Origin of the sequence: Brevundimonas sp., from assembly GCF_031412435.1 — a bacterium.
Classification (GTDB): domain Bacteria; phylum Pseudomonadota; class Alphaproteobacteria; order Caulobacterales; family Caulobacteraceae; genus Brevundimonas.
The window spans coordinates 54,278-109,027 of the sequence record NZ_JANODA010000044.1; the positions used below are offsets into that span (position 1 = coordinate 54,278).

The 54,750-nt window shown below is 67.6% G+C and carries 59 protein-coding genes, 1 tRNA gene and 1 riboswitch (2 of these 61 only partly in view); of the genes, 32 read left to right on the top strand and 28 right to left on the bottom strand.

Going from position 1 to position 54,750, the window contains the following annotated elements:
• The 5 genes from RMO01_RS08500 to RMO01_RS08520 form a co-directional block, all read right to left on the bottom strand.
• Positions 1-1,467, bottom strand: partial view of an ATP-binding protein gene (locus tag RMO01_RS08500; RefSeq protein WP_309628611.1) — the 5' portion only. It extends 477 nt beyond the left edge of the window; only the first 1,467 of its 1,944 coding nucleotides appear in the window; it begins with the start codon at positions 1,465-1,467; its stop codon lies off the left edge, out of view.
• A 98-nt stretch (positions 1,468-1,565) separates the two neighbouring features.
• A complete protein-coding gene (locus RMO01_RS08505) occupies positions 1,566-1,880 on the bottom strand; it encodes a UrcA family protein (protein WP_309628612.1) in 315 nt (104 codons plus the stop codon).
• A gap of 169 nt (positions 1,881-2,049) precedes the next feature.
• The gene (locus RMO01_RS08510; RefSeq protein ID WP_309628613.1) at positions 2,050-2,358 is read right to left on the bottom strand and encodes a UrcA family protein; all 309 of its coding nucleotides are present in this window, start codon (positions 2,356-2,358) and stop codon (positions 2,050-2,052) included.
• A gap of 169 nt (positions 2,359-2,527) precedes the next feature.
• On the bottom strand, positions 2,528-5,236 hold the full coding sequence (ppc, locus tag RMO01_RS08515; protein ID WP_309628614.1) for a phosphoenolpyruvate carboxylase: 2,709 nt from the start codon (positions 5,234-5,236) through the stop codon (positions 2,528-2,530).
• A gap of 83 nt (positions 5,237-5,319) precedes the next feature.
• Positions 5,320-7,278, bottom strand: a complete 1,959-nt coding sequence (locus tag RMO01_RS08520; RefSeq protein WP_309628615.1) for a prolyl oligopeptidase family serine peptidase — start codon at positions 7,276-7,278, stop codon at positions 5,320-5,322.
• A gap of 275 nt (positions 7,279-7,553) precedes the next feature.
• On the opposite strand from RMO01_RS08520, the gene ffh reads away from it, so the two are divergent.
• From ffh to rimM, 3 genes are all read left to right on the top strand, one after another.
• On the top strand, positions 7,554-9,089 hold the full coding sequence (gene ffh, locus RMO01_RS08525) for a signal recognition particle protein (RefSeq protein WP_309628616.1): 1,536 nt from the start codon (positions 7,554-7,556) through the stop codon (positions 9,087-9,089).
• Between the two features lie 21 nt (positions 9,090-9,110).
• Complete coding sequence (gene rpsP / locus RMO01_RS08530) at positions 9,111-9,707, top strand: 30S ribosomal protein S16 (RefSeq protein WP_309628617.1); 597 nt, start codon at positions 9,111-9,113, stop codon at positions 9,705-9,707.
• Between the two features lie 107 nt (positions 9,708-9,814).
• A complete protein-coding gene (rimM, locus tag RMO01_RS08535; protein ID WP_309628618.1) occupies positions 9,815-10,342 on the top strand; it encodes a ribosome maturation factor RimM in 528 nt (175 codons plus the stop codon).
• Here rimM and RMO01_RS08540 read toward each other — a convergent pair whose 3' ends face one another.
• Entirely contained in the window at positions 10,343-10,519 is a 177-nt protein-coding gene (locus RMO01_RS08540) for a DUF1508 domain-containing protein (protein ID WP_309628619.1), read from the bottom strand.
• Between the two features lie 166 nt (positions 10,520-10,685).
• On the opposite strand from RMO01_RS08540, the gene RMO01_RS08545 reads away from it, so the two are divergent.
• From RMO01_RS08545 to RMO01_RS08555, 3 genes are read left to right on the top strand one after another with little or no spacing between them, the layout of a single operon-like run.
• Positions 10,686-11,390, top strand: coding sequence for a glutathione binding-like protein (locus tag RMO01_RS08545; RefSeq protein WP_309628620.1), 705 nt, complete (start codon positions 10,686-10,688; stop codon positions 11,388-11,390).
• A gap of 55 nt (positions 11,391-11,445) precedes the next feature.
• Positions 11,446-11,877 carry a pyridoxamine 5'-phosphate oxidase family protein gene (locus tag RMO01_RS08550; protein ID WP_309628621.1) on the top strand — a complete coding sequence of 144 codons (432 nt, stop codon included), beginning with the start codon at positions 11,446-11,448 and terminating at the stop codon, positions 11,875-11,877.
• Positions 11,878-11,886: 9 nt separating this feature from the next.
• On the top strand, positions 11,887-12,147 hold the full coding sequence (locus tag RMO01_RS08555; protein WP_309628622.1) for a KTSC domain-containing protein: 261 nt from the start codon (positions 11,887-11,889) through the stop codon (positions 12,145-12,147).
• A gap of 220 nt (positions 12,148-12,367) precedes the next feature.
• Here the strand turns inward: RMO01_RS08555 and dnaA are convergent, their stop codons facing one another.
• The 8 genes from dnaA to mutM form a co-directional block, all read right to left on the bottom strand.
• Complete coding sequence (gene dnaA / locus RMO01_RS08560; protein ID WP_309628623.1) at positions 12,368-13,786, bottom strand: chromosomal replication initiator protein DnaA; 1,419 nt, start codon at positions 13,784-13,786, stop codon at positions 12,368-12,370.
• A gap of 512 nt (positions 13,787-14,298) precedes the next feature.
• Complete coding sequence (gene rpsT / locus RMO01_RS08565; protein ID WP_298159288.1) at positions 14,299-14,568, bottom strand: 30S ribosomal protein S20; 270 nt, start codon at positions 14,566-14,568, stop codon at positions 14,299-14,301.
• A 104-nt stretch (positions 14,569-14,672) separates the two neighbouring features.
• Complete coding sequence (locus tag RMO01_RS08570; RefSeq protein WP_309628624.1) at positions 14,673-15,461, bottom strand: enoyl-CoA hydratase-related protein; 789 nt, start codon at positions 15,459-15,461, stop codon at positions 14,673-14,675.
• Positions 15,462-15,497: 36 nt separating this feature from the next.
• On the bottom strand, positions 15,498-15,713 hold the full coding sequence (locus RMO01_RS08575) for a helix-turn-helix transcriptional regulator (protein WP_309628625.1): 216 nt from the start codon (positions 15,711-15,713) through the stop codon (positions 15,498-15,500).
• Complete coding sequence (locus RMO01_RS08580; protein WP_309628626.1) at positions 15,710-16,171, bottom strand: hypothetical protein; 462 nt, start codon at positions 16,169-16,171, stop codon at positions 15,710-15,712. The genes RMO01_RS08575 and RMO01_RS08580 overlap by 4 nt, the downstream gene beginning before the upstream one ends.
• Positions 16,171-16,659 (bottom strand): hypothetical protein, encoded by a 489-nt coding sequence (locus RMO01_RS08585; protein ID WP_309628627.1) that lies wholly within the window; start codon positions 16,657-16,659, stop codon positions 16,171-16,173. The genes RMO01_RS08580 and RMO01_RS08585 overlap by 1 nt, the downstream gene beginning before the upstream one ends.
• An 87-nt stretch (positions 16,660-16,746) precedes the next feature.
• A complete protein-coding gene (locus tag RMO01_RS08590) occupies positions 16,747-17,292 on the bottom strand; it encodes a DUF1697 domain-containing protein (RefSeq protein WP_309628628.1) in 546 nt (181 codons plus the stop codon).
• A complete protein-coding gene (mutM, locus tag RMO01_RS08595; RefSeq protein ID WP_309628629.1) occupies positions 17,292-18,155 on the bottom strand; it encodes a bifunctional DNA-formamidopyrimidine glycosylase/DNA-(apurinic or apyrimidinic site) lyase in 864 nt (287 codons plus the stop codon). Before mutM ends, RMO01_RS08590 begins: the two co-directional genes overlap by 1 nt.
• A gap of 180 nt (positions 18,156-18,335) precedes the next feature.
• Here mutM and RMO01_RS08600 point away from each other — a divergent pair, with 180 nt between their 5' ends.
• From RMO01_RS08600 to RMO01_RS08615, 4 genes are all read left to right on the top strand, one after another.
• Positions 18,336-19,163 carry a phosphatase PAP2 family protein gene (locus tag RMO01_RS08600; RefSeq protein WP_309628630.1) on the top strand — a complete coding sequence of 276 codons (828 nt, stop codon included), beginning with the start codon at positions 18,336-18,338 and terminating at the stop codon, positions 19,161-19,163.
• A gap of 19 nt (positions 19,164-19,182) precedes the next feature.
• Positions 19,183-19,455 (top strand): hypothetical protein, encoded by a 273-nt coding sequence (locus RMO01_RS08605; RefSeq protein ID WP_309628631.1) that lies wholly within the window; start codon positions 19,183-19,185, stop codon positions 19,453-19,455.
• An 87-nt stretch (positions 19,456-19,542) separates the two neighbouring features.
• Positions 19,543-20,001, top strand: a complete 459-nt coding sequence (locus RMO01_RS08610; RefSeq protein ID WP_309628632.1) for a hypothetical protein — start codon at positions 19,543-19,545, stop codon at positions 19,999-20,001.
• 21 nt (positions 20,002-20,022) lie between these two features.
• On the top strand, positions 20,023-20,478 hold the full coding sequence (locus tag RMO01_RS08615) for a hypothetical protein (protein ID WP_309628633.1): 456 nt from the start codon (positions 20,023-20,025) through the stop codon (positions 20,476-20,478).
• 4 nt (positions 20,479-20,482) lie between these two features.
• On the opposite strand, the gene RMO01_RS08620 is transcribed toward RMO01_RS08615, so the two are convergent.
• A complete protein-coding gene (locus tag RMO01_RS08620) occupies positions 20,483-20,917 on the bottom strand; it encodes a hypothetical protein (protein WP_309628634.1) in 435 nt (144 codons plus the stop codon).
• Between the two features lie 61 nt (positions 20,918-20,978).
• On the opposite strand from RMO01_RS08620, the gene RMO01_RS08625 reads away from it, so the two are divergent.
• From RMO01_RS08625 to RMO01_RS08635, 3 genes are all read left to right on the top strand, one after another.
• A complete protein-coding gene (locus RMO01_RS08625; protein WP_309628635.1) occupies positions 20,979-22,085 on the top strand; it encodes an acyltransferase in 1,107 nt (368 codons plus the stop codon).
• A 73-nt stretch (positions 22,086-22,158) separates the two neighbouring features.
• Complete coding sequence (locus RMO01_RS08630) at positions 22,159-22,689, top strand: CHAP domain-containing protein (protein ID WP_309628636.1); 531 nt, start codon at positions 22,159-22,161, stop codon at positions 22,687-22,689.
• 30 nt (positions 22,690-22,719) lie between these two features.
• The gene (locus RMO01_RS08635) at positions 22,720-23,685 is read left to right on the top strand and encodes a magnesium transporter CorA family protein (protein WP_309628637.1); all 966 of its coding nucleotides are present in this window, start codon (positions 22,720-22,722) and stop codon (positions 23,683-23,685) included.
• Positions 23,686-23,692: 7 nt separating this feature from the next.
• Here the strand turns inward: RMO01_RS08635 and RMO01_RS08640 are convergent, their stop codons facing one another.
• Positions 23,693-24,556, bottom strand: coding sequence for a lipid A-modifier LpxR family protein (locus RMO01_RS08640; RefSeq protein ID WP_309628638.1), 864 nt, complete (start codon positions 24,554-24,556; stop codon positions 23,693-23,695).
• Between the two features lie 247 nt (positions 24,557-24,803).
• Positions 24,804-26,696 (bottom strand): ribonucleoside-diphosphate reductase subunit alpha, encoded by a 1,893-nt coding sequence (locus RMO01_RS08645; RefSeq protein WP_309628639.1) that lies wholly within the window; start codon positions 26,694-26,696, stop codon positions 24,804-24,806.
• A gap of 260 nt (positions 26,697-26,956) precedes the next feature.
• On the opposite strand from RMO01_RS08645, the gene RMO01_RS08650 reads away from it, so the two are divergent.
• The 3 genes from RMO01_RS08650 (at position 26,957) to RMO01_RS08660 (ending at position 28,975) form a co-directional block, all read left to right on the top strand.
• Entirely contained in the window at positions 26,957-27,721 is a 765-nt protein-coding gene (locus RMO01_RS08650; RefSeq protein ID WP_309628640.1) for a phosphatase PAP2 family protein, read from the top strand.
• A gap of 95 nt (positions 27,722-27,816) precedes the next feature.
• Complete coding sequence (locus RMO01_RS08655; protein WP_309628641.1) at positions 27,817-28,470, top strand: hypothetical protein; 654 nt, start codon at positions 27,817-27,819, stop codon at positions 28,468-28,470.
• 82 nt (positions 28,471-28,552) lie between these two features.
• A complete protein-coding gene (locus tag RMO01_RS08660) occupies positions 28,553-28,975 on the top strand; it encodes a hypothetical protein (RefSeq protein ID WP_309628642.1) in 423 nt (140 codons plus the stop codon).
• A 418-nt stretch (positions 28,976-29,393) separates the two neighbouring features.
• Here RMO01_RS08660 and RMO01_RS08665 read toward each other — a convergent pair whose 3' ends face one another.
• Positions 29,394-29,855, bottom strand: coding sequence for a hypothetical protein (locus RMO01_RS08665; protein WP_309628643.1), 462 nt, complete (start codon positions 29,853-29,855; stop codon positions 29,394-29,396).
• Positions 29,856-30,037: 182 nt separating this feature from the next.
• On the opposite strand from RMO01_RS08665, the gene RMO01_RS08670 reads away from it, so the two are divergent.
• Both RMO01_RS08670 and RMO01_RS08675 read left to right on the top strand, forming a co-directional pair.
• Positions 30,038-30,604 carry a TMEM165/GDT1 family protein gene (locus tag RMO01_RS08670; protein ID WP_309628644.1) on the top strand — a complete coding sequence of 189 codons (567 nt, stop codon included), beginning with the start codon at positions 30,038-30,040 and terminating at the stop codon, positions 30,602-30,604.
• A 99-nt stretch (positions 30,605-30,703) separates the two neighbouring features.
• Entirely contained in the window at positions 30,704-32,833 is a 2,130-nt protein-coding gene (locus tag RMO01_RS08675) for a response regulator (protein ID WP_309628645.1), read from the top strand.
• Here RMO01_RS08675 and RMO01_RS08680 read toward each other — a convergent pair.
• On the bottom strand, positions 32,830-33,213 hold the full coding sequence (locus tag RMO01_RS08680) for an ion channel (protein ID WP_309628646.1): 384 nt from the start codon (positions 33,211-33,213) through the stop codon (positions 32,830-32,832). The two genes, RMO01_RS08675 and RMO01_RS08680, sit on opposite strands and share 4 nt — an antisense overlap.
• A gap of 183 nt (positions 33,214-33,396) precedes the next feature.
• Here RMO01_RS08680 and RMO01_RS08685 point away from each other — a divergent pair, with 183 nt between their 5' ends.
• From RMO01_RS08685 to RMO01_RS08710, 6 genes are all read left to right on the top strand, one after another.
• Entirely contained in the window at positions 33,397-33,549 is a 153-nt protein-coding gene (locus RMO01_RS08685) for a hypothetical protein (protein ID WP_309628647.1), read from the top strand.
• A 103-nt stretch (positions 33,550-33,652) separates the two neighbouring features.
• Positions 33,653-35,587, top strand: a complete 1,935-nt coding sequence (locus tag RMO01_RS08690) for a methyl-accepting chemotaxis protein (RefSeq protein ID WP_309628648.1) — start codon at positions 33,653-33,655, stop codon at positions 35,585-35,587.
• Between the two features lie 103 nt (positions 35,588-35,690).
• Positions 35,691-35,792 carry a hypothetical protein gene (locus RMO01_RS08695; RefSeq protein WP_309628649.1) on the top strand — a complete coding sequence of 34 codons (102 nt, stop codon included), beginning with the start codon at positions 35,691-35,693 and terminating at the stop codon, positions 35,790-35,792.
• Between the two features lie 116 nt (positions 35,793-35,908).
• Complete coding sequence (locus RMO01_RS08700; protein ID WP_309628650.1) at positions 35,909-36,499, top strand: hypothetical protein; 591 nt, start codon at positions 35,909-35,911, stop codon at positions 36,497-36,499.
• A gap of 103 nt (positions 36,500-36,602) precedes the next feature.
• Positions 36,603-37,649 carry a ribonucleotide-diphosphate reductase subunit beta gene (locus RMO01_RS08705; RefSeq protein WP_309628651.1) on the top strand — a complete coding sequence of 349 codons (1,047 nt, stop codon included), beginning with the start codon at positions 36,603-36,605 and terminating at the stop codon, positions 37,647-37,649.
• A 7-nt stretch (positions 37,650-37,656) separates the two neighbouring features.
• Positions 37,657-38,688, top strand: coding sequence for an oxidoreductase (locus tag RMO01_RS08710; RefSeq protein WP_309628652.1), 1,032 nt, complete (start codon positions 37,657-37,659; stop codon positions 38,686-38,688).
• Here RMO01_RS08710 and RMO01_RS08715 read toward each other — a convergent pair.
• Complete coding sequence (locus RMO01_RS08715) at positions 38,682-39,170, bottom strand: cell wall hydrolase (RefSeq protein ID WP_309628653.1); 489 nt, start codon at positions 39,168-39,170, stop codon at positions 38,682-38,684. The two genes, RMO01_RS08710 and RMO01_RS08715, sit on opposite strands and share 7 nt — an antisense overlap.
• A 230-nt stretch (positions 39,171-39,400) precedes the next feature.
• On the opposite strand from RMO01_RS08715, the gene RMO01_RS08720 reads away from it, so the two are divergent.
• Both RMO01_RS08720 and RMO01_RS08725 read left to right on the top strand, forming a co-directional pair.
• Positions 39,401-39,589 carry a hypothetical protein gene (locus RMO01_RS08720; protein ID WP_309628654.1) on the top strand — a complete coding sequence of 63 codons (189 nt, stop codon included), beginning with the start codon at positions 39,401-39,403 and terminating at the stop codon, positions 39,587-39,589.
• A 219-nt stretch (positions 39,590-39,808) separates the two neighbouring features.
• Positions 39,809-42,046, top strand: a complete 2,238-nt coding sequence (locus RMO01_RS08725; RefSeq protein WP_309628655.1) for a glycoside hydrolase family 3 N-terminal domain-containing protein — start codon at positions 39,809-39,811, stop codon at positions 42,044-42,046.
• A gap of 24 nt (positions 42,047-42,070) precedes the next feature.
• Here RMO01_RS08725 and RMO01_RS08730 read toward each other — a convergent pair whose 3' ends face one another.
• The 5 genes from RMO01_RS08730 to RMO01_RS08750 all read right to left on the bottom strand — a co-directional run bounded on the left by RMO01_RS08730 (position 42,071) and on the right by RMO01_RS08750 (position 47,228).
• Positions 42,071-42,841 carry an ABC transporter ATP-binding protein gene (locus RMO01_RS08730; protein WP_309628656.1) on the bottom strand — a complete coding sequence of 257 codons (771 nt, stop codon included), beginning with the start codon at positions 42,839-42,841 and terminating at the stop codon, positions 42,071-42,073.
• Positions 42,838-43,824: an iron ABC transporter permease gene (locus RMO01_RS08735; protein WP_309628657.1), complete on the bottom strand. Its 987-nt coding sequence runs from the start codon at positions 43,822-43,824 to the stop codon at positions 42,838-42,840. Before RMO01_RS08735 ends, RMO01_RS08730 begins: the two co-directional genes overlap by 4 nt.
• Positions 43,821-44,696: an ABC transporter substrate-binding protein gene (locus tag RMO01_RS08740; protein ID WP_309628658.1), complete on the bottom strand. Its 876-nt coding sequence runs from the start codon at positions 44,694-44,696 to the stop codon at positions 43,821-43,823. Before RMO01_RS08740 ends, RMO01_RS08735 begins: the two co-directional genes overlap by 4 nt.
• Positions 44,697-44,795: 99 nt before the next feature.
• Positions 44,796-46,715, bottom strand: a complete 1,920-nt coding sequence (locus tag RMO01_RS08745) for a TonB-dependent receptor domain-containing protein (RefSeq protein WP_309628659.1) — start codon at positions 46,713-46,715, stop codon at positions 44,796-44,798.
• A 154-nt stretch (positions 46,716-46,869) separates the two neighbouring features.
• Positions 46,870-47,076, bottom strand: a riboswitch (cobalamin riboswitch).
• A gap of 75 nt (positions 47,077-47,151) precedes the next feature.
• Positions 47,152-47,228 (bottom strand) — tRNA-Arg (locus RMO01_RS08750).
• Between the two features lie 153 nt (positions 47,229-47,381).
• On the opposite strand from RMO01_RS08750, the gene RMO01_RS08755 reads away from it, so the two are divergent.
• A complete protein-coding gene (locus RMO01_RS08755) occupies positions 47,382-48,674 on the top strand; it encodes a hypothetical protein (RefSeq protein WP_309628660.1) in 1,293 nt (430 codons plus the stop codon).
• A gap of 343 nt (positions 48,675-49,017) precedes the next feature.
• On the opposite strand, the gene RMO01_RS08760 is transcribed toward RMO01_RS08755, so the two are convergent.
• Positions 49,018-49,806: an SDR family oxidoreductase gene (locus tag RMO01_RS08760; RefSeq protein WP_309628661.1), complete on the bottom strand. Its 789-nt coding sequence runs from the start codon at positions 49,804-49,806 to the stop codon at positions 49,018-49,020.
• 1 nt (position 49,807) lies between these two features.
• Positions 49,808-50,110: a 4a-hydroxytetrahydrobiopterin dehydratase gene (locus RMO01_RS08765; RefSeq protein WP_309628662.1), complete on the bottom strand. Its 303-nt coding sequence runs from the start codon at positions 50,108-50,110 to the stop codon at positions 49,808-49,810.
• Between the two features lie 149 nt (positions 50,111-50,259).
• On the opposite strand from RMO01_RS08765, the gene RMO01_RS08770 reads away from it, so the two are divergent.
• From RMO01_RS08770 to RMO01_RS08790, 5 genes are all read left to right on the top strand, one after another.
• Positions 50,260-50,967 (top strand): Crp/Fnr family transcriptional regulator, encoded by a 708-nt coding sequence (locus RMO01_RS08770; RefSeq protein ID WP_309628663.1) that lies wholly within the window; start codon positions 50,260-50,262, stop codon positions 50,965-50,967.
• 61 nt (positions 50,968-51,028) lie between these two features.
• A complete protein-coding gene (locus tag RMO01_RS08775; protein ID WP_309628664.1) occupies positions 51,029-51,814 on the top strand; it encodes a class I SAM-dependent methyltransferase in 786 nt (261 codons plus the stop codon).
• Between the two features lie 44 nt (positions 51,815-51,858).
• On the top strand, positions 51,859-53,400 hold the full coding sequence (gene ubiB / locus RMO01_RS08780) for a 2-polyprenylphenol 6-hydroxylase (protein ID WP_309628665.1): 1,542 nt from the start codon (positions 51,859-51,861) through the stop codon (positions 53,398-53,400).
• Positions 53,401-53,416: 16 nt separating this feature from the next.
• Positions 53,417-53,953: a hypothetical protein gene (locus tag RMO01_RS08785; protein ID WP_309628666.1), complete on the top strand. Its 537-nt coding sequence runs from the start codon at positions 53,417-53,419 to the stop codon at positions 53,951-53,953.
• A gap of 38 nt (positions 53,954-53,991) precedes the next feature.
• The gene (locus tag RMO01_RS08790; RefSeq protein WP_309628667.1) at positions 53,992-54,702 is read left to right on the top strand and encodes a hypothetical protein; all 711 of its coding nucleotides are present in this window, start codon (positions 53,992-53,994) and stop codon (positions 54,700-54,702) included.
• Here RMO01_RS08790 and arfB read toward each other — a convergent pair.
• A protein-coding gene (arfB, locus tag RMO01_RS08795) for an alternative ribosome rescue aminoacyl-tRNA hydrolase ArfB (protein WP_309628668.1) crosses the window boundary here: on the bottom strand, positions 54,699-54,750 show its end. 350 nt of this gene lie beyond the right edge of the window; the window shows 52 of its 402 coding nt (coding positions 351-402); its start codon lies off the right edge, out of view — the gene reads right to left on this strand; the stop codon is at positions 54,699-54,701. The two genes, RMO01_RS08790 and arfB, sit on opposite strands and share 4 nt — an antisense overlap.

Below are 54,750 nucleotides of genomic sequence, written 5' to 3' on the forward strand. Positions count from 1 at the left end.
CGCGCCGTCGCTCGCCGCCCCGATCTCGCCGCCCATGATGTCCATAAGCCGGCGCGAGATGGCCAGGCCCAGGCCCGTACCGCCGAACTTGCGCGACACCGAGCCGTCCGCCTGGGTGAAGCGGTCGAACATCTGGTCGATCTGGGCCGGGTCCAGCCCGCAGCCGGTGTCGGTTACGCTTGCGACCAGCACGGTCGATCCATCGCCGCCGTCCTCCGCCGACAGAACCAGACGAACCGCGCCCGCGTCCGTGAACTTCACCGCATTGCTGAGCAGGTTGAGCAGCACCTGACGCAGGCGCGTCACGTCGCCGGTCAGGCGCACGTCGTCGGCGACCTCGCAGGTCAGCTCCAGCCCCTTGCCTTCAGCCTGTTCGCGCAACAGGGCGGTCGCCCCCTCGCCGAGGGCCGCGATCGAGAAGGGCTCCGGATCCAGCGTCAGGGCGCCGGCCTCCAGCTTGGAGAAGTCGAGAATGTCGTTGACCACAGTCAGCAGGGTCTCGCCCGCGCTGCGGATCAGATCGAGATAGCCTCGGTCGCCCTCCGACAGTCCGCCGCCCGCCCCGATCAGTCGCGAGAAGCCGAGGATGCTGGTCAGGGGCGTGCGCAGCTCGTGGCTCATATTGGCCAGGAATTCACTCTTGGCGCGCGACGCCGCCTCTGCCTCGATACGGGCGGCGTGCAGCTCGGCCTCGGCCTGTTTGCGGGCCGAGATGTCGCGCACGACATCGACGATCTCGGTCATCTCGCCGGCGCCGTTGATCACCAGACGCGGGTTGGCTTCCAGCCAGACCTGATGCCCGTTCTTGTGAAGTCCCCGGTACTCATAGCCCTCCGACGAGACCGCCTCGCGTCTGGCGATCCGCTCGGCCAGCAAGCCGCGTATGCGGACCACGTCCTCGGGCGCGACCAGGTCGGCCGGGGCCTTGCCCATCATTTCGGACGGTGAATAGCCCAGCACGGCTCGCGACGCGGGCGAGACGTAGGTCAGTCCCACGCCCATGCGGTGACGCACGACCATGTCCGAGGTGTGATCGGCCACGAAGCGGAAGGCGCGTTCGCCCTCGATCAGCCGGGCGTCGTCAACGTGTTCGGTGACGTCCATGACCATGCCGACCACCCAGCGATTCCCGTCGGCGTCAGCAGACTGGCGGCGGCCCCAGGTCAAATGCTGACGGACCTCGCCCGACGGGTGCACAGCACGGTAGCGCAGGGTCACCGGCTCCTCGGCTTTGAACAGCTTCAGGAACGAGCTTGCCGCCATCCGGGCGTCGTCCGGGTGATAGAGGCGGTACAGGTCCTCTACGGTCGGGACGCCGTTGTCGCGGGGCAGGCCGAACAGATCGAACATCGTCGGCGACCACCAGGCCGTGTCGGTGTCCAGCACCCGCCACCAGCCCGCGCCTGAGCTTTCCAGCGCCGCAAGGGCGATGGGTCCGGACGCGGTCTCGGGGGTGTGGTCGGTCATGCGGACTGCCGTGTTGGGCGGTCAGCATCACGCCAATTCGCTTCAAAGCCGTGAACGACCGACGTTTTGCGCGGGCCCCTCTCCTGCGGGCGGCTGGCTCAGCTCTGGTCGGTCGGCGTCCTGACGACGATCCGGCCGCCGCGGGCGCGAGCATACTCCGCACGCGGGCCGTCGGGCAGGAGCCGCGTCGCCTCGGCGCGGAACTGGCCCTGGCACCGGGCGTCGGCCAGCGGTGAGCCGGTGGCGCAAGCGGCGCGGGCGGCGCGTCCGACCCGAAGGTCGAACCGGGCCGCGCCCTCGCTCGACGCGAGGTCGAGATCGCCGTAGGCGACACGGAATTCGGAGGCCGAGGCGGCCCCGGCGGAAAGGACGGCGACGGCGATAGCGGCCGTGGCGGCTACGAAACGGATCATCACATGCACTCCTGAGGTTCGTCGCTCTTTGCGGCGACCCGTCCTCTGTGCGACCCGATTGTTTCTCCGCCGTGAGAAACCCGGGGCCGAAAAGCGACGCTTGATGAAATCGCGGCCATGAAGCGCGGCCGCTCCCGGGACGGCCCAGCCGTCCCGGGAGACAAATCGGTCAGCCGTAGACGATCGGAACCATCGCCAGGACTCGACCGCCGCGCGCACGGGCGTAGTCGTCGCGACGGGCGGCAGGCAGCAGACGCATGGCTTCGGCGCGGAACCGGGCGCGGCACTGGAGGTCCGGCATCGGCGCGCCGAGGCGGCAGGCGCTGCGGGCGGCGTCGTTGACGCGGGCGTCGAAGGCGGCTGCGCCTTGCAGCGAACCGAGGTCCAGGTCGCCGAACGGAATGCGATAATCCTGCGCGGAGGCGGCGCCGGCAGAGAGAAGGAAGGCTGCCGAAACGGCGAGAGCGAACTTGTGCATGACGGGATCCTGCTGAACGTCGCGGGGAGACGACGCCGCCCCTATGACGTCCTTCGGTGACAGGGCGGTCCACGCACGGTGACGCCGCGATGAATCCTTTCGGACAATCCCGCCTTGAGCGTTAAATCGTGTTCATTCCGCCCACGGACAGCACGATCGTTTCGCGCGCCTAGCCGCTGTTCCGCAGGCCCGCCGCCACGCCGTTGATCGCCAGCAGAATGCCCTCGCGCACCATGGGATCGTCGTCCCCCGCGCGTCGCCGGCGGATCAGTTCGATCTGCACATGGTTCAGCGGCTCGACATAGGGCATGCGCAGCCGGATCAACCGGTCCAGCTCCGGCTGACCGCCCAGCAGTTCCGCCTGCCCGGTGATGGCCAGAACGGCGTCGCGCGTGCGGTCCCACTCCGCCTGCAAGGCCCCGAAAGTGGCCGCAGCCAGCGCCTGATCCGGCACGAGCGAGGCGTACCGACGGGCGATGGTCATGTCCGACTTGGCCATTATCATTTCCATGTTCTGGACCAGGGTCCGGAAGAATGGCCACTCCCTGGCCATGGCCTGAAGTTCGGCCATGTCTTGGCCCTCAATGGCCGAACCGAAGCCGAACCAGCCCGGCAGCATGACCCGACTTTGCGACCAGCTCAGCACCCAGGGGATGGCGCGCAGATCCTCGATGGCGGTGGAGGCGGTCCGCGAGGTGGGGCGGGAGCCGATCTTCAGCTCGGCGATCTCGTTGATCGGGGTGGCGGCCCGGAAATAGTCGACGAAGCCCGGCGTCTCGTAGACCAGGGCCCGATACGCGGCCATTGAGGCGACCGACAGGGCCGAGGCTGTCTTGCCGTGTTTAGCCGTCATGGCCTCGTCCGGCGGCGGCGCCAGCGACGCGATCAGGGTCCCGGCGGTCAGGGCGTCCAGGTTCCGCCGCGCCACATCCGGCTCGCCGTATTTGTTGGCGATGACCTCGCCCTGTTCGGTGATGCGGATACGGCCGGCCACCGTCCCGGTCGGCTGCGACAGGACGCCGGCGAAACTCGATCCGCCGCCGCGCCCCACGGCGCCGCCCCGGCCGTGGAACAGCTGCAGCCGCAGACCCGCCGCCTGGGTGACGCTGAGCAGGGCCCGCGACGCCTCGTGCAGTTCCCAGGTCGAGGTCAGGTAGGAGCCGTCCTTGTTCGAGTCGGAATAGCCGATCATCACCTCCTGCACCCCGCGCGCCCGGGCGACGGCGAGGGCGGACGGCTCCCTGAAGAGGCGCTCGAGCGTGGGCCTGGCGGCACGCAGATCGTCGATGGTCTCGAACAGGGGGGCGGCCTGGATCGGGCATTCGCCGGGCGCATCGGGCCGGTAGAGACCGACCTCCTTGAGCAGAAGATAGACCTCCAGCATGTCGGAGGCGGCGTCCGTCTTGGACACGATATGGGTGCGGATGGCCTCCGGCCCGAACCGCTCCAGAGCCTCGGCCGCGGCCTGCAGGATGGCCCGCTCCTTGAGCACCTCGGGGTCGTACTCGGCGTAGGGGCTGAAGAGCAGACGCGGCGTCGCCAGCTCGGCTGACAGCAGGGTGAGGCGCGCCTCTTCGTCCAGCGCCGCATAGTCGGGGCAGACCCCGGCGACGCGCAGAAGATGGGAAACGACGCGCGCATGGACGTCTGAATTCTGGCGCAGATCGAGCGTCGCCATGTGGAATCCGAACACATCGACCGTGGCGATCAGGCGCGACAGACCGTCGTCGGCGAAGACCGCACCGTGGCTGGCGACGAGGCTGTCCTGCAGAACCGCGAGATCGGCCCGGAACTCGCCCGGACCGGCATAGGGCGGCGCGGCGAACGGCGCGGGGCGCGGCGCAGTCTGGCCGGTCAGGATCGGATGGGTCGCCGACAGCCGGGCGTAAATCTGGCTCAAGGCCCGGCGATACGGTTCGTCGGCGCGGTGCGGGGAATCATCGCCGGATCCTTCGGCCAGGGCCTTCAGCGCCGGGCTGACTTCGGCCAGAGATCCCGACAGGCTGAGTTCCGCGCCCAGGGCGTTGGTCGCCTCCAGATAGTGCCGCATCACCGCCTTGGCCGGGGTGGCGAAGGCGGCTCTCAACGCGTTCGCATCGACATTGGGATTGCCGTCACGATCGCCGCCGACCCAGGCGCCGATACGAATGAAGGGCTTGAGTTCGGGCGCATCCAGCCGACGACGCCAGTCGATCAGTTGTTCCGGCGCGACCTTCAGGAACACCCGCTCGAGGAAGGACACCACGGTGTCGATCTCGTCCTGCACGACCAGCCCCGTGGTCCGGACCAGCCGCGTCGCCCAAAGGATCACGGTCTGGCGGCGCAGGCCGTTGATCATCACCTCGGGCGCGCAGGCCAGGTCGTCTCGGTCACAGGCGTCCAGCAGATCCGACACGGTCGCGATCCGGTCGATGACGCTTTTCCTGCGAACCTCCGACGGGTGGGCCGTCAGCACCGGCGAGATCAGTGCCTCGGACAACAGGGCCCGCGCCTCTTCTACTGTCCGCCCCGCCGTCGTCAGCCGCGCCAGCGCCCCTTCGGGCGTATCGGGTCGCGCGCCCTCCGCCGTCTGGCTGCGCGCCCGTCGCTTGCCGGCGCGGTCCTCGGCGACATTGGCCAGAAGCGAGAAGACCGCGAACCCGTGGGCCAGCCCGACAGCGTCATCGAGCGACAGCTCGTTGAGCAGCCGCTCCAGCTCGGCCGATCCCTTGGCGCCCGGGTGGCGATGATAGCCGACCGAGGCCACCCGCACCGCCTCAATCCGGTCGTAGAGATCCTTTCCGCCCTCGTCGCGGATCACCTCGCCGAGCAGGCCGCCGAGCAGCCGCACCTCCTCGCGCAGGCGGTCGTCAGCGGCGGGTTCGGCGGAAACGGGCATGGTCATCTCGTTCAGCGGGGAGGCTGGAGGCGTGACCGTAACAGGGGTCTGCGGCGTGACCAGCCCTCGAGGATGCCTGAAACCTATTGTGCGCTCGCAGCCGTAGGGTCGATGTCCATGACCTGACGGAAGAACAGGTTCACGACCTCGGCCGCGCCATCGGAGTTGAACTTCTTGCGGAAGCCGTGGCCTTCGTTCGCGGCCAGCAGGTACCAGACCGGCCGACCCTCGGCGCGCACGGCGTCGACGATCTGTTCGGACTCGCTCTGCGGCACGCGGGGATCGTTCGCGCCCTGCAGGACCAGCAGCGGCGCGGTCATCCGGTCGGTCAGGTGGATCGGGGAGATCCGGTCGAACACTGCCCGCATCGCCGGGTCACGCTCGTCGCCGTATTCAGCCCGGCGCAGGTCGCGGCGATAGGCCTCGGTGTTCTCCAGGAAGCTGACGAAGTTGGCGATGCCGAAATGGTTCACCGCCCCCGCCAAACGGTCGGAATAGGCGGCGAGCGAGGCCAGCACCATGAACCCGCCATAGGACCCGCCATGCACGACCACCCGTTCGCCATCCAGGTCGGGCTGGGTCGCGATCCAGTCGAGCAGGGCCCCGATGTCCTGCACCGAGGCCTGGCGCAGCGGGCCGTTGTCGGCCGCCAGCCAGGTCTTGCCATAGCCGGTCGATCCGCGGACGTTCGGAGAGATGACGACGGCCCCGAGGTCGGCGATCCACTGCTGATAGTTGGGGTTGAAGCCGGGCCGCGACTGGCCTTCGGGTCCGCCGTGGATGTCGATGATGACCGGTCGAGGTCCCCGGATACCCGTCGGGCGATAGACGAAGGCCGGAATCTGCAGGCCGTCGAAGCTCGGATAGCGCACCAGCTCCGGCGTCACAAAGGTCGCGGGATCCAGGGGACCGACCTCCGACCGCGTCCAGCGCGTCAGACCGCCGCCCGCCACATCCCAGCTCCAGACATCGCCCGAGCTGGACGGGGTCGTCAGGCCGATGGCCAGCTTCGATCCGTCGGACGAGAACGCCAGCGCGGTCAGGACCCCGGCCGGCAGTTCCGGCTGCGGCAGGGCGCGGCGCGTGATGAAGTCGCGCACATGGACTTTCGAATAGCCGTCCTCGTTGGTCGACCATGCCAGGACGCGCCCGTCGTCCGAGAGGTCGAAGTTGTCGACATCCCAGTTCGAGGCCTCGGTCAGGGGTGTCACCGCATTGTCGGCCAGAGCGATCTCGATCAACCGCAGGCCTTCGCCCCCCTCGTCCGAGGTCGTGATGATCGATCGCCCGTCGCGGGTGAACTCACCGCCGCTGTAGGCCACGGGCGTGTCGCTTTTCCGGACCCGGGTCGCAGTCCCCGTCGCCAGGTCCAGCACCCACAGCCGCACGTCGAGGATGGAGATGTACTGGCTGAGCAGGACCCTGGTCCCGTCGGGCGAGATGTCGACGGGCGAATACTGGCCGGTTCCCTCGAAGGCCACGCGTCGTGTGGACGGATCGCCGACCGTCATGGTCAGGATGTCGTAGTCCGACTGGCCCCGTTCGACCCGGGTCCAGACGGCCAGTCGCCCGTCGCTGGAGAAGACCGGCGCGCCGTTGCGCGTGCTCGGCTCGGTCAGGGCGATGTCCCCGCCGCCGACGCCGGCCACGAAGGTCTGGAAATTCTCGGCCCCGCCGACGTCGCGCTGGTAGGCGAAGCGGTCGCTGCCGGGGATGGTCGTGGCGTTCGAGATCGGCTCGGCGAAGAAGGTGATCTGGGTCCGGTCGGCGCCCGGCGCCGCGACCCGGTGCAGCTGGGCGGTCTCGCCGAAGCGGGTGGAGATCAGCATCGAGCCGTCCTCCATCCAGTCCTGGAACCCGGCCGAGCGCGCGTTGCGATACCGCTGCAGGTCTGTCCTGAGCGCGTCGGGGATTTCGGGGATGCCGCTGTAGGCCAGAGTCCCGGCCTCGCGCCGTTCCGGTGGGACGGCCTGGGCGAGAACGGTCGAGGCGACTGACACGGACAACAGGGTGGCCAGGGCCAGGGGTCGAACGATGCGCATGATGTCCCTCCAGAACGGATGGCGTGATAGGAGGGGCTCAACGCCGGCTTGGCAAGGCGGAGGGGTGAGCCCGCCTTGTCTCCGCCGCTGTTTTCCTTCATAAGCCGCCGCTTCCGGCGCAATTGAACCTGCGTCTCCACCATCACGACCCCCGTTTCGACGGGACGAGGATGGCGAGAACCCTCTGCCGACGTGATCGTCGCCAGAGGTCGTTTCGCTATGGAGCACGGTTCTCGCGTCGGTCTGAACGGCCCACGGGCTAACGAGGTAGTGAATTGTTCGAGGCTCTGAACGAGCGGCTGACAGGCGTTTTCGACCGGATCACCGGCCGCGGCGCCCTGTCCGAGAAGGACGTCGCGGAGGCGATGCGCGAAGTGCGCGTGGCTCTGCTGGAGGCCGACGTCGCCCTGCCCGTCGTCAAGGACTTCATCGCCTTCGCCACCGAGAAGGCCACCGGTGAAGAGGTCATCCGTTCGGTCAAGCCGGCCGATCAGGTGGTCAAGATCGTCTATGACGGCCTGGTCGAGATGCTGGGCGGCGAGGATCCGACCCCGCTCAACCTGAACGCCACGCCGCCCGCGGTCATCCTGATGGCCGGCCTGCAGGGCTCGGGCAAGACGACCTCGTCGGCCAAGCTGGCGCTGCGTCTGACGAAGTTCGATCGCAAGAAGGTCATGATGGCCTCGCTCGACACGCGTCGTCCGGCCGCCATGGAACAGCTGGCCCAGTTGGGCAAACAGATCGAGGTCGTGACCCTGCCGATCGTGGCGGGCGAGAGCGCGGTCCAGATCACCCGCCGGGCCCTGACGTCCGCCAAGCTCCAGGGCTTCGACGTCCTGATCCTCGACACCGCCGGCCGCATCACCCTCGACGAGGGTCTGATGGCCGAGGTCGCCGAGGTCGCCGATATTTCCAAGCCGGTCGAGACCCTGCTGGTCGCCGACAGCCTGACCGGCCAGGACGCGGTCCGCACCGCCAAGGCCTTCCACGAACGCCTGCCCCTGACAGGCCTGATCCTGACCCGCGCCGATGGCGACGGTCGCGGCGGCGCCATGCTGTCGATGCGCGCCGTCACCGGCCTGCCGATCAAATACATGGGCGCGGGCGAAAAGGTCGACGCGCTCGAGGTCTTCGACGCCCGCCGCGTCGCCGGCCGTATCCTGGGTCAGGGGGACATCGTCGCCCTGGTGGAGAAGGCGTCGCAGGACCTGGACGCCTCCAAGGCCGAAGCCATGGCCCGCAAACTGGCCAAGGGCCAGTTCGACCTCAACGACCTCGCCGCCCAGCTGCAACAGATGAAGCGGATGGGCGGTCTTCAGGGCATCATGGGCATGCTGCCCGGCGTGGCCAAGATGAAGAACCAGATGGCCGAGAGTGGCGTCGACGACCGGATGATCCTGCGCCAGGAAGCCATCATCTCCTCGATGACCAGGGCCGAGCGCAAGAAGCCCGACCTGCTCAACGCCTCGCGCCGCAAGCGGATCGCCGCGGGCGCGGGCGTCGAGGTCCAGGACATCAACCGCCTGCTCAAACAGCACCGCCAGATGGCCGACATGGTCAAATCCATGTCGAAAGGCGGCCCGCGCAAGATGCAGCAGATGGCCGCCATGCTCGGCGGTCTCGGCGGCGGCGCGCCCGGCATGGGCGGCGGCCCCGACCTCAACCGTTTGAAGGCCATGGGGGGCGGCAGGATGCCCGAACCCTCGGCTGACGAAATGAAAGCCATTCAGGACCGGCTCGCCGGACTGGGTGGCGGACAACTCCCGGGAGGCCTTCCAGGTCTTCCCGGCCTACCCACCAAGAAAAACTGATCCCGTAGAAAGAGACTTGAAATGCTGAAGATTCGTCTGGCCCGCGGCGGCGCCAAGAAGCGCCCCTACTACTACATCGTCGTTGCCGACTCGCATGCTCCCCGCGACGGCAAGTTCATCGAGCGCGTCGGCACCTACAACCCGATGCTGGCCAAGGACGGCGACAAGCCGCGCGTCACCCTGAAGGCCGACCGGATCTCGGAATGGCTCGGCAAGGGCGCCCAGCCGACCGACCGCGTCGCGCGCTTCATCTCGCAGAGCACCGACGAAGCCCTGACCGGCAAGGTCAAGTGGACCCAGTCCAACAACCCGAACAAGGGCGCCCCGGGCAAGAAGGCCCAGGAACGCACCGCCGAGCGCGCCCAGCGCGAAGCCGACCGCGCCGAGGCCGAGGCCGCTGCGAAGATCGAAGCCGCTGAAGCCGCTGTGCGGGCCAAGGAAGAGGCAGCCGCTGCGGCTGAGGCCGCGAAGAACGCGCCGCCGGTTGAAGAGGCTCCGGTTGAAGAGGCTGCTGCCGAAGAAGCCGCTCCGGAAGCTGCTGCTGAAGCTCCGGCCGCTGAAGCCGCTGCTGAAGACGCTCCGGCTGCTGAAGCTGAAGAAGAAAAGACCGAGGCCTAAGGGCTTCGGACGCACCCCGGCGCAGGCCGGGGTCCGGATGACGGAGGGCAGTGTTCGATTCGAACGCTGCCCTTCTGCTATCTGGAGAAGGAACCAGGGAGCGCATGATGGCGAATGACCAGAAACTCATCCTCGTCGGCCACGTCGCCGGCGGGTTCGGGGTCAAGGGCGAGGTGCGGGTGACGGCCTACACCGCCGACCCGCTGGCGCTGACCGCCTATGGTCCCCTGCTGCGCAGCGACGGCTCGCACGGCCTGACACTGACGCAGACGCGCGCGACCAAGGACGGCGTCGTCGGGCGGGCGAAGGAGATCGCCACCAAGGAAGAGGCCGACGCCCTTCGCAATCTGAAACTCTATGTCTCGCGCGACGCCTTCCCGGCGCCCGAGGAGGACGAATTCTATCTGGCCGACCTGATCGGTGTGGAGGCCCGCGACGCCGGGGGCGTGGTCCTCGGCACGGTCAAGGCGGTACAGAATTTCGGCGCCGACGACATGCTGGAAATCATCCCGGTCGCGGGCGGCCAGACCTGGTACCTGCCCTTCACCAAGGCGGCCGTGCCGGAGCTGCATCTGTCCGACGGCTGGCTGCTCGCCGTCCGCCCGGAGGAGGTCGGCGAGCGCGAGCCCGACTGACTATTCGATCTCGACGGTTTCGGCGTCGCCGACGTATTTCTTGATCGACTCGATCGCGCGCTTGGCGCCCGACTTGTCCGAGTAGCCCTCGGTCGAGAAGATGATTTCCGAATTGAACTTGAAGCGGACGCGGAACTCGCCGGCCTTGTCCTTGTAGACTTCAAACTTGTGGGCCATCGGGCGCCTCCTCATTGGTGAGGCCCGGATAAAGCCCCGCTTCCCGCGGGCGGCCACCTGACAATGTCTGACGGCGTACACAGGCGCGTGAAGCGCGCGGCGGCGCCCTTGCGGCGCACCGACCGTCACCCGACATGCAGCCCATCTGCAACCGTCACGGTGCCTCATGACTGACCTCTCCGCCTTCCCGATCACGCGCCAGTACCCGGCCTCCCATCCTGACCGGCTGCAGCTCTATTCCCTGCCCACGCCCAACGGGGTGAAAGCCTCGATCATGCTGGAGGAGATCGGCATCCCCTATGAGGTCCACCTGGTGGACATCATGAAGAACGAGACCTGGACGCCTGACTATCTTTCGCTGAACCCCAACGGCAAGATCCCGGCCATCCTCGATCCCGACGGCCCGGGCGGAGCGCCGATGGGCCTGTGGGAATCGGGCGCCATCCTCGTCTATCTGGCCGACAAGACCGGCCAGCTGATCCCGACCGATCCCGCCGCCCGCTACGAGACCCTGCAGTGGGTTTTCTGGCAGATGGGGGCCGTCGGCCCGATGTTCGGCCAGCTCGGCTTCTTCCAAAAGTTCGCGGGCGCGGCATATGCGGAAAAGCGTCCGCGCGACCGCTACGTCGCCGAGTCCAAACGGCTGCTGGGCGTGCTGGAGGACCGGCTGAAGGATCGCGCCTTCATCATGGGCGACGACTTCACCATCGCCGACATCGCCCTGATCGGCTGGGTGCGGAACCTGGTCGGCTTCTACGAGGCCGGCGAACTGGTCGACTATGCGTCGCTGAAGGCCGTGCCCGCCTGGGTCGAGCGCTGCCTCGCCCGACCGGCGGTCGAACGCGGTCTGAATATCCCCGCGCGCTCCTGACGCGGGATCGTCCGGGCGGGTGGGGTGTTGGGTCGGGGCAACAAAGGACGCCCCGATGAAACTGATCCTCAAAGAGCTGTCGAAGAAGATGCGCCACATCGACTTCACAATGCTGACGACCCGCACCGCCTCCGGCGCCCTGACGTCGCGGCCGATGAGCAACAACGGCGAGGTCGACTACGACGGCGACAGCTGGTTCTTCACCACCGAGGACACCGGCATGGTGACGGACATCATGGGCGATCCGATCGTCGGCCTGACCCTGACTGGCGAGAAGGGACTGCTCGGCAAGCCCGGTATCTTCATCTCGGTCGAGGCGAGCGCCGAGCTGATCCGCGACAAGGCCCAGTTCGTCGCCCACTGGACCAGGGGCCTGGACCGCTGGTTCCCGCAGGGGGCCGACACGCCGGGCCTGGTCCTGATCAAGGCCCACGCCTCGCGCATCGCCTACTGGGACGGCGACGACGAGGGCGAACTGACGCTGTAGGGGCTCGGCGTGCCCTCCAGCGTCATCCGCTGGTTCCGATATAACGAGGCGGCCCGCACGCTGCGGGTCGGCTTCGTCTCGGGCGAGACCTATGAGTATGACGAGGTGCCGCCGGAGGCCGCCGCCGGCCTCAAGGCCGCCCCTTCCAGGGGGCGGTTCTTCGGGCCGAACGTCCGGGATCGCTATCCCTACCGTCGGGTGACGGACGGGTCGGCGCACCCGTCTTTACCCGTTCACCCCGGCCTTCGCCGCGGACCAGATCACAGTTGAAGGCGGCCGGGATATTGCATGGGGAGTGCTGATCCCCTCACCGTGTTCGCCATCTGGACCCCGGCCTTCGCCGGGGTGCACGGTGAGAAATGAGACCGCAAATCCAGCCGTGTCCGACGGCCGATTCGAGACGCCCGTGAACTGAAAACTCTTCGGGTCGTGAACCGCCGAGACCGCCAATCGTACGCGCGAACGGCGCCGATAGCGCCAAACGTCCGGCCTACCCCCGCAGCTTCCGCGTCAACGCCTCGACGTCGCGGGCGATCTGGTCGTCCTGGGGCATCAGCTCCTCGATCTTGCGCACGCCGTGCAGGACCGTGGTGTGGTCGCGCCCGCCGAAGCGACGGCCGATGTCGGGATAGGACCGGGTCGTGTGCTGTTTGCACAGCCACATGGCGATCTGCCGCGGACGGGCCACGGCGCGTGTGCGGCGTTCCGACAGCAGATCCGCCTGCTTCATGTTGAAATGTTCGGCCACCGTCTTCTGGATCTCGTCCACGGTGATGCGGCGCTCGGGCCCGCCACGCAGGGCCGAGCCAAGCAGCGTCAGGGTCTCCTCGACGCCGAGGGACGACAGTCGCGACCCGGCGGCGGCGGCCAGGGTGTTCACGGCGCCCTCCAGCTCGCGCACCGAACCCGGGGTCCGGTCGACGACCTGTTCCAGCACCTCGCGCGAGGCCTCGCCGGACACTACGCCCATGCGGGCGAAGGCGGCCAGCCGGTTCTCGGCCACGGCGATCTTGAGGGCGCGATCAGCGGGCTCGACAGGGCAGGTCAGGCCGGCGGCCAGATGGCTGCGCAGACGCGGTTCGACCTCGGTCAGGGCCATGGGCGGACGGTCGGCCGACAGGACGATGCGTTTGCCGTCCTCGATCAGGGCCGTGAGGGTCGACAGCAGTTCCTCCTGGGTGGAGGCCTTGCCGCCCACGAACTGGACGTCGTCCAGCAGCAGCATGTCGGCCGAGCGCAGGCTCTCCTTGAAGGCGGCGGTGGAGCGGTCCTGCATGGCCTTGACGAAGGTCGACAGGAAGCGCTCGGCGGTCAGATAGACGACCTTGGCGTCGGGGCGCAGGCGCTGGGCCTCCCAGGCGATGGCGTTCAGCAGGTGGGTCTTGCCGTAGCCGTAGGGGCCGCAGAAGAAGATCGGGTTGAAATGGCCGTCGGCCCAGCTGGCCGTCTGGCGGGCGATGGCCAGGGCGAAGGCGTTGCCCTGGCCCTCGACGAAACTGTCGAAGGTCAGACGCTCCTGCAGGCCCGCGGCGCGCACGGCGCGGGCGCCGTCGGTGACCGGCCCGACAGTGGGCGCCACCGGTGTCTGCTCATGGGCAGCCGATAGAGCCTGCAGGGCCACGGAGGAGGCCATGGACGAGGCTGGGGGTGCGGAGGTCACCTCGGCGCGACACCGAACCTCCAGACGGCGCGACAGGCCGTCCAGGCCCAGCCACAGCTCGTTCAGACGGCGCAGGGCGTTCTTGCGCACCCAGTCGCGGGCGTAGCCGGTCGGGGTGACCAGGATCAGCTGACCGCCCCCGTCGATCCGCACCGCCGAGGGCGCGATATAGGAGCTGAACGGTCCGTCGCCGATTTCGGCCCGGAGCCTGAGCGAGGCCTCGTTCCAGATCCGGTCCGGGTCCGTCATGTTCGCCAACGCCAAGCCCCCCATCGTCGTTACACCCGCCTTAAATTGGTCATCCCGCACCGGAACCTTCTGTCCCGAAGTCCACGCCGGGTCGGCCGATCCAGGGACGCGTTCTCCTGACCTCCGAAGCGTGAGCTTCGAAAGCGGGGGCGACCTCGCGGACAGACGTCTCCCGCCGGCGCAGGGGTTTGCCCCCGCTCCGTCTTCATCCGTGTGGGGATGGAAGTGCGTTAGAGCCCAAAACTTACGCCCGACGACGCATGGGTCAACGCTGATTCGCGAGCCGATTCGCAGTTAAATTGTTTGACTCCGCTAAAGCCAAATCACGCCTAGGAAAATGCCGATTTCGCCTGTTCGGCGAACCCCGATTCCCGTGTTTAGACTTATCCGCACACGGCGAAACGGCGAGTAAGCTGGTGCTTACTCGCCGTTGAAATCGCTAGATTTTCGTATGACAGGGGCGTGACCCTCCCCTGAAAACGCCTTGAGTACGCAGTCGTACCTAAGGAGTTTTACGCCGCCGACATCTTCTTCAGCTGGGCGTGCAGACGGCTCACCTTGCGCGAGCCGGTGTTCTTGTGAACGACGCCCTTGGTGACGGCGCGCATCAGCTCGGACTGGGCCTCGACAAAGGCGCCCTGGGCGGCGGCGGCGTCGCCGCCGGTCACGGCTTCCTGGAACTTGCGAAGGAAGGTGCGGACGCGGGTACGGCGCGACTTGTTCACTTCGGTGCGCGCGGCGATCTTGCGGATCGCTTTCTTGGCGCCGGGATTGTTGGCCATCGTCAAACCTATCAACGGAAACGCCGCAGACACCCGTCCACGGCGCGGAAAATCTTCAAGAGCGGGCGGCTATAGCGGAAGGGGCCCGGAGGGTCAACGAGAGTCTAGCGCCCCGTGAACACCGGCTTCCGCTTCTCGACGAAGGCCGCCATCCCTTCCTTCTGATCCTCGAAGGCGAACAGGGAGTGGAACAGGCGGCGCTCGAACTGGACGCCCTGGGTCAGGGTCGTCTCGAGGGCGGCGTTGACCATCTCCTTGTTGGCCATGACGGCCAGAGGGCTCTGGGAGGCGATCTTCGCGGCGATCTTGCGGGTCTCGTCCAGCAGGGTCTCATGCGGGAAGACGCGCGACGCCAGGCCGGCGCGTTCGGCCTCGGCGGCGTCCATCATCCGGGCGGTCAGGACCATGTCCATGGCCTTGGACTTGCCGACCAGACGCGTCAGCCGCTGGGAGCCGCCGATGCCGGGCGCAACGCCGAGGTTGATCTCCGGCTGGCCGAACTTCGCCTTGTCCGAGGCGACGATGAAGTCGCACAGCATGGCCAGCTCGCACCCGCCGCCGAGGGCGAAGCCGTTGACGGCCGCGATGATCGGCTTTCTGAACCGGGTGATCCGGTCGTGGCCCAGGGCGAAGAAATTGCCCTTGTACATGTCGGCATAGGACTGGTCCGACATCTCCTTGATGTCGGCGCCCGCCGCGAACGCCTTGTCGCCCGACCCGGTCAGGATCAGGCAGCGCACCGTGTCGTCATGCTCGACCGCGTCGAGGAAGGCGGCCAGATCCCTGAACAGGGCCGAGTTCAGGGCGTTGAGCGCCTCTGGCCGGTTCAGGGTGACCACGGCGTAGCCGTCGGCATACCGGTCGATCAGAAGGGTGGAATAGGTGTCGGCCATGATGCGCTCCTTGGGTCATCACCGAGGTCTAGCGCCTCACCCCTCCCACTGGAACACCTCGGTGATCGCCACGCCGAAGACGCCGGCGATGCGGAAGGCGGCTTCGAGGCTGGGCGAGTATTTGCCCTGTTCCATGGCGACGATGGTCTGGCGGGTCATGCCGATCCGCGTGGCCAGATCGGCCTGGGTCATCTCCGCGGCGTGAAAGCGCAGTTCGCGGATGCGGTTCCGGATCGGCGGCGGGCCCTTCACGCGGCGATCCGGCGGTGCAGGATCACCACGACGGCCGACTTCACGGCTTCGGCCAGGACGATGGCCAGCAGCAGCCCCTGGCCCATGATGGTCGCGGCCTCGCCGCGTGACGCGGCGGCAAGACCGCCGAACTCCACTCCGACCGCGAAAGGACTGATCAGGGCGACACACAGGACGAGGCCGGTCAGGGCCGCATAGCCGACGCTCGTGGCCCGACCGTCGATCTGGATTTCGCGCTCGTCGGACAGAGAGCGTTGGTCGCGTGGGGTCCGCCAGGCCGCCAGCCCCATCAAGACCGCCTGAACCAGCAGGCTGGCGATGACGCACTCCACGAACAGGGCGACGGGCCATTCGCCCGGCAGGGCGACGAGCCGGCCCCAGACGACGACGAAATAGAACCCCCAGATGACAACACCGCTGCCCAGGCTGATCCAGGCCGCCTTTTCCCGAAACGACATCAGCGAGCCCTCCGCAGCAGCATCAGTGTGACTCCGGCGCGGATCATCTCGGCCAGGATAAGGCAGGCCAGCAGGACGTTGGCCAGAAGGACCATCATCTCGCCGGTGATGGAGAAGACGGCGGGACCGCCGACGAAGTTATCGTCCAGCAGCCCGGCGAAATAAGCGCCGGCCGAAACGCAGAAGACCAGGCCGATCAGCGCCATCAGGGCGACGTGGCTGGCTTTCAACGAGGCGAGGATTTCGCGCTCGTCGCGGGTGTCGCGCTCGGACTTCGGCGTGGTCGCGGTGGCGATGATGGTCAGTACGACCTCGACAACCACCACGACCACGAGACTGCCCATGAACGCCAGGCTGACCTCGCCGGTGAAATGATCGCTGACCAGCCGGCCCGCGGCGACGTGCCGGATCAGGAACCAGAAATACCAGCCCCACACCGCCACCGAGGCGATGATGCTGATCCACAGATGCTTCTCTCGAAACGACATGCCGGCCCTCCGCCGCAACAGGCGGCGAAGACGATGTCGCATATCGCCGACATCATGTCCAATATTTTTTACACGACGTCTGATTTCTCAGACTTGCACCATGTCAGCCAGCTTAAGCACCGTGTTCCAGTTCCGCCCGGTGCCCATGCCCAGCATGCGTGGCGTCGCCTTCTTGAAGATACCGCTTTCGCCCTGACCGTTCGGGAACCAGAAATAGAGAACGTCGCCGCCCGACCCGGTCCGGCCCTCGACCGCCTCGCCGCCCTCGGCCAACGCGCGACAGGCCTCGATCGCGCCGTCCTTGATCCCGTCCTTCATGACCATGGCCAGGACCTTGGACGGGTTGGATGCCGCCTCGGCGGCGAAGGGGTTGGCGGCGATCAGCGCCGCCCATTGCCCGGACGTGCGGACCATGGCCGCGACCTTCAGGCCGAAGCGGCGCTCCATCTCCGCCTCGATGTCGGCCTCCAGCGTCGCCGTCGCCTTGTCGCTCTCGACCACAAGGTTTCCGCTGGCCAGAAGCGTGCGCGGGTTCTTCAGCCCCATCGCCTGCGCCATCGCGCGCTGCTCGCCGACGGGGGCGCGGACACCGCCGGTGTTCATGCCGCGGAACAGGATTATGCGGTGGGTCATCAGCGCCTCTGACAGGACGGGCAGTAGAAGGTCGAGCGACCGCCCTGGACGACACGTTTGACCACGCCGGTGCAGCCTTCCGCCAGACAGGGTTGGCCCTCGCGGCCGTAGACGTCGAACCGGTGCTGGAAATAGCCTTGGCCGCCCTCGGCGTTGGCGAAGTCCTTGAGGGTCGAGCCGCCCGCCGCGATGGCGTCGTTGAGGACGTCGCGGATCACCGAGGCCAGGGTCTCCAGCCGCGCTTTCGACACCTTTCCCGCCGCGATCAGGGGAGAGATGCGGGCCCGGTACAGGGCCTCGCAGACATAGATATTGCCCAGGCCGGCGACGTTGCGCTGATCCAGAAGCGACACCTTTACGTTCTGTTTCTTGCCGTCGAACACCTCGGCCAGATGGGCGCCGGAAAAGCCGTTGCCGAGCGGCTCCGGCCCCATGGCGGCGAACCAGGGATGGGTCTCGACCTGATCGGTCGGGATCAGGCCCATGAAGCCGAACCGGCGGGCGTCGGCGAACCCCACCCGCGTGGCGCGGCCGTCCTGCAGGGCACAGAAACTCATATGCTCGTGCTTGCCGGCGATAGGGGCCGCTTCCTCGAACTCGCCCAGCTGTTCGCCGTCGACGGTGAACCGGCCGGTCATGCCCAGGTGCGCGACCCACGTCTCGCCGGTGGACAGGGTCGCAAGCAGATACTTGGCCCGGCGGTCGATCCGCTCGACCGTGGCCCCCTCCAGTCGCTCAACGAACCGGTCGGGGAAGGGAAAGCGCAGGTCCGGACGGTTCTGTCGCACCCGCGTCAGTCGGGCTCCGACCAGCACCGGCTCCAGGCCGCGTCGGACCGTCTCGACCTCGGGAAGTTCAGGCATCTCCTTGGTCTAGCCGGTCACCGCGACGGGGAGAAGTCGAACCCGCGTCGCCATAAGCCGTGCGGTCACGGACGGCTCTACATCGGGCCGACGCGGAAGCTCCGCCAAACCCCCATGTTTCGGTGACACGCCCGCCGCACGAGTCAGCCATCCCCGTCTCACGGCTCGATTGGGGGATCGATGACGGACGTCACAGCCATCGGCGGACGGGGACGGCGCGCGCGTCGCCTGTTCAACATCCACGCCCTGCGGCGAGGCGGGACGCGGCTGCAGCTGTCATTGGCAGGCGGCGTCCGCGCCGACGAGCCCGTGACCGTGGCCTTTGTGACGGTCTTGGTCCTGTCGCTGTATTTCGCCCTTCTGCCCGGCGTCGACATGGCGGTCAGCGCCCTGTTCTACAGTCCCGGCGCCGGCTTTATCCTGGCGGACAATCCGGTCCTGAGGGGGCTGCGCAAGTCCTCCACCTGGGTGCTCGGACTGATGCTGCTGGGCCTGATCGGGGAGATCGTCCTGGCCCTGCGTCGAAATCCGCGCCGTCTCACGGGCTGGGGCCGGCGCGCTGCGGTGCTCATCGCGGGCCTGGTCATCGCCTCAGGCTTTCTCGTCAACGGCGTCCTGAAGTCGATGTGGGGTCGCGCCCGGCCGATCCAGATCGAGGGCTTTGGCGGCGATGCCGACTTCACCCGCGCCTGGCAGTTGTCGGACAACTGCCTGTCCAACTGTTCCTTCGTCTCAGGCGAAGGATCGTCCGCCGCCTGGATGGTGGCCGTCGCCGTCCTGATGGTCCCGGCCCCGTGGCGTCGCTGGGCCCTGCCCGCCGTCATGACCTATGCTGCGGCCCTGTCGATCAACCGCATCGCCTTCGGCGGCCATTTCCTGTCGGATATTCTGCTGTCGTGGGCGCTGACCGGGCTGGTCATCGCCGCCCTGCACCGGCTCGCGCTCGCCTGCCCCCGGACGGTGCGTCAGATTCGCCGCGCCCGCCGTCGGAGCGGCAAGATCGCCTGAAACCTGCTATGGCCCGGGCATGTCCGTCCATGTCCAGCGTTTCTGCATCCACACCCTGATCGCCCTCGCCCTCTCTGCGGCGGCGACGTGGGGGCTGAGCCTGTTCTGGGGCGCGATCGGCGGGGGCGACCTGCCCCTGCACGGCTGGATCGCCATGGGGCTGGGCGTCGCCGGGACGGTCGGCCTGACCTGGGTCCTGATGGCCCTGGCCTTCAAGTCGCATCGCGAGGGCTGGGACGACCAGGTCGACAACTCTCTGGACCCCGGACGGGACGAACCCGAGGTCTATTAGGCGAACGCCGGCCGCACCTTAACCGCACAGGCTTGACCCCAGGCGTCCGGGCTGCGTTTCTGCCGCATCGTCCTTCCGGAGCTGACCATGCGCGCCTTGATCGCCTCGGCCTTCGCTTTGATCCTCGCCGCCTGTTCGCCGGCTGCCGAGCCGGGGAAGGCCGACGTCGAACCCGTTGCGGCGGCCGCGCCCACGCTCCAGCTGGGCGCGATAGACCTGACCCAGCCGGTCCGGGCCGCCGGGACCGAGCCGTTCTGGACCATCGACATCGCCGACGGCGTGATGACCTATCGCGACATGGAGGATTTCGGCGGCGACATCACGACCCCGCGCACCGGACCGGCCGCTCCGGTCGTGACCGGCGACACCGCCGTCTATGCCGTAACGCTCAGCGACGGAAAGACCCTGACCCTGACCTTGACGGCGACCGAATGCCCCGACATCGGCGAGGAGACGCGCGCCCTGACGGCCAGCCTGGCCATCCCGGGCGCGATGCCGCAACAGGCCTGCGCCGACGCCCGCACCGCCTATCCGCCCGAGACCTGATCGATCCAAGGAGTTCCTGTCATGCGCCAGTTCCGCGCCGGCCTGCCGATCCCGGTCCTCATCCTCGGCCTGACCCTCGTCGCCTGTTCCGATCCGGAGCCGACCGGGCCCGAGGCCCCGCCGGCCCCGGCCGCGGCGGTGCTCGGCGACGTCGATCTGAACCAGCCCCTGCGGGCCCTTGGCACGGAGCCCTTCTGGGCGGTCGAGATCACGCCGCAGGACCTGGCCTATACGGCCGTTGATGCAGTCGAGGTGCGGGCCTCCAACCCGGGCCCGACAGTCCAGGGCACCACGGCCGTCTATGCCGCCGCCGCGCCCGACGGCACGACCCTGGTCGTCACCCTGATCGCCACGGAATGCTCGGACGGCATGAGCGACCGGCTCTACCCCCTGACCGCGCGGGTCGAGCTGGGGGCGGAGACCCTGAACGGCTGCGCCGCCCCGGTCGCCTTCCTGAACAGCCAGCCGGCGCCGTAACCTCCTAGCCGTCGCCCAGCATCGGCCCCACGCCCGGCACGCTGCGCACCGCCTCGCCCAGCAGATCCCGCCCCGTCGCCGCCCGGACCCGATCGCGCGCGGCAGGCAGAAGGCGTTTCAGCGCCGCCTTGTCCACCCCCTCGTCCTTCAGCCGGTCCAGCAGCCCCATGGCCTCCGCCACCGCCGCGCCCGAGACGCCTCCCGCCGAGGCCATGATCCCGCCGAACAGGCCGCGCCTCGGCCGTTCGGCGGCCTTGGACTGCGCCGCCGCCTCCGCGCCGTCCACGGCGGCGTAGAGGGCGGCCAGGGCCTCGCGCCCGGCATGGCGGTCCAGCAGGCCCAGGGCCCCCGTCAGGGCGGCGGCGGCCTGGGCGTCCGTCAGCCCCGCCGGTGCGGCGGCGGCCGATACGACATCGTCGAAGGTCAGGGTCGGGGTCACGTCTGCTCTTTCATGGGATGATTTAACGGTTCTGGAACCGCGTCGGCTGCATATGGGGCGAATGACCCAGGTTGAAACGCCGCAGGACCTTCGCCCACTGACCGCGCTGCGCTTCGGCGCCGCCATCTGGGTGGCCCTGTTCGCCTTCTGGCCCGACCTCGACGTCGGCTTCATGCCGGACCTTGTGGCCAAGGGCTATCTCGGGGTCGAACTCTTCTTCGTCCTGTCGGGCTTCATCCTGTGCCACGTCTATCTGGCGGCCCATGGCGAGAAGCGATTCAGCTACGGCGCCTTCCTGTGGGCGCGGATCGCTCGGGTCTATCCCTTGCATATCGCCACCCTGGTCGGCGTCGGCGTGCTCGCCTTCGGGGCCCTGGCCGCCGGGATGAGCGTCAACGGCAACATCCTCAGCTGGTCGGCCCTGCCCGCCAATCTCCTGATGGTCCACGCCTGGGGCTTCGCGCCGGTGGCCGGCTGGAACCATCCGTCCTGGTCGATCTCGGCGGAGTGGTTCGCCTATCTCTGTTTCCCGGTCTTCGCCTTCGTGGCCTGGCGGCTGCGCGAGCGGCCGATCGCCGCCGTCGTCGGCGCCGTGGCCTTCCTCGTGGGCCTTTACATCGTCTTCCAGATCGTGGCCGGCTTCCCCCTGACCCAGGCCACCATCCTGTGGGGCGCCCTGCGGATCGTTCCCTGTTTCGCCCTCGGCTGCGCCCTGTATCTGATGCACCGCAAGGTGAGCCTGCCGCGCCCGGGCTGGATCGCCGCCGGGGTGGCCGTAGCCATCGCCGTCGCGGGATCGCTGTCGGCGCCGGACGCCCTGATCGTACCCCTGTGCGGCGCCCTGATCCTGGCCCTGGCCAGCCTGCCCAACGCGCGCGCCGGATGGCTGGCCTCGAAGCCCGCCGTCTATCTCGGGGAGATCAGCTACTCGGTCTATATGGTGGTGGTGCCGTGGAAACTGCTGGCCGTGAACGCCGCGTCGAAGCTCACGGGTGGCGGCGACAAGCTTCAACTCTTTGTGTGGCTGGCCGTGTTCCTGACCCTGCCGGTGGTCGCCGCGGTGTCCTACCACCTGGTCGAATTCCCCGCACGACGGGCGCTTCGCGGCATAGCGCAACGCCGTGCGGCCCGGGCCAAAGCACGCACTGGCGGTCCACAGCTCGCCTGAAAAGGGGCTTTTACCCTCCGCTAACTATCGTCTAGGGATAGTGCAGGGCGTAACAGTTGGAAACAATTCGAACATGACGAAACGGATCACCGCCGCGCTGGTTGCCGCCTGCCTGGGCTTTTTCGCCCTGTCTCCCGCTCCCGCGAAGGCCGACGATCCGTATTGGCAGTGCGTGACCTTCGCCCGCATGTTCTCCGGCATCAACATCTTCGGCGACGCCTGGACCTGGTGGAATCAGGCCGTCGACCGCTTCCGTACCGGCCGCGCGCCCGAGACCGGCTCGGTCCTGGTCTTCCGTCCCGAAGGCCGCATGAGCCGGGGCCACGTCGCCGTCGTCTCCGACATCCTGACCGACCGCGTGATCCGCGTCACCCACGCCAACTGGGGCGGGAGCCGCGGACGGGTGGAAGAGAATGTCACCGTCGTCGACGTCTCGGGCCAGAACGACTGGTCCCAGGTCAAGGTCTGGTACAACCCGATCCGTGACCTCGGTTCGACCGTCTATCCGACCTATGGCTTCATCTATAACGGGGCCCGCGACGCCTATGACGCCGGCCGCCAGGTGGCCGCGACCAGCGCCCCGACCAACACGGCCCGGAACTAACCCGCCCAACCCCCACCCCGGACCGCCCGAATGATCCGCCTCTATCGTTCGGGCTGCGCGGCCTGCGAGCCGGTCGAGATCGATGTGATCGGCGGCTGGGTCATGCCGCCCGACACCCTGTGGATCGACATGATCGAGCCCACCCACGGCGAGGACGCCGCCGTCGAGCGGGCCCTGGGCATCTCCATCCCCACACGGGCCGAGATGAGCGAGCTCGAGGCCTCCAGCCGGCTCTATCGCGAGGGGGGCGCCACCTATGTCACGGCCGACATCCTGCACCGGGGCGACGACGACCTGCCCGGGATCGACCCGGTCACCTTCGTCCTCACCAGGGGGACAATGGTCACCATCCGCTATTTCGACCCGCGCCCCTTCACCCTGTTCACCGACAAGCTCGAGCGCGAACCGGAGCTGTGCAGCACCAGCGCCGAGATGTTCCTGAACCTGATGGAGGCGATCATCGACCGCGCCTCCGACGTGCTGTCCGGTCTGGCCGCCAAGGTCGAGGGCGTCAGCGCCCACGTCTTTTCCGAAGGCAGGACGGTCGGCTTCAAACACCTGGTGACCAAGCTGGGCCGCGCCCACATGGCCAATGCCCGCATCGAACAGAGCCTGGCGGGTCTGTCGCGCGTCTTCGCCTTCGTCGCCGTCGACGACTGGTTCGAGCACAACGACGAACCGCGCGAGCACCTGCGCTCGCTCAGCCGGGACGCCGTCAGCCTGATCTCCCACAATCACTCGGTCGCGGCGGGCATCAACTTCCAGCTCTCGGCAGCGCTCGGCCTGATCAACGTCGAGCAGTCGTCGATCTTCAAGATGTTCTCGATCTTCACGGCGGTTCTGATGCCGCCGACCCTGATCGGGGCGATCTACGGCATGAATTTCGAGCATATGCCGGAGTTACGCTGGGTGGAGGGCTATCCGATGGCGCTGGGCCTGATGGTCGTGTCGGCCCTGGCGCCGCTGGTCTATTTCAAGCGGCGGGGCTGGATCTAGTCCGCCCTTACCACTCCGGCTTGATCGACAGCTGGAAGGCGACGAGACCTTCGGAGACGTCGTTGTCGATGCCGTGGCCGGCGTGCATGCCCTCGGCCTCGATCTCGCGATAGACGAGGCCGAACGAGCCCTGCATGTCGCCCCGGCGCATCGCTACGCCGACCGAGGCGTCGCCGAGGAAGGATCCGCTGTCGCGACTGTAGCCTGAGCGGGCGTATTCGCCGTCGCGCGTCCGCGCGAAATTGTAGCCGACGGCGGTGCCGGATCCGGCGGCGTAGATGTACCAGCGGGCGCGCTCGCCAAACGCAGTGGAACCTTCTGGCAGGATGCGGTCCGCCGTCGTTCCGATCCTCAGGGTGGCGCCGGCCTCGGCCGTCCCGCCCCGGTCGCCCGCGCCGATGCCGACGTGCGGCGTCAGCGTGACCTCGAGGCCCGAGGCCGTATAGCCGCGCGCCGTCGTCCAGCCGCGCGTGTAGCTGACCTCATAGCCGTCGGCGTCAAACATCGCCTGATCCATCGGCGTCGGCGGGACGGGCGAACCGTCGGCGCGGCGCAGTTCGCCCCGGGTACGCAGGCGCAGGCGATCGCTGAAACCCTCACCCTCGCGCCAGACGTCGCGGGTCGTGGTGGCGGCGAAAGGATTGTGCGCCTCGATCGGCGCATAATCGGTCGCGAACTCCAGCGCGGGCCCGAACTCACGGCCCGCCGCCACATTGAAGCTGGCCTGACGGTTCAGCCGGGCGGTGATGTTGGCGGAGGTTTCCTGCTGGTCGTCGGACCAGTTCTGGTTCACCCACGTCTGGCCGCTCGCCGGAACGGCAATGGCCGCCAGTGCGATTACGCTCAGAACAAGTGACCTCAGGTAGATCAACGGTCCCCTCACAGTCCGTTAACAGGCTTCACCCTGCACCGGAATCAGGTCAGGGCCAACCGCGTTTTTGCGACACCTTCCTGACATGATCGCGCAACGCGATTTTGACCACGCGGGTTCCCCTGTCAGGGGGTTCGAGGAGGGTTAAGGGGTCGAAGCGGAGGGGGCGTGACCGGTGGCTGTGACAGAGTTGCGATGGCGAGAGCGAACCCCACCCCCGCCGGTCACCATCCACCCATTCATCGCGTCACTGGCAGGCCAGGCACTCTTCATAGTCGGTCGGAGCGGCCGAGAAGAGGTCGGGCTGGTTCGGATCGACCTCGGCCTCGACCTTGTCCTCGGCCCCCGCGAAAGCCGCCCGCTGCACCGACTTGGAGCGCAGATAGTAGAGCGATTTCACGCCCTTCTCCCAGGCGGACCAGTGCAGCATGTGCAGGTCCCACTTGTTGACGTCGCCCGGGATGAACAGGTTGATCGACTGGGCCTGGCAGATTTCCGGCGAGCGGTCGGCCGACAGTTCGACGACCCAGCGCTGGTCCAGTTCGAAGGCGGTCTTGAAGATCCCCTTCTCGTCGTCGTTCAGCATGTTCAGGTGCTGGACCGAACCTTCGTGCTCCAGAATCGACGACCACACCGCGTCGGTATTGGCGCCGTAGCCGTCCAGCAGCTTCTCCAGGTAGGGGTTCTTGACCGCGAACGAGCCCGACAGGGTCTTGTGGGTATAGATATTGGCCGGAATCGGCTCGATGCCGGCGGAAGTGCCGCCACAGATAATCGAGATCGAGGCGGTCGGGGCGATGGCCAGCTTGTGGCTGAACCGCTCCATGATTCCGCGCTCGGCCGCGTCCTCGCAGGCGCCCTTTTCCTCGGCCAGTTTGACGCTGGCCTTGTCCGCCTCGCGGCGCAGGTGTTTGAACAGACGCATGTTCCACGACTTGGCCATGGCGCTTTCGAAGGCCACGCCCTGGGCCTGCAGGAAGGAGTGGAAGCCCATCAGGCCCAGACCCACCGAACGCTCGCGCTTGGCCGAATAGACGGCGGCGGCCATCTCGGGCGGGGCGCGGGTGATGAAGTCCTCCAGGACATTATCCAGGAAGCGCATCACGTCCTCGACGAAGCGCGGCTCCTCGCGCCACTCCAGGAACATCTCGGCGTTGACCGACGACAGGCAGCAGACGGCGGTGCGGTCGATGCCCAGGTGGTCGGGGCCGGTGTGCAGCATGATCTCGCTGCACAGGTTCGACTGTTTCACCTTCAGCCCCAGCTCCTGCTGGTGGCGAGGCATCTGGCGGTTCACCGTGTCGGAGAAGATCAGATAGGGCTCGCCGGTCTGCAGGCGGATCTCCAGGATCTTCTGCCACAGGCTGCGGGCGTCGACCTTGCGGATAACGGCCTGGTCCTTGGGTGACAGCAGGGCGAAATCGGTCCCGGCCTTTACAGCCTCCATGAACTCGTCGGTGATGTTGATGCCGTGGTGCAGGTTCAGGGACTTGCGGTTGAAGTCGCCCGAGGGCTTCCGGATCTCCAGAAACTCCTCGATCTCCGGGTGGTGGACGTCGAGATAGACCGCCGCCGAACCGCGACGCAGCGAGCCCTGGGAAATCGCCAGCGTCAGGGAGTCCATCACGCGGATGAAGGGGATGATGCCGCTGGTTTGCCCCGCGCCCTTCACCTTCTCGCCGATGGAGCGGACGCCACCCCAGTAGGTGCCGATGCCGCCGCCGTTCGAGGCCAGGGACACATTCTCGTTCCAGACGCGCTGGATGCCGTCGAGGCTGTCCTGCACCGAGTTCAGGAAGCAGGAGATGGGCAGGCCCCGGTTCGCGCCGCCGTTCGACAGCACCGGGGTCGAGGGCATGAACCAGAGCTTCGACATATAATCGTAGACGCGCTGGGCGTGGTCGTGGTCGTCCGCATAGGCCGTGGCCACCCGCGCGAACATGTCCTGGTAGCTTTCGCCGGCCAGCAGATAACGGTCTTCCAGCGTCTTCTTGCCGAAGTCGGTCAGCAGGTCGTCGCGGGTCCGGTCCAGTTCGAGGCTGCGCACCACCGTCAGATGGGGCTTCTCGGTCGTCGGCGCAGCGTTAACCGCCTCGAATTCCACCGTCTTCAACGCTTCGCCGCCAGCCATAATCGTCATCGCCCTGAACTAAAATCGAAGTGAAGCCGCCTGCGTCCGAACCACTGCATCTAGTGGCCGAAGCGCTCCCCGAACCAACATATGGGGCGCAGATGCCTAACCAACCGTCAACGGGCTTGACGGCGGAATTCGTCTCGAATCACTCCGTCGCGGGGGATGAGCCTGTGCAAAAGCCGCGACGGCCGTGCGACGCACCATTGTGACAGGAGTCACGAAGCCGTGATCGGGAACAAGGGCCCAGCTTGGCCGTTAGCGACCGGATGAAATCCTCCGACGCCGTCCCTTTTCTGCGCCGCGCCCTGACCGTCGCACGCGCCGAGTTCGCCGCCCTCGGCGCCCTGGCCGTCGTCACCCTGGGGATCATGACCTTCATCGAGATCGCCGACGACGTGACCGAGGCGGACGGCCAGGCCTTTGACCAGAGGGTGCTGTACTGGATGCAGCCGGCCGCCGGCCAGCCGCGCGGTCCCTGGTGGCTGCATGAGGCGGCCGCCGACATCACCTCCCTGGGCGGCATCGCCGTTCTGACCCTGTTCGCCTTCGTCGCCCTGGGCATGCTGTTGATCCTCAGGAAGCGGCTGTCGGCCGTACTGCTGGTCGTGGGCCTGGCCGGCGGCGTCGGCCTCAGCGAAGGCCTGAAGGCCCTGTTCGAGCGCGAGCGGCCGCCGGCCGCCTTTCAGGCCGTGGAGACGCTGAACGCCAGTTTCCCGTCCGGCCATGCCCTCCTTTCCACGGTCTTCTATCTGACCGTCGCGGTCATGATGACGCGCGCCTTCCCTAAGCGCCGTCTGAAGGCCTACGTCCTCGGCGTCGGCATTGTCTTCGCCCTTATGGTCGGCCTGACACGCGTCTATCTCGGCGCCCACTGGGCCTCCGACGTCATGGCGGGCTGGTGTGTCGGCGCGGCCTGGGCCATGGCGCTTTGGCTTGTCAGCTACGCGGTCGAGCGCAGGCAGAAACGCCACCACGCCCACCTTGTCGACGACCCGCCCGTGACCAGCGAAACGGCGCTCGCCGAAGGCTGAGATTTCGCTAGGTCCGCCCTCTCCAAAAGAGTTAACATCCGTCAACCGACCGCCCGGGGGCCCACCCGTCCCCGGCTCCGCGGCAGGAGGCTTCCATGATCGGCCTGATGTTCGCCCTGCTCGCCGGCCCGGCCCTGGTCGAGCCCCAGGCTGTCCAGGCCACGCTGCAGTCGTGCGCTTTGGAAAACGGCCGCTATGTCTGCCGCTACGCCGTGCCTGACATCGTCATCGTGCCGGTCCCCGGAACCGACATCGTCGCCGACGCGCCCGCCATCGTCCTGGGCAGCGGTTCCGGCCTCGAGGCGGCCTCGCCTGAAACCCTTCCGCCGTCGCCGGTTGTCACCGTACCTGCCGCGCCGCCGGTCAGCCCGCCCGTCGCGCCGCCGGCGGCCGCCGAACCCGGCCCGATCCAGCCCATCGACACCGGCGTCCTGACCGAGCGCGAGGCCCAACTGGTCTCCCGCTGCGCCGACGCCGGCTGGATGTCGTTGTGCCTGCCCGACGACCGACGCGCCGCGCGGACGCTGCGGGACAAGCAGAGCGCCTATCTCGCCGTCCGCCGCGAGGTCACCCGCCTGCTGAGCGACGATGACTGCGACGCCGCGGTCAAGGCCGCACTGGACGGCGGCTACCTGGCCCTGGCGCGGGAGACGCGGGACTATTGCAGGGCGCCGGCAGCGGACGCCGCGGCGACAACCGGGACAGAAGCCGTCAAGGCTGAAGCGAGCGCCGACGAGGCCGAAGACTAGGCGTTAAGCCGCTCCCAAGAGCAGACCTCGCGAGGATCTGCAGAGGGGTGGAAAGCGGACATGGTGGTGCTACGCTGCTTAAGTGAAACACGCGGTCCTCACATCTGTCGGTCACAACATCTCCGACTCCCTCGCCTGCGGGATGGGGTTTCTGATCGGGATTTATGGAACTGACGTGTTCGGGGAAGCAGCATTGACCCCCGATGGCTTCATTCAAGTGGACTTCCTCACGGGGTCTACGATGGGCGAGGTATCACCGTCCCTTGCCAAGGCGATCAGCCTCTACGCGGAAGCCCTTCCACAACTGTGCGAAAGCCAAGGAGTGACGGTTGCCGACTTCGACCGCCTCACGACCAAATATGTTGCAAAGGCCGATCACTACTTCATCGTTGAAGTCACGGATCGGCGCGGAAAGACTTCTCGCGATCGATATGTAGGACTGGCGTCTGAACGTCCCAAAGGCGTCGATAGCCTCGGGCGGGTAAGGCGGATGAAGTCCGCTTAGGGTCGAAAGCGGACGGTCGCTTGAGGTTGGGAAGCGGACTCCAGGCAGAGTAGGTTCAGCGCCGGCTCAACACTCGCATAGCCAAGCCCAGCAAAAGCCAAATCACCACTGACGATGCAGTCACGCCCGACGCAACGCCCAACTCAAGCAGGTGCCTCGGACCGACAACCAGCTTCCACAACAGGATAGCCAACCCGGTCGCGGCGAGCATTAGAGCGATCAGGCGGAACCACTCGAATGATTTCGTGAGTTCGTGTCTGAGACTTCTCATTAGCCCTAGTCTGGCTGTGCAAGGACCCAACATCAACAGGCGCGCACGTCCGCTTTGGGTCGAAAGCGGACTTCGCCAGCATCTCCGCTAACGAAAAAGGGCCACGGCGTTTCCGCCGGGGCCCTTCGTCATTTCAGTCCGGCCGGATCAGTGGCCCGGGGTCACCGGGGTGCAGGTGGTGCCGTCGGCGCAGTCCGAGAAGTGAACTTCAGGCGGCTCGACCAGGATTTCCGACGGCCGGACGTGAACTTCCGGACGCTGGACGTAGATCTGGGCCGGCGCGATGCGGATCGGCGGGGCGTCGACATAGACCGGAGGTCCGTCGATGTAGATGGTCGGGCCGGCGACGTTGATCGGGCGACCGATCACGCGCATGCCCGGCGCACGGACGTGAATGGGCGGTCCCGGATTGTTGATCGGCGGGCCCCAGCCCCCCGGTCCCGGCCAGCCGGCGCCGCCGCCGGTCCAGGGGCCGTAGAAGTCTACAACGCGCGTGCACGAGCACGGCACATCGCCGTAGTGCGGCGCCTCGTGACAGCCATGGCCGTCCGCCGGCGCTGCGGCGCCGGAGATCAGCATGGCGGCCACGATCGAAGTGATCGGATCCATGGGTCAGCTCCCCTCAAGTCCTTGCGAGACCTCGCTATTTCCCCTCACAGGCGAACTCTGGAGGGGCGGGCGAGCCGCGTAATCAGCGTTATATTAACCATTTCCACCTGTCTACCATCCACCGTCGCGCTTGCCTCCCGGTGTTGCCGCCGCTACACGCGCCGCCCAAATCGGGACGCCTCTTGGAACCTTTTCTGATCTCGGTCGCGCTCGTTTCCCTGGCCGAAATCGGGGACAAGACGATGCTGCTGGCCCTCGCCCTGGCGGCGGCGTGGCGGCGACCGGCTCCTATCGTGCTGGGCATCCTGGCGGCGACGCTTCTGAACCACGCCTTCGCCGCCCTCGCCGGGACCCTGGCCGCCCAGTATCTCGACGGGCCCTGGATGAAGTGGATCGTCGGGCTCGCCTTCCTGGGCTTCGCGGTCTGGGCCCTGATCCCCGATACGCTCGACGTCCAGGACGAGCAGGGGCCTGAGAAGACCTTCCCCGGCGTTTTCTGGACCACGACCGCCGCCTTCTTTCTGGTCGAGATGGGCGACAAGACCCAGATCGCGACGGCCGGCCTGGCCATCCGGTTCCAGAGCCTGCTCCTGGTCGTAGCCGGCTCCACCCTGGGCATGATGCTGGTCAACGGCCCGGCGGTCCTGCTGGGCGAGGCGGCGGCGAACCGCCTGCCGCTGAAATACATCCGCATGGTCGCGGCCGCCGCCTTCGCGGCTACGGGGCTCTGGGTGCTGCTGGCGACGTAACGCCCGGCCCGGGTAAGGAGAACTACGGATCGTCCGACCACCATCGCATTAACCCTCCCGTGGCATGACATTTCCATGGCGTGGCAGGGGAAAACGCTGATGCAAGGTCACTGGCGGATTTTCCGCCACGAAACAGGACGCGACGCCGGGCCGCCGGCCTGGGCCTACGTGGCGCTGTTCTGCGCGAGCCTCCTGATCGGCATGTGGAGCGCGCAAAAGTTCGACGCCGTCGTCATGTGGCCCGCGAACGGCATCCTGCTCGCCGCCTTTCTCCAGTTACATCGCCGGAAGGCGCTGGCCGTCCTGGCCGTCAGTTTCGCGATCAATCTCGTCAGCAACGTCGTGCGCGGCGATCCCATGCCCTTCTTGTGGCTCAACGCCGTCCTGAACCTCACCGAGGTCGTGATCGCCGGCATCCTGGCTCGCAGGTTCTGCGGGGCGGCCCTCGACCTGCGTCGCCCGCGCCGTCTGGCGTTCTTCGCCGTCGCCGTCGTGACCCCGGCGGTCCTGTTCTGCACGCTCGTCATCGTCAGCCTGGCGGCCGTTCTGAAGGACTATTCGACGGGCCTCTACATCTTCACCCTGCAGCGTTATTTCGCGATGGAGGCCCTGGGCCTGCTGACCATCACACCGACGCTGCTCCTGCTGGCCCGCCGCTACCGTTTCGTCGACACCAGCGAGGTCGCGGGCGTGAGGGAGACCGTCGTCCTGTTCGGCCTGCTCACCTCGGCGACCATGGTCGTCTTCTGGCAGTCCAGCCTGCCGATCACCTATCTGATCTTCCCCCCTCTTCTGCTGCTGGTCTTCCGCGTCTCGACGACGGGTTCGGCCCTGGCGGTTCTGCTGGTGACCCTGATCGGCGGCTTGGCCACCGTTACCGGTCAGGGCCCCTTCACGCTCCAGCGGCTTGCCGCCGATTCGGAGCTGGCTCACCTCCCCGACGTGGTCCGCCAGCTGAACGTCTTCTACGGCTTCCTGCTGACCCTGATCGCCATCGCCCTGCCGGTCTCGACGGTCGTGTCCGAACGACGGCGCATGGTCCTGCGGCTGGAGACCCGCACGCTCGCCGCCCAGGCTGCGCGGCGTCAGGCCGAGGCCGCCGACGCCGCCAAGTCGCGGTTCCTTGGCCTTATGAGCCACGAGATGCGCACCCCCCTGCATGGCGTCGTGGGCTATGCCGAGATCCTGTCGCGCCGCCCCGGCCTGGCCCGGGACGCCCGCAACCAGGTGGAGGAGATCCAGAGGTGCGGCAGGGCCTTGCTTACCCTGGTCGAGGATCTGCTCGAGGTCTCGCGGGGCGATGCCGCCGGCGGTCTGGAGACGGTCCACCCCGCCGCTCTGCTGGCCCAGGTCGCTGCCGCCAGCAGTGACTGCGCCGCTGCAAAGAGCCTGCCCATAAACATTCGGGTCCAGCCGGGCGCCGAGGCGGCGCTGATTGCCGACAAGCCCCGCCTGCGCCAGATTCTGCACCGGCTGGTGTCCAACGCCGTCAAGTTCACCTCCGGGGGCGAGGTCACCCTGGCCGTCGCCCGTGAAGGCCCCCTGACCGTGTTCAGGATCTCCGACACCGGCCCGGGCATCCACCCGGATCTGATCCCCACCCTCTTCGACGCCTTCGTCCAGGCTGATAATTCCATCAGCCGCGCTCATGTCGGCTGCGGTCTGGGACTCGCCGTCGCCCGGCGTCTCACCGGCGCCATGGGCGGCCGGATCGAGCTGGAAAGCACCTCGCCCGAAGGCTCGACGTTCGCCGTCCGCCTGCCCCTGCCGCTGGCGGACGGGGACGCGACGACCGAGGTCGCCGATCCGGCCCCCGCCGAGACCGACGGCGCCGCCCGCGTGCTGGTCGTCGACGACCATCCGACCAACCGGGAAGTCGCCCGACTGATGCTGGCTCCGCTCGGCTGCGAGATCTTCGAGGCCGTCGATGGCTTCGAGGCGGTCGAGATGGCCTCGGCCTCGCCCTTCGACCTGATCCTGATGGACGTTCGCATGCCGCGCATGGACGGCCTGGCCGCGACCCAGGCGATCCGCGCCCTCGGCCGCGATCACGCCCGCACCCCGATCCTGGCCGTCACCGCCGACGCCATGCCCGAGGACGCAGCGCGCTGCATGGCCGCCGGCATGGACGGCCACGTCGCCAAGCCCCTGACCCACGCCAGCCTGTTCGCCGCCATCGACACCGTCATGGGCGCGAACGTCGAGGCGATCGACGAAGCGGCGGCCTAGAGCGCCCGGCCGGGCGGGTCGTCCCGCGCCAGACGTGCTTTCAACTCGGCGATATCGGCCATCAGCTGACGCTGCTCCTCGTCGGTGAACCGGCGCCTGTCCTCCAGGAAGGCCCCGATCACCCGTCCGATCAGCAGCGGCCGGATGAACAGGAGGGTGGCGCGCATCAGCACGAGAGCCACGATCCGTCCGCCGAGGGACGTGGGCGAGATATCGCCGTAACTCGTCGTCGTCGTCGCCGTCACCGCCGCCCAACACAGGGCATCGCCATAGGCCCTGTGCTCGAACACGGAATACAGGCCCGCGCAAAGGACCAGCAGGACAAGACAGGCCAGCAGCAGCTCGGCGATGCCGTTGGTGGCGCGGATCAGCAGCGTCACGGTGGCGGCCTCAAGCGATTGGCGCGCCGACCCTATCGCCCCGCTTCGCTCGGTGGCTGGAAACGGTCGCCGTTTGGCGACACCAATCAGCATCCGTGGTGGGAGACGACATTCTGGACCACGGTCAGGAAGATCATCACCCTGTGGCCGGGCAATGAGCTGGAAAACTCGGACTCATCGTGAGTGATCGAGGCGATGGCGTGGGGTTCCTTCGCATCGCTGAACGTGACCGACGGGGCCGAAGTCCGCATTGGCGGCGGCCCCTTATTGCCGTTGAAACAGTCAATGGCGCCGCGAGACAAGATCGATCTCGCCGCACTAAGTTATCTGAAATAGTACAAATATATCAATATTCTGATGAGTTTCTTAATGTTTTATTTTCTGTGCGTAGCGCATACGATACTGCAGAAATATGTAGCGTCGTCCTAAGGATTTTCAATTGCTAGAGTTCAGTGTAAAAGACAAGTTGAGATTAGCGTTCTTGGGTCTCATTGCCATCTCTGTCATGATTACTGTTTTTGCTGCTTTCCAAGTGAATTCGATCAAGAACGATCTTCGATCTGTCAATGAAGTTAATAGTGTTAAGCAGCGTCATGCGATTAATTTTCGCGGGAGCGTTCACGATCGCGCCATCGACGTCCGGGACCTGACCCTGCTGACCTCACCCGCCGAAATCGAACAGACGATTACTGCGATCGAGGCCCTCGCCGCAAAATATGCTGTGTCCGCTGCTCCTCTGGACTCGATGATGTCCGGTCCGGAAGTGACCCCCGACGAACAGGCCATCCTGGACAGCATCAAGCAAACCGAAGCGCGTACCCTGCCGATGGTCGAGCGGATCATCGCGATGCGCATCGCCGGCGATGTCGACGGTGCGGAAGCCTTGCTTATGACCCAGGCCCGCCCCGCCTTTGTTGAATGGCTGGCCCGCATCAACCTGTTCATCGATCTGCAGGAGTCCCGCAGCCAGGCGATCGGCGAAAGGACCACAGCCGCTGTGCAAGCCTTCACCTGGGCGATCGTCGGCCTTTGCGTCCTGGGTGTGGCTATTGGCCTGGTCATCGCATTCTGGGCGACGCTCGCTTTCACGCCACTCAAGACGTTGACTGGCGTGATGGAAGACATGGTTGGAGGCGACTACAGCGCCGAGATCCCGTCCAGAAGCCGCGTGGACGAGGTCGGGGCGATGGCCAAGGCCGTGCAGGTGTTCAAGGACGCCGGCATCCGGTCCCGTGAGATCGAGGCCGAGGCCCAGGCCGCGCGCCAGGCAGTAGAGACCGAACGCCTTCAGAACCGGTTGCTGTCCGAAGAGGCCGCCCAGCATCAGGCCGCCGTGGTCGAGGCTCTGGCCATGGGTCTGGACGCCCTGTCCAGAGGCGATCTGACCGTCCAGCTGACCCAGACATTCCCCGCCCACTATGTGAAGCTGCAACAGGATTTCAATGGTGCGATCAGCCAGCTGCGCGAGACCATGGCGGCGGTGGTGGTCAATGTCGCCGCCATCCGCGCGGGTTCGGAAGAGATCGCCTCGGCCTCGGACGACCTGTCGAAACGCACCGAGCAGCAGGCCGCGTCCCTGGAGGAGACTGCTGCCGCGCTGGAGCAGATCACGGTGACGGTGAAGCGGACGGCGTCGGGCTCGCAGCAGGCGGCTCAGGCCGTGGCCTCGGCGCGGGGTGATGCCCAGGCGTCCGGCGAGGTGGTGCAGCGTGCAATCGCTGCAATGGGGCAGATCGAGAAATCCTCGGCCGAGATCAATCAGATCATCGGGGTGATCGACGAAATCGCCTTCCAGACCAATCTCCTGGCGCTCAACGCCGGCGTCGAGGCGGCGCGTGCGGGCGATGCCGGTCGCGGCTTCGCGGTCGTGGCGCAGGAGGTGCGGGCCCTGGCCCAGCGGTCCGCCGAGGCAGCCAAGGAGATCAAGGGCCTGATCTCGACCTCGGGTCATCAGGTCAGCCAGGGCGTGACACTGGTGGGCGAGACGGGCGAAACCCTGATCCGGATCGCGGAACAGGTCGCCGCGATCGACGGTCTGGTGTCAGAGATCAGCTCCTCGGCCCAGGAACAGTCGTCGAGTCTCAGCCAGGTCAATACCGCCGTCAACCATATGGACCAGATGGTCCAGCAGAACGCGGCCATGGTCGAGGAAGCGACCGCCGCCTCTCATTCGCTGAAGAGCGAGGCCGGAGAGCTGGACGGGCTGGTGTCGCGCTTCAAGGTCGGCGATGTGCCCGCCGCGAAACGCGGCAACCCGGTCCACGCCGCCCAGGCCCGGATCGAGGCCTATGCCCGGCCCGCCGCCAAATCCCGCCCGTCACCCCGCTCGGTCGGCAACACGGCCCTGAAGGCCGACAAGTGGGAGGTGTTCTGAGCCTGACGCCCTTCGACAACGAGGCCACTGTCGACACCGGCGGGATGCTTGAGCTGATCGCGTTCGAGACAGGGGGCAGGAATCCTGTATCGACGTCCGCCCGGTGCGCCAGATCCGGTGTTGGACCCCGACAACGCCGATGCCCCAAACGCCGGACTACAGTCTGGGGGTGATAATCCTTCGCGGGGCAATGATGCGGACGTAGGAGACCATGCCCCGATGTGCGGCGCGGATCGCCCCAGGACGCCTTTGAATTCAAGGCCCGGCTCTAACGAGAGCCTTTATCCGCGCCCTGGTTCGAAACGGGGTGACACTGGCGGCATGACCCATGCCGATCCTCAACCGCCCCGCTCCGCCGAAACCTGGAACCAGATCCGCGCCGACTTCATGGCCGGCGTCAGCGGTCCCGTGCTCGTTGAACGCTACGGCGTGCCGCTGCGCACGCTCCGCCATCGGGCGGCTGTCGAGGGCTGGCGACGCCAGGACCACGACCCTCATCGCCGTCGCGCTGCGGTCCTGGAGGCCGAGCCGGAGCTGGCCGAGGTGTTGGAGGAAGAGGGCCTGGATCAGTTCCGTCTGCTGTTCGAACCCCAACCGGACGTCCTGCGCCGGTTCGCGTTCCGCAAGGCCTCGGAAGAGGCGGCCATGGATCGCCCTCAGCAATCTCTGGTCTGGTTGCGCGTCGCCGAACGGCTGGAGCGTTGCGGCGATCGCATCGACGCCGAGGCTCCGCTCTTCCGGGACATCGACCATCTGCGCGCCGCCTATCTTCGACGTGTGAGCGACCGCCCCGGTGCGTCGCAACAGGCGCCTGATCCCGACGACGATTGCACTGTCTTGCACTCCGAATTCGAGGAACAGTGCCAAACCATCCCCCGTTCGACACAAGATGTTGATGCTGGGGATCGTTAACCATCAACCGGTAGCTTTCGGATCGATTCTGGGGTTCACTGGCCCCAGTCCCTCTTTCGTTCATCCCGGCGCAGGCCGGGACCCAGTCTCCGGTCTCCTCCCCATGAACGCTCACACCCTCATCACGCCCGCCCGCGCCGGCCTGCTGACCCCCTCGGCGGCCTACAAGCCGTTCCGTTATCCGTGGGCCTTCGACATGTGGAAGAAGCAGCAGCAGGTTCACTGGATGCCCGAGGAGGTGCCGCTGGGCGAGGACTGCAAGGACTGGGCGGCCAACCTGAACGACAAGGAGCGCAACCTGCTGACGCAGATCTTCCGCTTCTTCACCCAGTCGGACATCGAGGTCGCGGACAACTACATGGAAAAATACGGTCGGGTGTTCAAACCGACCGAGGTGAAGATGATGCTGTCGTCCTTCGCCAACATGGAGACGATCCACATCGCGGCCTACGCCCTGCTGCTCGAGACCATCGGCATGCCCGAGAGCGAGTTCGGCGCCTTCATGGAATACGAGGCCATGCGCGACAAGCATGACTTCATGCAGAAGTTCGGCGTCGACACCGATGCCGACATCGCCCGGACGCTCGCCATGTTCGGCGGCTTCACCGAGGGGCTGCAGCTGTTCGCCAGCTTCGCGATGCTGATGAACTTCCCGCGCCAGAACAAGATGAAGGGCATGGGCCAGATCGTCAGCTGGTCGGTCCGCGACGAGAGCCTGCACTGCGACGGCATCATCAAGCTCTACCACGCCTTCAACGCCGAGACGGGCTGCGTCACCCCCTCGGTCGCCGACGACATCGTCGAATGCTGCCGCACCGTGGTTGGTCTTGAAGACAAGTTCATCGACCTGGCCTTCGAGGCCGGCGAGGTGAACGGCATGACGCCCGAAGACATCAAACAGTACATCCGCTTCATCGCCGACTGGCGCCTGCGCCAGCTCAAGCTGCCGGAGCTCTACGGCGTGAAGGAAAACCCCCTGCCCTGGCTGCAGTCCCTGCTGTCGGGCGTCGAGCACGCCAACTTCTTCGAGGCCCGCGCCACGGAGTATTCCAAGGCCGCCACCACCGGCGCCTGGCATGGCGCCGAGGGCGTCTGGGGCGAGTTCGACAAGATGCTGGCCCGCCGCGACATGAGCATGGTCGCGGGCTGACCTGAAGATGCCGGAGCCGATCAACGTCGCCGTTGTCGGCTTCGGCAATGCCGGAAAGACCTTCCACGCCCCGCTGGTCGCGGCCGAGCCCGGCCTCGTCCTTCACACCGTCGTGTCCAGCCGCCCGGACGAGGTCCGCGCCGCCTGGCCCGACGTCCGCGTCGCCCCCGACTTCGAGCCGGTGCTCGCCGACCCGGCCATCGGTCTGATCGTCCTGGCCACCCCCGACGCCCTGCATGCGGCCCAGGCCGGGGCGGCCCTGAACGCGGGCAAGGCCGTCGTCGTCGACAAGCCATTCGCCCTGACCCTCGCCGACGCCCGCCGTCTGGTCGAGCTGTCGGAAGTGAAGAACCTTCTCCTCTCCGTCTTCCAGAACCGTCGCTGGGACGCCGACTTCCTCGCCCTCCAGGCCGAGCTCGCCTCGGGCCGTCTGGGCGAGGTCGTGACGGTGGAAAGCCGTTACGACCGCCACCGCCCCCTCGTCCGCGACCGCTGGCGCGAGAACGACGGCGACGGCGTCTGGATGGACCTCGGGCCCCATCTGGTCGACCAGATCCTGGTCCTGTTCGGCCGACCGCTCGCCATCACCTGCGACATGGCGATCCAGCGTCCGGGCGGCCTGACCCCCGACTGGGTCCATGCCGTCCTGCGCTATGCCGACAAGCGGGTGGTGCTGAACGCCGCCATGGTCTGCGCAGCGCCCGATGTCCGCTTCGCCGTCCACGGCACAAAGGGCAGTTGGCTGAAGTCGGGCCTCGACGTTCAGGAAGACCAGTCGAAGGCCGGTCTGGCCGTAGGCAGCCCCGGCTGGGGCGTCGATCCCAGGCCCGGGACCTTCGTCGACGGCGAGACCGGCGAACGCAGCCCCGCCCCCGGCCCGGCCGGCCACTACCAGTCATTCTACTCAGGCGTCGCCTCGGCCCTGCGCGGCGAAGGTCCGCCGCCGGTCACGGCCAGCCAGGCCCTGTCGGTCATGGATATCCTCGACGCCGGTCTCCGCAGCGCCGCCACTCGTCGGGAGGTCCCGATCGATCAGTAGCGCGGCGGGGCGCAACGGCTCCGGTCGCCGGCCTGACAGGCGCGAACATCGGCCTCCCAGCGGGCGCGGTCCGCCTCCCATTGTCGTTGCGCAGCCTCGGACCGGCGGACGTCCTCCTCATAGGCCAGCCGGGCCCGGGTCGCCGCCGTGACCGCCTCTTCGTGTTTGGCCCGCTCGGCTTCGAACGCGGCCTGATCGGCCCGTTCCTGGTTCTCGGCCAGCTGGTTGCGCGAGGCGATCTCGTCATTGAGCGCCTGGGTCGTTCGGAGCTCGACCGGGTCCTGGTCGGCGTCGTCGGCGCGGCGATAGGCCTCGCCGTCGTTGACGGGCGCCGGGGTTGTCGGCACGGCCTGGCTCAGCAGCTGGTCGGCCTGGTCCGACGGCCGCGTCTGGGCGGGCGGCTTCTGCGCCTCGGCCGCGCCGGCCGCCAGCGCGAAGGTCAGTGCGACAGCGCAGGCCGACAGGGTTCTGGTCCTGATCATCATCTCGGTTCCCTCTCGCGCCATACCAGCCTGAGGAGCTTGGCCATATCAGGGCGGGGCATCTCCCGGAACGTTGTTCGCGTCGAAAGGTGGCGCCTGGCTCGATGGCGGGGTTAAATAGGGGAATTCCTCTCCTCCCCCGCGAGTCTCGCCCGATGATCCTCTCCACGAGTTCCGGCGACTTTCCCATTCCGCCGGACGTCGCAAGCCGGCTGCCGAGAGTTCCGCCCGTGCCGGACCCGACGGCGCCGCAGTACCGTCAGGCGCGCCGCGCCTTCGCCGACTGGCTCGACGCCGCGCCCGGGCACACGATCGACTTCGAACGCCTGCGCCGCTGGCATCTGGTCCAGAACCAGCTCGCCGCCGCCGCCCGCGCAGAAGGCCGCACCTTTGTGGTGACGGAGGACGGGCTCGACTGACCGGCGCCGCCCGGGCTTCGACAGCCCCGCTTTGCCGCCCGTCGGGACCTTCATTCCCGCCGTCGTACCGGCTGGACGCATCTGCAACCGGGTGTGATCTGACTCCTCGCCGTCGTGCGTCTATCTCACGGCGAACCCAGAAGGATTACAGTATTGAACCGCCCGGCCTATCCTTCTTCACGTAGATTCGTTCTGGCCATGGCGGCAGCGGGATTGGGAATGTTCGCGAGCAGTGTTGTCGCCGCGCCGCGGATATCGCCCCGGAAGTCCGAGGCCGACCTTGATCGCGTCGACGCCCTGATTGCGCGCATGACGATCCAGGAGAAGGCGGGTCAGCTGAACCTGCTGGGCGACCCGTTCCGCTTCCGGCCGATGAACGTGAACCCGCTGGACGGTCAGGGCGATCCTGCGAGGGTGACCCGGATGATCCGCGAGGGTCTCGTCGGCAATCTGTTCAACGGCGTGGGCGCCGAGGCCGGGCGCCGCATCCAGACCATCGCGGTCGAGGAGAGCCGGCTGGGTATTCCCCTGCTGTTCGCCGCCGACATCATTCACGGATTGAAGACCGTCTTCCCGGTGCCGCTGGCCGAGGCGGCCGCCTTCGACGCCGACCTGGCGCGGCGCACGGCGCGGGCGGCGGCGGTGGAGGGCGCGGCCTCCGGCATCCACCAGACCTACGCCCCCATGGTCGACGTGGCGCGGGACCAGCGCTGGGGCCGCGGCGTCGAGGGCGCAGGCGAGGACGTGTGGCTGAACGAGGTCCTGGCGGTCGCCCGCGTGCGCGGCTTCCAGGGCGACAAGGGCCTGGCCGACCGCGACGCCCTGCTCGCCACGCCCAAGCATTTCGCCGCCTATTCCGCCGCCATCGCCGGCATGGACTACAACACCACCGACATGTCCGAGGCGACGCTGCGGGGAACCTTCCTGCCGCCGTTCAGGGCCGCGTTCGACGCCGGCGCCCTGTCGGTCATGACCGCGTTCAATGACCTGAACGGCGTCCCGGCGTCGGGCAACCCCTGGCTTCTGACCGACATCCTGCGTGACGAATGGGGCTTCACCGGCTTCGTCGTATCCGACTACACGGCCGAACAGGAGCTGATCGCCCACGGCTTCGCGTCCGACGGGCGTGACGCGGCCCGCATCGCCCTGCTGGCCGGCATGGACATGTCGATGGTCTCAGGCCTGTTCCTGGAGCACATCCCCGATCTGGTGGAGAAGGGCGACGTCCCCCTTGCCCGCGTGGATCAGGCGGTGCGGCGCGTGCTCATGACCAAGGCGGCGCTCGGTCTGTTCGACGATCCCTATCGTGGCTGTGATCCCGAGCGGGAGCGGCGGGTCGTCGGCTCGCGCGAGTATCGCGACCTGGCCCGTGAGGCCGGGGTGAAGTCCATCGTCCTCTTGAAAAATGAAGGCGGCCTGCTGCCGCTCAAACCCTCGGGCCAGAAAATCGCCCTGATCGGGCCCTTCGGCGCCGACGTCGACAATGTCTTCGGGCCGTGGACCATCTGGGGCGACGAGACGCGCCGCATCTCGCTGGAAGCGGGCTTCCGCGCCGCCATGGACGAAGAGGCCGACCTCGTCGTGGTCAAGGGTTCCGACGTCGAGGCGGCCCTGCCGGGCGGCATCGACGCAGCGGTTCTGGCGGCGACCCAGGCGGACGTCGTCGTCCTCGCCATCGGAGAAAGCTCGCGCATGTCGGGCGAGGCCCAGTCGCGCACCGAGATCGACATCCCGGCGCCGCAGCGCGCCCTGGCGGAGGCCGTCGCCGCGATCGGAAAGCCCGTCGTTGTCCTGCTCCGCAACGGTCGCGCCATGGAGCTGTCGGGACCGATCAAGGACGCCGGGGCCATCGTCGTCACCTGGTTCCTCGGCGGAGAGATGGGCCATGCGGTCGCCGACATCGTCTTCGGACTGTCCTCGCCGTCGGGTCGCCTGCCGGTCAGCTTCCCGCATCGTTCGGGGCAGCAGCCGTTCAGCTACGACCACAAGATCACGGGCCGCCCGGCGAACAACGCCCTGGCGTCGCAGGAATACGTCGCCCGCTATCGCGAGACGACCAACACCGCCCTCTATCCGTTCGGTCACGGCCTAACCTATGGCGCGGTCACCTATGGCGCGGCAACGCCGGCCGAGGCGACGCTGGACTGGAACGGCGCGGTCGAGGTCTCGGTTGATGTGACCAATACGGGCGACCGTGCGGTCGAGGAGACGGTCCAGCTCTATATCCGCGACCGCGTCGCCGACCTGACCCAGCCCGGTCGTCGCCTGCGCGACTTCCGCAAAGTCGCGCTGGAGGCGGGCGAGACGAGGACCGTGGCCTTCACCCTGCGACGCGAGCGTCTGGAATATGTCGGCGCCGATGGTCGGCCGACGGTTCAGCCGGGCGCCTTCGACATCTGGCTGACGTCCTCGGCCCAGGCGGGCGAACCGGCGACCTTGATCCTCGTCGGCCGGTAGGGGTTGTCGGGCCGGTCGCAGAGGTTACGAGCGCCGGATCACGTCGATCAGGGGTCCGCCCGGGCCATGGGTCAGGGTCGCCTCGACGCCATAGGCGCGCCTCAGGACATCCGGCGACAGCGCTGTCGCGGGTGGGTCATCGGCCAGAACCTCACCTTCGGCCAGGACGATGATCCGGTCGGCCATGCGCAACGCCATGGACAGGTCGTGCAGGGTCACGATCACGCCCACGCCATCGTCGGCCAGCCGTCGAAACAGAACGGCGGCGTCCAGCTGGTGCGCCGGATCGAGCCCGGTGAGGGGTTCATCGGCCAGCAGCCACTCGGGCTCTCCGGCCAGCGCCCGTGCGATCAGGACCCGCGCCCGCTCGCCGCCCGACAGGGTGTCGACGATCCGGTGTTCGAATTCAGTGACATTGGCCGCCGCCATGGCCCGGTCGACCGCCGCATGGTCCTCCCCGGCCTGACCGCGCGCGCCGATGAAGGGGGTCCGTCCCAGCTCGACCAGGGTCCGGGCCTCGATCGGCCAGGCGATCTCCGGCGTCTGGGGCAGGAAGGCCAGCCGTTTCGCGCGGTCACGCGGCCTCATGCCGGTCAGGCTGACGCCGTCCAGCCGCGCTGAGCCGGAGGTCGGCGCGTGCAGCCCCGCCAGACAGCCCAGCAGGGTCGACTTGCCGGCGCCGTTGGGACCGACGACCGCCGTGACCTTGCCGGCCTCGATCGACAGGCTGACCGCCGAGAGAATCGCCTTGCCGCCGATGTCGACGGTCAGGTCCGCACAGGACAGGACGCTCATGCGATCGTCCTCCGCAGACGCAGCAGCAGGATGAGGAAGAAGGGCGCGCCCAGCACCGCCATGGCGACGCCCAGCTTCACCTCGCCCGCCGCCGGGGTCATCCGGACGAGGATGTCGCCCGCCAGCACAATCACGGCGCCGCCGAGAATACTGGGCATGAGAAGGGCCCCGGGTCGTGCGCCGACCAAGGGCCTCAGCAGGTGTGGCGTCACCAGCCCCACGAACCCGATCACGCCCGTGACGGCGACGCTCGCTCCCGCTGCCAGCGCCACGCCGAGCGCCAGAGTCCATCGAGTTCTGGGCATCGAGATCCCCAGCGACCGCGCGCCGACTTCGCCGAGCGTCAGCGCGTCCAGAGCTCGCCCGGTGGTCAGGAGCATTCCACAGCCGACGGCGATGAAAGGCAACGCCATCTGCACCTCCTCGAAGCTGCGATCGGCGAGCGACCCCATTAACCAGTCGACGATCTCTGACACCGCCCACGGACTGGGCGCCAGCGACAGGGCGAGCGATACGCCCGCGCTGGACAGGATGTTCAGTATGGCCCCGGCCAGAACGAAGGTGACCAGGCTCGAGGCCGATCCGGACAGCAGCATGAGGATGGCGACTCCGACCAGGGCGCCGCTGATCGCCGCGACCGGCAGGGCCCAGGGCGCGACCGCAGTCACCCCGTAGTAGAGGGTCAGCACCGCCCCCAGCGCCGCCATCGCCGACACGCCGAGCACACCGGGATCGGCCAGCGGGTTCCGCGTATAGCCCTGCAGCACCGCGCCCGAGAGGCCGAGCGCGGCGCCCACCACGATGCCGAGGATGGTGCGCGGCAGACGCAGTTCGAAGACGATGGCCCAGCGCGGATCGATGTCCGGCGAGACCCAGGCGCTCCACGGGACCCAGACCTTGCCGGCGATCAGGCTGATCCCCGACAGGACCAGCAACAGGGCGATCAGGCCGGCATACAGAAGCGGTCGGCTCACGGGCTTCATGCGGACCTCGCCAGTGCGGCGTCGCGCGCACGGGACAGGGCCGCCGCCGTCCGGATCAGAACCGGCCCGCCACAGAACAGCAGCCGTTCCGGGAAGACGGCCCGTTCCATGCCGCCGGCGACACGGGCCAGGGCCGGATGCTCCATCACCCGCTGGGCCCGGCTCGGCAGACCGCGCGACGGCTCGCCAGACAGCAACAGGTCCGGCGGATCGGCGATGACGAACTCCAGCGGCACATTGGCCGATCCGCGAAGGCCGTACCGCGCGATGACGTTCTCAAGGCCCACGCGCCGCATCATCTCGTCCATCAGTGTGCCGGGCCCTGATGCAAAGCCGCCGGGCATGAAGACGAGGGCTGAGACACGGCGTGCTCCGGGCGCGGCTGCAGCAGCGGCCAATGCGGCTTCGATTCTGCGAACGACCGTCTCGCCGCGTTCGGGGCGGCCGACGAGGGCGGACACTTCCCGTACCTGCGCCAGACTGTCCGCGATCGTCTCCGGCACGCTGAACTGGAGGGTCCGGATGCCGACGCGATCAAGGGCGTTGAGCAGAGACGGCGGCGACGGGCGCCCCGTCAGGACCAGGTCAGGCTCGAGGGCGATGACCTCTTCGGCCGTCCCATAGGTGAACGGCAGGGTCCGGGCGATCTCTGCGATGGTCGAACCGTAGCGGTCACGGGAATAGTGGCTGAGCGCCGTGATCCGGCTCCGGTCCGCGACATGGGCGAGGATCACATCCAGACAGGGATTCAACGAGACGATGCGTCGGGGCTGGGCCTGCGGCGGCGACGCCGGTGCGGCGCGCGCGGACCCCAGGCCGAGGCCTGCGGCCAGGCTGCCCACGACCAGGGCGCGACGATCGGGTGCTGTCATCGATGCGTCTCCTTCCCGACGATCCTGAGTGTGCGCCGCCCGTCGGGGCCGGCGCCAGAGGGCGCGAACGGACGGTCCGTTCGCGCCCGTCGTGTCGACCTAGAACCGGGCGCGGACGCCCACGAAGGTCCCGCGACCCGCGACGCCGTAGTTGGCGGTGGTCGCATAGGTCTCGTCCCCCGCGTTCTCGACCCGGCCATAGAGCTCAAGCGTCTCATTGATCGGATACGAGGCCCGCAGATCGACCAGGGTGTAGGCATCCAGTCGCGTGGCGTTCGAGGCGTTGTCGAAGCTGTCGCCCACGTGCTGGACGGCGACCGAGGTCGACAGACCGAACGGCCAGACATAGCCGACGGTCAGGTTCGCAGCCTCGTCGGGACGACGCGCCAACTGGCGACCGAGGTTGGCGCCGGGCGTGCGGTTCTCGGTATTGGTCCGGGTGTAGTTGGCGTTGACCCGGAACGACCCGATCTCGTAGTCCGCCGCCAGTTCGACGCCGTCGGCCTCGGTCAGGGCGATGTTCGAATAGTAGCCGAAGCGACGCGCCCCGTTCCTGAAGCACAGCGGCGCCGTCGCCGGCGCGACCGTGCCCGAGCAGGAGACGAAGTCGATCTGGTTGGTCGTCTCGCGCGAGAAATACGTCGCCGACAGGATCAGGGCGCCGTCCAGCAGATACTGTTCCACGCCCGCGTCCCAGCCGTCCGCCTCTTCCGGCAGCAGGGCCAGGTTTCCGTACTGGCTGTAGAGTTGATAAAGGCTCGGCGCCTTGAAGCCCTGGCCGAAGCTGGCGCGCAGCACGGTCGAGCCGTCGTTCAGAGCCCAGGCTACGGCCGCCTGACCCAGGGTCTTGCCGCCGAACGTATCGTGCTCGTCGTGACGCACGCCTCCGGTCAGGGTCAGACCGTCGACGACCTCGGCCTGAAGCTGGGCGTAGACGCCGTCGAGACCGACCTCGGCCGCATCCGGAGCGGCGGAGAACTCGGAGTCCTCGTGCTCGGCGCCGAAGGTCGCGGTCCAGCCCTCGCGGACATCGAACACGCCCTGGTATTCATAGCGCCTGTTCAGGCCCTCGGCCTCGAAGGTGACAGCGGACCCGGCCAGATTCTGGCGGTCGGTACGGGTGTAACCATAGGCGATGCGATTGCTCAGACGGCCGTCGAACAGGTCGAAGTTCAGGCCGGCATAGGTGACCAGTTCCTTCGTACTCGAGGTCTCGCGCGTGTCGCCGAAGGCGAACAGCGGCGCCGGGAATCCGTCGACGTCCACATCCCCGTCCGAATAGACGGCGCGCAGGTCCACGGAGACGCCTTCGACGATGCGGATGTTGGCCCGACCGCTGAGGCCGAAATTCTCGTAGCCGTCATTCTCGGTCCCGCGCGCGAAGGCCGAGAAGCCGTCGGTCTGATAGCGGGAGGCGGCCAGTCGCCAGGTGGCGCGTTCGCCGGCGCCGCCGACCGAGCCCCGCAGATACGTCGTCCCGCGCGAACCCGCCTCGGCGTCAATGCTGGCCTGGAACGGACGCGTTGGCTCGGCGGTGACGATGCTGACCACGCCGCCGATGGCCTGGGAGCCCCACAGGGTCGACTGGGCGCCCCGCAGGACCTCGATCCGGGCGACGTCGCCGATCAGCAGATTGCCGAAATTGTAGCCCCCGCCGGTGCCTGACGGGTCATTCAGCTTCACGCCGTCGACGATCGCGACGGTCTGGTCCGTTTCCGCGCCGCGGATGCGCACGGCCGTAACCGAGCCGACCCCGCCGTTGCGCGACACGGTGACGCCCGGCGTCCGGGCCAGCAGGTCCGACACCACGACGGTCTGGCTGGACTGGATGTCCGCCGTGGTCAGGACGGTGACCGACTGGCCGACGCGGTCGGCGGCCTGGGCCGAGCGGTTGGCCGTGACGATGACATCGTCCAGCAGGCCAGGGTCCGTCACGGCGGTGACGGTCTGGGCGCTCGCAGCATTGGCGGTGAGCAGGAGCGCGGCCGTGGCGGCGCTGGCGATCAGTTCATTTTTCATCTGGGTCCAATCCCTCGTTTGACAACGAGCCGGCTCGCGAACGGCCGTGATCGGACATGGAGACACGCCCGGTCACGACCGCGCAGCGATGCGCGGCCCAACAGACGTCGCCATTCGGGAAAAGACCCGTTCCGCTCGGCACACCACGTCCGCGCGAAGGACGACCACGACGGGCAGGTCTCCTGGCTCGCGGGTCAATGCCGGTGCGCGTCGCCTTCCCAGGTCCTTTGGTCGAAACCATCGGACCCAGTGGCAAATGACGCGCGGGCTCGCCGCTTACAGTTGCGTGGGCAGCCCGGGTTTCGCACCCGAGTTCCCTTTTCATCCCCATCTCTGGGGAACCTGTCGCAGCGCGGCCATTAGGCCATCGCGCCCGTGGCGGCAATGGTCACGGTCAGGCGCGGAGCCTGGCCTTACGTTTTGTCGGGAAAGGAAGTGGCGCACCCGAGAGGATTCGAACCTCTGACCCCTGCCTTCGGAGGGCAGTACTCTATCCAGCTGAGCTACGGGTGCATCTGTCGGCCTCGCGGCCGGACGAAGGGCCTTACAGCAGGTCGCGTTCAGCCTCAATCCCGGAAAGGCGGGGCCCGGAAAGGCGAGGTCCGGAACGACTTGGCGAAGAGCGCCGCCCCGCCTAGCGTGCGGCGGTCCTTTCGGAGTCCGTCCATGCGTCGTCTTTTCCTGGCCGCCCTCGCCCTTCCCCTGCTGCTGGTCGCGGCCTGCGCGACGGCCCCGGCGCCCGATCCGTCCGGCGACAGTCTGGACGCCGTGGCGCGGGACTATGTCGCCCTCATCCTCGAGATCGGAGAGCGGGAGCCCGGCTATGTGGACGCCTACTATGGTCCGCCGGAATGGGCCGAGGCGGCGAAGGCGAACCCGCGCGAGGTTCCGGCCCTGATCCAGGGCGCGGCCTCCCTGACGGGGCGGCTGAACGCCCTGTCGACGCGGGGCGCGGAGCCCGTCGTGGTCCAGCGGAAGGCCTATCTGCTGGCTCATGTCTCGGCCGCAGCCGCTCGGCTGCGCATGATCGGCGGGGAGCGGATGAGCTTCGCCGACGAGGCCGAGGCCCTGTTCGGCGTGCGTCCAGAGCTGAAGCCGTTGACCGCCTATGATCCGATCCTGGCCCGGATCGACGCCCTGGTTCCGGGAGAGGGCGCCCTGGCCGACCGGGTGTCGGCCTTCCGCACCGGCTTCATCATCCCGACCGACCGGTTGCAGGCCGTGTTCGACGCCTCGATCGCAGAATGCCGGGCGCGGACGATCCGCCATATCCCGCTGCCGGCCAACGAGCGGTTCACCCTGGCCTTCGTCACCGACAAGCCGTGGTCGGGCTACAACTATTTCCAGGGCGACGCGGCCTCGAAGATCGAGATCAACACCGACCAGCCGATTTTCACCGACCGGGCCATCGATCTGGGCTGCCACGAAGGCTATCCGGGCCACCACGTGTACAACGCGCTGCTGGAGAAGACCTTCGTCGTGGATCGCGGCTGGGTCGAGATGAGCGTCTATCCCCTGTATTCGCCGATGTCCTTCGTGGCCGAGGGCAGCGCCAACTACGGCATCGACCTGGCCTTCCCCGGCGACGAGGCCGAGGTGTTCGAGCGGGAGGTCCTCCTGCCGCTGGCCGGCCTGACCGGCGCGCCCGTCGAAGAGAAGGATGAGCTCAACGCCCTGGTCCGCCAGCTGGCGCGGGCGGAATACACGATCGCCGACGATTATCTGGCCGGACGGGTGAACCGCGAAGACACCATCGCCAAGCTGTCGAAATACATGCTGACGACGCCCGAGCGAGCCGCCCAACGGGTTCGGTTCATCGAGACCTATCGCAGCTACATCATCAACTACGGTCTCGGTCGCGACACGGTGCAGGCCTGGGTCGAGCGCCAGGGTCCGGATCGCTGGGCGGGGATGGAGACCCTGCTGTCCAGCCAGATCCTGCCAGCGGACATCCTCTGAAGCCAGGTTCCGGACGCCGAAAAGACAGTGCGAAGCGTCCGATGCGTCCGAAGCGTTCGGACGGGACGGCGATGCGACTCCACAATTGGTGTGGCGGACTCGACAGAGTCTACAACGACCACGCGTTCGGGATGGCGATGTAAAAGACCGGAGGACAGTGTCTCACGGTTTTCGGAGGCGCCTGGGATAAAGCTGTAAATTGAAGCCGGCCGTTGAACCGATTGAAGAAATCGGACGATCTGTTGATGGGTATGGAACGTGACCCCTCACCCGATCGCGCCAGAACGACGGCTTTCGCCGCCGTGCGCGATCTCCCTCTCCCGCAAGGGGAGAGGGAAAACGGCTATTGCGCCGTCATGCCGCCGTCGATCTTGAACTCGGCGCCGGTGACGAACTTGGCTTCGTCGGAGGCGAGGTAGAGGACGCAGTATGCGACGTCGTTCGGCTCGCCGATCCGCTTCAGCGGGATGCCGCGCGCGAGGCGTTCGTGGGCCTTCTGCTCATCGCCGCCCGCCATGGCGACGAAGGGGTCCAGGATCGCGGTCTTGATAAAGACCGGATGGACGGAGTTGACCCGGACGTTCCAGTCCATCTTGGCGGCCTCGAGGGCGACGGTCTTGGTGTACATCCAGACGCCGGCCTTGGTGGCGTTATAGGCGCCCATGCCCGGCCCCGCGGCCAGGCCGGCGATCGACGAGATGTTGACGATGGCCGCCGAGCCCGAGGCCCGCAGGTGGGGCATGGCGTGTTTGCAGCCAAACATGACCGAGCGCAGGTTGATCTCGTACTGACGCTGCCAGTTCTCCGTCGTGTCCTGCTCGGCGAAGAGCAGGACGTCGCCGACACCTGCGTTGTTCACCAGGATGGACAGGCCGCCCATGGCCTCCGCCGCCTTGCCGACGACGTCGATCCACTGGGCCTCCGAGGCCACGTCATGGGTGAAACCGAAGGCCGAGCCCGGAATCTCGGCATTGATCCTCGCGGCCAGCGCCTCGGCCCCCGCGCCGTTGATGTCGGTGATCGCGACCTTCGAGCCCTCTCGGGCCAGCATCCAGGCGATGGCCTCGCCCAGGCCCTGGGCTCCGCCCGTAATCAAGGCGGCCTTGCCGGCGACCCGTCCTGTTTTGCTCATTTCATTCCCCTCCCAGGGCTTTCGCGGCGGCGTCGATGAAGCGCGCCATCGTGGTGTCGAGGTCGGTGACGCCACCGGCGTCGTGGGTCGTCAGCAGAATGGTCACCCTGTTGTAGACGTTCGACCATTCCGGATGGTGGTCCATGGTCTCGGCCTTCAGCGCCACGCGCGTCATGAAGGCGAAGGCTGTGTTGAAGTCGGCGAATTTGAGGGTCCGCTCGATGGCGGGACGGTCGCCGTCGTGGACCGACCAGCCGGTCAGGCCAGTGATCGCGGCGGCGGGATCGAGGGTCGGTCTGGCCATGAAAGCTCTCCTGTCGTCGGGCCTAACGGTCTCGCCGGGCGGCTGCAAGGCGCCGCAACGTCAGCTAGGCGACACTCAAGCCAACACTGGAACGTCCCGTGAAGCTGGGACGTTGGTAAGCGTCGCCATACGCGACGGGAGCTGCATAATTGGACAATCTCTGGATCGCCTCGCTGACCGTGGCCGACCGAAAGCGGCTCGAGCCGCATTTGGCCGAGAAGCCATTCACCCAGGGCCAGATGCTGTACGACGCGGGCGAGGCGGTGAATCAGGTGTGGTTTCCCCTGAACGGCGTGGTCTCTCTGATGACCATTCTTCCGGAGGACAGGATGGTGGAGACGGCGGCCATCGGACGCGAAGGTCTGATCGGCGTGACCTGTGGGCCGATGAACGCCCGCGCTTCGTCGCGCGCCATAGCCCAGATCGCGGGCTCGGCCGCCTGCTGCTCCGCCGACGTTTTTTCGGACGCCTTGAGCGAGAGCCCGACCCTGCGCACGGCCCTGGCGAAATTCACCGAGAGCCTGTTCGCCCAGGTGCAACAGACCGCCGCCTGCAATGCCCAGCACAGGCTGGACGAACGGCTGGCCCGCTGGTTGCTGACCTTGCACGATCGCGCCGGGTCCAACCGATTCAACCTGACCCAGTCCGACATCGCCGGCATGCTGGGCGTGCGCCGGGCGACGGTGTCCGAGGTCGGGGCCGGTCTGGAAGGTCAAAAGCTGATCCGGCGCGGTCGGGGCTGGGTCGAGGTGCTGGATCGCGAGGCGCTCGAGGACGCCGCCTGCGGCTGCTACGGCGCCATGCGCGGGGTGATGAAGGATCTCGGCGTGCCTGCACCCCGGGCGCCGGACGTCTGAACCGCAGGCCGCGACGGCGAGGCCCGGTGACGTGGGCGCCCGACCGCGCTAGACCGCCCGGATGACCCCCTCCCCGCACGGCCCGCATTCCTCGGGCGACACCTCTTCCTTCGGCTTCCGCGACGTGGATGCGCGCGAGAAGGTGCGGATGGTGCGCGGCGTGTTCGACAGCGTGGCCTCCAGCTACGACCTGATGAATGACCTGATGAGCGGGGGCGTGCACCGGCTGTGGAAGGACGCGGCGGCGGTGAAGCTCAACCCCCGGCCCGGCGAGACCATCCTGGACGTCGCGGGCGGCACCGGCGACATGGCGCGGCGCTATTCGAAGATGGCGCGCAGGGCCCAGGAGCGGCGCGGAGGCGATGACGCCTCGGTCATCGTGCTCGACTACAACGCCGAGATGATCCTGGCAGGCGTTCAGAAGGGCGGCGAGCCGGAGATGATCTGGACCGTCGGCGACGCCATGGCCCTGCCCATCCCCGACGCCTCGGTCGACGGCTATTCGATCAGCTTCGGCATCCGCAACGTCGCCGACATTCCCGTCGCCCTGAAGGAAGCCCGGCGGGTGCTGAAGCCGGGCGGCCGGTTCCTGTGCCTCGAGTTCTCGCGCCCGACAGCCGAGGCTGTGCGCAAGGCCTATGACGCCTGGTCCTTCCACGCCATTCCGCGCATCGGCGAATGGGTGGCCAAGGATCGCGACAGCTATCAGTACCTGGTCGAGAGCATCCGCCGCTTCCCGGACCAGTCGACGTTCAAGGCCATGATCGAGGAGGCCGGCTTCAGTCGCGTCGCCGTGACCAACCTGTCGGGCGGGGTCGCCGCGATCCATTTCGGGTGGGCGGTCTGAGCTTTCCGCAGTCATATCGGGTCGCGCCCGCAGCCCCGCCGACCGTGGCGGTGCGCGATCCCGTCGGCGCGACCTGGCGGCTGATCCGCTGGGGCGGGGCGCTGGCGAAACACGACGCCCTGATACCGCGCGAGATCACGCCGCTGCTGCCCGCCTGGGCGCGGCCGATCGCGGGGTTCGTGCATCTGTTTGCCGGGCGAGAAGGCCGCGACGGGCGGCCAGGCCAGAGGCTGGGCCGGGCCTTCGAAACCCTGGGGCCGGTGGCGATCAAACTGGGCCAGGTCATGGCTACCCGCGCCGACATCTTCGGCATCGAGTTCGCCCGGGACCTGGGCCGGCTGAAGGACAAGCTGCCGCCATTTCCGACCCAGGAGGCGCGTCGCGAGATCGAGCGCTCGCTGGGGCGGCCGGTCGAGAGCCTGTTCACCGATTTCGGCGATCCCATCGGCGCGGCGTCCCTGGCCCAGGCCCACCCGGCCTGGCTGGCCGATGGCCGCAAGGTGGCGGTCAAGGTTCTGCGGCCCGGGGTCGAGCGCCGTGTGGTCAAGGGGCTGGACGCCATGCGTCTGGCGGCCGGCCTGGTGCATCGGCTCGTTCCGGCGGCGCGAAGGCTGGAGCCCGAAGCCTTCGTCGAGACCGTGGCGCGGTCGATGTATCTGGAGCTCGACATGCGGCTGGAGGCGGCCGCCGCCTCCGAGCTGCACGACATCATGGAGAAGGCCCGGGCCGACGGGGCGCATATGATCGCGCCGAAAGTCGTCTGGGACGGCGTCGGCAAACGGGTGCTGACGCTGGAGTGGGCGGTGGGCCTGCCCATGACCGATCCGGCCGCGATCGAACAACCGGGCATGGACATCAACGCCCTCGCCGACAATGTCGTGCGCGCCTTCCTGGTCCAGGCCCTGGACTACGGAACCTTCCACGCCGACCTGCACGAGGGGAACCTGTTCGCCTCTGCGCCCGCCGAGCTGACCGCCGTCGACTTCGGCATCATCGGCCGGCTGAACCCCGGTGAGCGACGCTATCTCGCCGAGATCCTGTGGGGCTTCCTGACGCGGGATTATCCGCGCATCGCCCGAGTGCATTTCGAGGCCGGCTATGTGCCGCCGCACCATTCGGTCGAGGCCTTCGCCCAGGCCCTTCGCGCCGTCGGTGAGCCGGTGATCGGCCGGGCGGCGTCCCAGGTGTCGATGGGGCGGCTGCTGGGCCAGTTGTTCGAGATCACCGCCCTGTTCGACATGCACCTGCGCCCCGAACTGATCCTGCTGCAGAAGACCATGGTCTCGGTCGAGGGCGTCGCGCGCCGCCTGAACCCCGACCATGACCTGTGGGCCGCGGCCCAGCCCGTGGTGGAGCGCTGGATCACCCGCGAGCTGGGCCCCAGGGCCCAGGTCCGCGACGGTCTGCGCGAAATCCTGTCCGGCGCCCGCGCCCTGTCGCGTCTGGTGCAGGAGCCGTCCACCAGCCAGACAGTCATCGTCGAGCGGGTGAAGACCCCGACCTGGCTGGCCGTCTGTGTCGTCGTCGCCATGGGTCTTTCGACCGCCGCCCTCGTTATGTCGTTATGGCCCGGAATTGTGGGCTGACATCGCCGGAGTCCGCATGACCGTTTCAATCAAGACCACCGCACTCGTTTTCGCCCTCGCCGCCGCCGGTCCTGCGCTGGCCCAGACGACGCCGACCCCATCGCTGAACCAGAGCCGGTCTCTTGCGCCCTCCGGGGCCGCCGCCACGATTCCGAACACCTTCGACGGGCCTGCCGCCCAGCCAAGGCCTGTGGCGCCCCTGCCGGCCGCGCCGGCGGGCCAGGTCACCGACATCGAGATGGCCGAGGGCGCGCTGCGCGCCGTCATCGAACAGTTCCGCGCCGCCGACATCGACGAACGTCTGTTCACCCCCGGCGTCGCGACCCAATTGAACGGTCAACTGGCCAACTATTCCCGGCTGGTCCGGGGCTATGGCGCGGTGCAGTCGATAGAGGCCCAGGGCGCGACCAACGGCGTCGGCCAGTTCCTTGTGGTTTTCGAGAACGCCGCCACCCAGTGGCAGGTCGGGCTGGAAGACGGCGGCCTGGTCGCCGCCCTTCGCTTCCGCGAAGCGCCGCCCGAATCCTCCGAGCCGGCCGCGCCCGCCGCCTGAACATCCATTCGACGACCCTTCCTCCCCGGAACTGAAGCATGACGCGTATCGCCCTCGCCGCCCTCGGCCTCGCCGTTCTTTCCGGCTGCGCGTCCAGCCCGGGCGGTCCGATGGGCGGACCGGGAAGTCCGGGCGGCCCTCAGGGACCGAGGCCCGGTCTGTTCGTCAGCCCATTCGGCGAACTGTTCTTCTCGCAGCCCGGCGACGCCTGGCCCGTCGCGACCTGGTTCTCGGGGGCCGACGCCGACAGCGACGGCCGGGTGACGTTTGAGGAATTTGCCGCCGACGGCGTGCGACAGTTCCGGACCCTCGACACCCGCCGCGACGACCGGCTGACCCCCGACGAGATCACCGCCTATGAAGCGGATATGGCGGAGGCCCGCGCCCGCCTGCCGGGCATGGAGGGCGGACGCCGCGGGCCCGGACGGCGTCTGGAAGGCTTCGGCGGCGACAGAAACCTGAGCCTCGCCGAACCCGCCCTGCAGCAGAGCGGTCGCAGCGGCGCCCGCCAGCGCGCACCGACCGGCCCCCTGGCCTATGGTCCGATCGCCGCGGCCGGCTTCTTCAACTATCCGCAGCCGGTCAAGGCCGCCGACCTCGACACCAACCAGACCGTGACGTCACAGGAATGGGCTCAGGCGACGGAGCGCTGGTTCATGGTCCTCGACGCGGATCAGGACGGCGCCCTGACCCTCGCGACCCTGCCGCGCACGCCGCTGCAGCAGATGATGGATCGCGGCCCGCGCTAATCCAGCGATGGTTTGCCGCGTCCGCTCTTGATCGTGGCGCGGCCTGAC

Excerpts from the sequence above, each read along its gene's own strand:
- RMO01_RS08505 (WP_309628612.1), bottom strand. The coding sequence starts at position 1,880 with ATGATCCGTTTCGTAGCCGCCACGGCCGCTATCGCCGTCGCCGTCCTT.
- RMO01_RS08510 (WP_309628613.1), bottom strand. The coding sequence starts at position 2,358 with ATGCACAAGTTCGCTCTCGCCGTTTCGGCAGCCTTCCTTCTCTCTGCC.
- ppc (WP_309628614.1), bottom strand. The coding sequence starts at position 5,236 with ATGCCCGTTTCCGCCGAACCCGCCGCTGACGACCGCCTGCGCGAGGAG.
- RMO01_RS08520 (WP_309628615.1), bottom strand. The coding sequence starts at position 7,278 with ATGCGCATCGTTCGACCCCTGGCCCTGGCCACCCTGTTGTCCGTGTCA.
- rpsP (WP_309628617.1), top strand. The coding sequence starts at position 9,111 with ATGCTGAAGATTCGTCTGGCCCGCGGCGGCGCCAAGAAGCGCCCCTAC.
- rimM (WP_309628618.1), top strand. The coding sequence starts at position 9,815 with ATGGCGAATGACCAGAAACTCATCCTCGTCGGCCACGTCGCCGGCGGG.
- RMO01_RS08540 (WP_309628619.1), bottom strand. The coding sequence starts at position 10,519 with ATGGCCCACAAGTTTGAAGTCTACAAGGACAAGGCCGGCGAGTTCCGC.
- RMO01_RS08545 (WP_309628620.1), top strand. The coding sequence starts at position 10,686 with ATGACTGACCTCTCCGCCTTCCCGATCACGCGCCAGTACCCGGCCTCC.
- RMO01_RS08550 (WP_309628621.1), top strand. The coding sequence starts at position 11,446 with ATGAAACTGATCCTCAAAGAGCTGTCGAAGAAGATGCGCCACATCGAC.
- dnaA (WP_309628623.1), bottom strand. The coding sequence starts at position 13,786 with ATGACGGACCCGGACCGGATCTGGAACGAGGCCTCGCTCAGGCTCCGG.
- rpsT (WP_298159288.1), bottom strand. The coding sequence starts at position 14,568 with ATGGCCAACAATCCCGGCGCCAAGAAAGCGATCCGCAAGATCGCCGCG.
- RMO01_RS08570 (WP_309628624.1), bottom strand. The coding sequence starts at position 15,461 with ATGGCCGACACCTATTCCACCCTTCTGATCGACCGGTATGCCGACGGC.
- RMO01_RS08580 (WP_309628626.1), bottom strand. The coding sequence starts at position 16,171 with ATGTCGTTTCGGGAAAAGGCGGCCTGGATCAGCCTGGGCAGCGGTGTT.
- RMO01_RS08585 (WP_309628627.1), bottom strand. The coding sequence starts at position 16,659 with ATGTCGTTTCGAGAGAAGCATCTGTGGATCAGCATCATCGCCTCGGTG.
- RMO01_RS08590 (WP_309628628.1), bottom strand. The coding sequence starts at position 17,292 with ATGACCCACCGCATAATCCTGTTCCGCGGCATGAACACCGGCGGTGTC.
- mutM (WP_309628629.1), bottom strand. The coding sequence starts at position 18,155 with ATGCCTGAACTTCCCGAGGTCGAGACGGTCCGACGCGGCCTGGAGCCG.
- RMO01_RS08600 (WP_309628630.1), top strand. The coding sequence starts at position 18,336 with ATGACGGACGTCACAGCCATCGGCGGACGGGGACGGCGCGCGCGTCGC.
- RMO01_RS08605 (WP_309628631.1), top strand. The coding sequence starts at position 19,183 with ATGTCCGTCCATGTCCAGCGTTTCTGCATCCACACCCTGATCGCCCTC.
- RMO01_RS08610 (WP_309628632.1), top strand. The coding sequence starts at position 19,543 with ATGCGCGCCTTGATCGCCTCGGCCTTCGCTTTGATCCTCGCCGCCTGT.
- RMO01_RS08615 (WP_309628633.1), top strand. The coding sequence starts at position 20,023 with ATGCGCCAGTTCCGCGCCGGCCTGCCGATCCCGGTCCTCATCCTCGGC.
- RMO01_RS08625 (WP_309628635.1), top strand. The coding sequence starts at position 20,979 with ATGACCCAGGTTGAAACGCCGCAGGACCTTCGCCCACTGACCGCGCTG.
- RMO01_RS08630 (WP_309628636.1), top strand. The coding sequence starts at position 22,159 with ATGACGAAACGGATCACCGCCGCGCTGGTTGCCGCCTGCCTGGGCTTT.
- RMO01_RS08635 (WP_309628637.1), top strand. The coding sequence starts at position 22,720 with ATGATCCGCCTCTATCGTTCGGGCTGCGCGGCCTGCGAGCCGGTCGAG.
- RMO01_RS08645 (WP_309628639.1), bottom strand. The coding sequence starts at position 26,696 with ATGACGATTATGGCTGGCGGCGAAGCGTTGAAGACGGTGGAATTCGAG.
- RMO01_RS08650 (WP_309628640.1), top strand. The coding sequence starts at position 26,957 with ATGAAATCCTCCGACGCCGTCCCTTTTCTGCGCCGCGCCCTGACCGTC.
- RMO01_RS08655 (WP_309628641.1), top strand. The coding sequence starts at position 27,817 with ATGATCGGCCTGATGTTCGCCCTGCTCGCCGGCCCGGCCCTGGTCGAG.
- RMO01_RS08665 (WP_309628643.1), bottom strand. The coding sequence starts at position 29,855 with ATGGATCCGATCACTTCGATCGTGGCCGCCATGCTGATCTCCGGCGCC.
- RMO01_RS08675 (WP_309628645.1), top strand. The coding sequence starts at position 30,704 with ATGCAAGGTCACTGGCGGATTTTCCGCCACGAAACAGGACGCGACGCC.
- RMO01_RS08700 (WP_309628650.1), top strand. The coding sequence starts at position 35,909 with ATGACCCATGCCGATCCTCAACCGCCCCGCTCCGCCGAAACCTGGAAC.
- RMO01_RS08705 (WP_309628651.1), top strand. The coding sequence starts at position 36,603 with ATGAACGCTCACACCCTCATCACGCCCGCCCGCGCCGGCCTGCTGACC.
- RMO01_RS08710 (WP_309628652.1), top strand. The coding sequence starts at position 37,657 with ATGCCGGAGCCGATCAACGTCGCCGTTGTCGGCTTCGGCAATGCCGGA.
- RMO01_RS08715 (WP_309628653.1), bottom strand. The coding sequence starts at position 39,170 with ATGATCAGGACCAGAACCCTGTCGGCCTGCGCTGTCGCACTGACCTTC.
- RMO01_RS08725 (WP_309628655.1), top strand. The coding sequence starts at position 39,809 with ATGTTCGCGAGCAGTGTTGTCGCCGCGCCGCGGATATCGCCCCGGAAG.
- RMO01_RS08730 (WP_309628656.1), bottom strand. The coding sequence starts at position 42,841 with ATGAGCGTCCTGTCCTGTGCGGACCTGACCGTCGACATCGGCGGCAAG.
- RMO01_RS08735 (WP_309628657.1), bottom strand. The coding sequence starts at position 43,824 with ATGAAGCCCGTGAGCCGACCGCTTCTGTATGCCGGCCTGATCGCCCTG.
- RMO01_RS08740 (WP_309628658.1), bottom strand. The coding sequence starts at position 44,696 with ATGACAGCACCCGATCGTCGCGCCCTGGTCGTGGGCAGCCTGGCCGCA.
- RMO01_RS08745 (WP_309628659.1), bottom strand. The coding sequence starts at position 46,715 with ATGAAAAATGAACTGATCGCCAGCGCCGCCACGGCCGCGCTCCTGCTC.
- RMO01_RS08755 (WP_309628660.1), top strand. The coding sequence starts at position 47,382 with ATGCGTCGTCTTTTCCTGGCCGCCCTCGCCCTTCCCCTGCTGCTGGTC.
- RMO01_RS08760 (WP_309628661.1), bottom strand. The coding sequence starts at position 49,806 with ATGAGCAAAACAGGACGGGTCGCCGGCAAGGCCGCCTTGATTACGGGC.
- RMO01_RS08765 (WP_309628662.1), bottom strand. The coding sequence starts at position 50,110 with ATGGCCAGACCGACCCTCGATCCCGCCGCCGCGATCACTGGCCTGACC.
- RMO01_RS08775 (WP_309628664.1), top strand. The coding sequence starts at position 51,029 with ATGACCCCCTCCCCGCACGGCCCGCATTCCTCGGGCGACACCTCTTCC.
- RMO01_RS08785 (WP_309628666.1), top strand. The coding sequence starts at position 53,417 with ATGACCGTTTCAATCAAGACCACCGCACTCGTTTTCGCCCTCGCCGCC.
- RMO01_RS08790 (WP_309628667.1), top strand. The coding sequence starts at position 53,992 with ATGACGCGTATCGCCCTCGCCGCCCTCGGCCTCGCCGTTCTTTCCGGC.